Raw genomic sequence first — 54,244 nt, forward strand, 5'->3', positions numbered from 1 at the left:
GTTGCCGCGGTTTGCGGGTTGATTGCAACACTCGTTCTGTATCGATCCACGGAAGCGCGCAGCCAGTACAAGACCGCCTGATATTGCGGGCTTCAAAACTAAAAATCCCTCGCGAATGAATGGCGAGGGATTTTTGCTTGTGAGCTCAATGGTTTTGAAGCCGCTCGCGCTTTACGAAGCACCTATTGCGCTCGCCACGCGCCCAATCACGTCGTCCCATGCACCGGGTTTCGGTTGCCGGAACAAGCGGGCTTTCGGATACCACGGGGTTGATGCGGTGTCGATACCCCAGCGCCAGTCCGCGGCGAACGGCAGCATCAGCCATAGCGGTTTTCCCAGCGCGCCGGTCAGGTGGGCGAGGGCGGTATCGACTGACACCACGCCATCCAGCCGATCCACGATCGCGGCGGTATCCGCGAAATTCTCAAGCTTGCCCTCGAGCCGCTGAATGAAGCGCGCGCGCGGATGGGTATCGAGGAACGCGCGCTCTTCGTCTGTCAGCGCGGGCTGCAGCACAATCCAGTCGATGCCTTCCAGCCTGAACAACGGTTCGAGCACGCCAAGCGGCGCCGAGCGTGTTTCGCCCGGTTGAATGCGTCCGGACCATGCAATACCCAGCTTGCGTTTCGACTGACCGCCGAGCGAGCCGCGCCACTTCTTCCGGTACGCAGTCGGTACCACGAGATACGGCGTGCGTGCCGGCACCTCCTCGGCATTCGATACACCCAGTGCCAGCGGCAAGCTCAGCAACGGCGAGAACGCGTGTGCATCGACGGGCGTGGTTGCATTGGCCCGGCTCATCAGCAAGACGCCCGCCGTGTGCGCCGCCGGCTCCAGCAGCGCGACGAGTTCGGGCTGCACTTCCAGCACGATCTGGCCGACGAGCTTGGCCGCGAAGGGGACGAAACGGACGAATTGCAAGGTATCGCCGAAACCTTGTTCCGCCCGAATCCACAGCGTCTGGCGCGGCAGCGGTTCGCCCTTCCAGCTCGGCGTTGAGGAGGGCAGCGTGATGCCCGGCGTGTGCAGGCGCCACTCGTAGGCGGCGAGGCCCCGCATGTAATCGCCTAGTGCCAGCAGCGTCAGCGCCCGGTTCAGATTTGCAGCGACAAGGCCGGGATCGAGGCGCAAAGCCTGCTCGAAGGCACGCAGCGCAGGTTTGTGTGCACCGAGCGCCAGATGCGCATTACCGAGGCCAACCCATGCAACGCCGTATTTCGGATCGAGCCCGACCGCGCGCTCGAATTGCGGCAACGCTGCCTCGTGCGAGCCGATCCCCGCAAGCGCATGACCCAGGCCAAAATGCGCCGGCGCGAATTGCGGGTGCATGCGCAGCACTTTCTGGAGCACCGGCACGGCTTCGTGCGGACGGCCGACGGCATCGAGGAGATTGCCCAGGTTGAAATGCGCCGCGACATAGTTCGGTTCGGCGGCAATCGCGGCGCGGAATTGCTCGATCGCGCCGTGGGTGTCGCCGAGCGTATTGAGCGCCATGCCGAGATTGTTGTGCGCGCCCGCGTGGCCGGGACGGATCTGCAGCGCACGGCGGAATGCCTTCGCGCCTTCTTCATAGCGGCGCATGCCGAGCAGCGCATTGCCGAAGTTGTTCCAGATCGCGGCGTCCAGGGGCTGCAGGCGCAGCGCTTTTTCGAAGGCGTCGGCGGCGTCTTCGTGGCGGCCAGCCGCCGCGTACGCATTGCCCAGGTTGTACTGCGCAAGCGAAAAATCGGGTTGCAGATGCAGCGCGTTGCGGAATCGCTCAATGGCGTCGTCGATCCGGCCCAGCGCTTTCAGCGCGTTGCCAAGGTTGAGCTGCAGACCGGCGTCGGCGGGGCGCAGGTCCACTGCGCGACGCACCAGTTCGGCTGCTTCCGCGTGCTGGCCCTGTTGATGGCGCAGCACGCCGAGCAGGTGAAGTGCGTCGACGTGGGAGGGCTCAGCGGCAAGCGCGGCCTGATAGTCGCGTTCCGCTTCGGTGAGGCGGCCATCGCGATGCGCCGCGAAGCCACGCGCAAAAACTGTATCCATTGAGGAAAATCGAATGCAAACGCCGCATTTTTACACACGTTCGCCGCCGATCACGAATTTTGCGTTGACGCACCCGGATTCATTTCTGTAACATATGAACACTTGTTCAAGTGTTGGCTGGTCTATTTTGTCCTCTCCCTTTGTAGCAACCGATGAGCGGGTTGTCCCGCTCGCTGACCTGTTCCGCCTGCTGGGCGATCCCACGCGCTTGCGGATTGTGCTGACGTGCGTTGACCGGCGCTGCGCGGTGGGGGCAATTGCGGAATCGCTGGGATTGTCGGCGTCGCTGGTCAGTCATCACCTGCGTTTATTGCGGGCGGCGCGGATCGTACGCGCCGAGCGTGAAGGCAAGCAGGTTTTCTATCTCGCCGCCGATAACCACATCAGCGGCATGCTGGCCGAATTGCTCGAGCACGTCGCCGAGCCGCAGGCCGACTTCCGACCGGATAACGAATAAATGGAACCTCAATCGAAGCACCCGCACGAGCACGCGGATGGTCATGAGCACGACCATGACCACGACCACGCTCATGACCATCATGACCACGGCCACAAGCATGAGCCGAGTCACGTGCATAACCACGGCGCCGGCGGACACCATCACCATCACGCGCCGCAAGCAGGACAGGGCCGTGCGTTCGCGATCGCGGTCGGGCTGAACATGCTGATCGTGGTGGTGCAAGCCGTGTACGGTTTCATCGCTCATTCCACCGCGCTGCTCGCCGACGCGGGCCACAATCTCTCCGATGTCCTCGGCCTGCTGCTCGCCTGGGGCGCTGTCTGGCTCGGCACGCGCAAACCGTCGGAGCGCTACACCTTCGGACTAGGCAGCTCGTCAATCCTTGCATCGCTCGCCAATGCCGCGCTGCTGCTGTTCGCGTGCGGCGCGATCGTGCTCGAAGCCGTGCAGCGCCTGCTGAATCCTGCGCCTGTCGCGGGGCTGGATGTGTTTATGGTTGCAACGCTCGGCATGGTCGTGAACGGTTTCTCGGCATGGCTCTTCATGCGCGGCAGCAAGGAGGACCTGAACGTTCGCGGCGCCTTCCTGCACATGGCTGCCGACGCCGGTATCTCCGCGGCGGTTGCCATCAGCGGCCTCGTGATCCTGTTCACCGGCGCGAACTGGCTCGATCCGGTCATGAGCATCGTGGTGGTCGGCGTGATCGTGGTGGGCACGTGGGGCCTCGGCCGCGACGCCATGCGCCTCGCGATGGGCGCGGTTCCGCCGGGCGTGGACAAGCCGGGTATCGAACGGTATCTGGCGGGTGTGCCGGGCGTCACCGACGTCCACGATCTCCACGTCTGGGCGCTGTCCACCACGGAGAACGCAATGACGGCGCATCTGGTGATGCCGGACGGCCATCCCGGCGATGTTTTCGTGGACGGCATCGTGGCGACCCTGCGCCGCGATCACGCGATGAACCACGCCACGCTTCAGGTGGAGCGAGGCACGACTGAGCATCGTTGCGCGCTGCACGAACGTTCGCCCGCGCAGCCTCAGGCCCACACGCATTGAGTGAGCGATTGCGTGAGCGGTCGTTTGGACGAGACGACCGGCGTACACTTGGCAGTGTGCAGTTTGAGGGAGACGCGCATGCTCGCGCAGACGCCGAATCGACACAAGGTCCTCGATGTGCCGCCGGTTCTGATCGCCGGCGCCGGTCCGACGGGCCTCGCCGCCGCGATGAGTTTGTCCCGTGCCGGTATTCCGGTGCGTCTCATCGACAAAGCCCCCGAACCTTCGCCGTGGTCGCGCGCCATCGGCATCCAGGCACGTACGCTTGAACTTTTCGAGCAGCATCGGCTGGTTGAGCCGTTTCTCGAACTCGGGCATCGGGCGCGTGTCGCGAACCTCTATTCGAACGGTCAGCGCCTCGCGCGGCTCGACTTCGATCCCTTGCAAACGCGGTATCCGTATCTGCTGTTCCTCGATCAATCCGTCACCGAACGCCTGATGACGGAGCACCTTGCGTCGTTCGGCGTACGCGTTGAACGAGGCGTGGAATTGATGCGTTTCCGGCAAGGATCGGCGGGGCTGGAGGCGGCTCTGCGGCATCGGAACGGCGCCGAAGAATCCATTCGCCCGTCTTATCTGATCGGCGCGGATGGTGCGCACAGCACGGTGCGGCATGGTCTGGACATCGAGTTCATCGGCAAGACCTTCGAGCAAACTTTCCTGCTCGCCGATCTTCAGGTCGACACCGAATGGCCCGACGACGAATTCCATATCTTCGCGTCCGGCGAGGGAATTGCGACCTTGTTTCCGATGGGCGGCGGCCGCGCGCGCCTGATCGCGGACAAGCGCGCGACGTCCGGCGCGACTGCGGATGACGCCGCGAAAAGTCTGGAAGAAATGGGGGCGCCGACGCTCGACGATTGCCGCGCAATTATCGAGCGTCGCATTCATCATCGTGTGACGGCGACGAGCCTCCAGTGGTCGTCATGTTTTCATCTGAATAACCGGATGGCCGACCAACTGCGCTCAGGCCGTATTTTTCTCGCCGGCGACGCCGCGCATGTCCATAGTCCGGCCGGCGCGCAGGGCATGAACACGGGCATTCAGGAGGCGTTCAACCTCGGCTGGAAGATTGCGCGGATGCTGGCCGGGGTCGCGCCGGATCGCTTGCTGGATACGTACCACGACGAGCGTCATCCGATCGAGCGCGAAGTGCTGCGGCAATCCAGTTTCATGACGCAAATGGCGGCTGCGGAGCATGGGCCGATGAAGCTGATCCGCGATCACGTGATGCCTGCGTTATCGGCGATCGGCCCGTTGCGCGATGCCGCGCGGCGCACGGTCAGCGAGTTGTCGATCCAATACCGGCGCAGTCCGCTTACGCTGGATCGCTCGCTCGACGGCGGTCCGCGAGCGGGCGACCGCGCGCCGGACGCGTGGGTGCATGTGTTGGATGGTCCGCTCGGACGGGCGCCGGGCGTGGGCTGTCTGTTCGATCTCCACGATCCGGCGTGTTTCTCGTTGTTCCTGCTCGTGAGTCCGTCGCCGGAAGACGATATTGCGCTGGCGCCCGCGACGCTCACCATCGCGCATGCTGTACGCGACAAGGATCTGGACGAACTGGCGGTGTTGGTGGAAGAAGTGTTGCCGAATACCGTGCGCGTGTGGCGTATCACCGATAACGACAGCGACAGCGCGCGCTCGCTGACCGATGCGTACGGGCGCACGCGGCCGTGCTTTTATCTCGTGCGCCCGGATGGATATGTTGCCGCGAGAGGGCGTGCGCCGTCGGATACGCAGGCGCTGCTGCGGCATTGCGAAACGTGGTTTGGTTCGACGCAGCCGCGAGGGGAGGAGTGAGGGGGGGTTAGGCGATGACCTTCATCGGGGGCAATGCAATAGCTTCAGAAATCAGCGGTCCTCACGCTGGCTGAAAATACGCACCACACCTATCTCATTGCGCGACAAGTCGAACTCAAAGCGTATCTCGTACCTGCTCACGAAAGCCCTTCGAATGTCTGCCGGCGCAAACTGCGGTAACGCCACGGCGAGACCGGGGTTGTTCGCGACGAAGTCAGCTCCGTCGATCAACTCAATAGTGCTCTGTGCGGCTACGCTTGGGTTATTGAGAGCGATGAAGTCATGCAAGCGTTTCAAATCGTCCAGCGCCTCCTGGGACCATGTGATGTTAAGCGCCACGCTTCGATTTCGGTAACGGCAGAGGTTTATCCGTGTTCAAGCTCTCGGCCCACGCTTTTACCTCAGCGTGAGGAATGCCCGCGCCGGCGCGTAGGCTCGCCATACCGTCACGGGTTAAGCGATCACGCGTGTCTTCGAGCTCAACAAATTGTTCGAGCGCTTTGCTGATCAACCAACCGCGTGGCCGATCCAGCCTTTTCGCGAGTTCGTCTACGCGCTCCGCCAGCACGTCGTCCACGTGCGCAGTCATTGTTCGAGGCATAGTGCCTCCTTAATCAAGTTTAATCGGCATGATTATAGTCGATTAAACTTGATTAAAGGTTGACGAAAAAAATGGACCGCCCGAGGAGGTCCATTCAGGAAAGTGTCGGTACCAGCTATGCCACCACCCCCGCCGGCGTCAACGCCACCCGATGTTTCGTCAGCGCTTCCACCACGATCGGTTCAAGCTCGGAAGCAATGCCCGGATCGTCCAGCCCGTTGAGCAGCGCAATCCGCATCCGGGGCGCCCAGAACCGGTGAATGTGATCGGCGACGCCATCCACCGCTTCTGCACGATCCGGCATCGAATCGAAGAATTCACCGATCTGGTTCGCCATCTCGACCAGGCTGTTCACATCCATGATTATTTCCCCGACGACGTCACCGTCGCTTCTGTCGAATCACGCAACTGGAGAAACTCCAACTGCTGCGTATTGAAGCGCGAATAATCCTTCTGCCATTGCGACGGCTGTTCCACCGGCATGACCTGCACGGCCGTCACTTTGTACTCGGGACAATTCGTGGCCCAATCGGAGGAGTCGGTCGTGATCACGTTCGCGCCGGATTCAGGGAAGTGGAACGTCGTGTACACCACGCCCGGCTGCATCCGCTCAGTGATCTTCGCGCGCAGCACGGTCTGCCCGGCACGCGATTCGATCCCGACCCAGTCGTCCGCCTTGATACCGCGCTCTTCAGCATCATGCGGATGAATCTCCAGCCGGTCCTCTTCGTGCCAGCGCGAGTTCTCCGTACGCCGCGTCTGCGCGCCCACGTTGTACTGCGACAGGATGCGGCCCGTCGTCAGCAGCAGCGGATACTTGCGCGTGACCTTCTCCGGCGTCGCGATGAACTTCGTGATGACGAAGCGGCCCTTGCCGCGCACGAATTCGTCGATGTGCATGGTCGGCGTGCCGTCCGGCGCTTGCGCATTGCATGGCCACTGGATGCTGCCGAGTTCATCGAGGCGTTTGTACGACACGCCGGTGAACGTGGGCGTGAGGCGCGCGATCTCGTCCATGATCTGCGACGGATGCGTGTAGTTCATTTCATAACCGAGCGCGCGGGCGAGCTTGATCGTCACTTCCCAGTCGGCCAGACCCGGCAGTGGGGGCATGACCTTGCGCACGCGCGAGATGCGGCGTTCGGCGTTGGTGAACGTGCCATCCTTTTCGAGGAACGATGAGCCTGGCAGGAATACGTGCGCGTACTTGGCGGTCTCGTTCAGGAAGATGTCCTGCACGACGATGCATTCCATCGACGACAAAGCCTTCGCCACGTGCTGCGTATTCGGATCGGATTGAACGATGTCCTCGCCCTGGCAGTAAAGGCCAAGGAAGCTGCCGTGAACGGCGGCATCGAACATGTTCGGAATGCGCAGGCCCGGCTCCGATTGCAGCTTGACGCTCCATGCGTCTTCGAACAACGCGCGCACTGCCGCGTCGCTGATATGACGATAACCCGGCAGCTCATGCGGGAACGAACCCATGTCGCACGAACCCTGCACGTTGTTCTGACCGCGCAGCGGATTCACGCCCACACCTTCGCGGCCGACGTTGCCGGTAGCCATCGCGAGGTTCGCGATACCCATGACCATCGTCGAGCCTTGCGCATGTTCCGTCACGCCGAGGCCGTAGTAGATCGCACCGTTGCCGGCGTTCGCATAAATGCGCGCGGCTTCGCGCACCGATTGCGCCGGCACGCCGGTAACGGCTTCCATGGCTTCGGGCGAATTCTCTTCGAGGGCGATGAAGTCGCGCCATTGCTGGAACGCACGCGTGTCGCAGCGCTCCGCGACAAATTCTTCCTTCACCAGGCCTTCGGTCACGATCGTGTGCGCGAGCGCGTTGACCATGGCGACGTTCGTGCCGGGCCGCAACGCCAGATGATGCGACGCCTTCACGTGCGGGTTATTCACAATATCGATACGGCGAGGATCGACCACGATCAGTTGCGCGCCTTCACGCACACGCCGCTTCAGCCGCGATGCAAACACAGGGTGGCCATCGGTCGGATTCGCGCCGATCACTACGATCACATCGGCTTTTTCGACGGACGCGAAGGTCTGCGTTCCGGCCGATTCCCCCAGTGTGGTCTTCAGGCCATAACCGGTCGGCGAGTGACAAACACGGGCACAGGTATCGACATTATTGTTGCCGAACGCCGCGCGCACGAGCTTTTGCACGAGGTAGGTTTCCTCGTTCGTGCATCTCGACGATGTGATCCCGCCAATCGAATCCACGCCATGCTTGTCCTGGATGCGACGGAATTCGCTGGCCGCGTACGAGAGCGCTTCGTCCCAGCTCACTTCGCGCCACGGGTCGGTGATCTTTGCGCGGATCATCGGCTTGGTGATGCGGTCCTTGTGCGTGGCGTAACCCCATGCAAAGCGGCCCTTGACGCATGCGTGACCATCGTTCGCCTGGCCGTTCTTGTTCGGCACCATGCGCACGACTTCGCTGCCCTTCATCTCGGCCTTCAACGAACAGCCGACGCCGCAATACGCGCACGTTGTCACGACCGAATGCTCGGGCTGGCCGAGCATGATCACGGTTTTTTCCTGCAGCGTCGCGGTCGGGCAAGCGGCCACGCACGCACCGCATGACACGCATTCGGATTCCATGAACGGCTGGTTTTCACTCGCGGCCACGCGCGATTCGAAACCCCGTCCCGCGATAGTCAGTGCGAACGTACCCTGCGTTTCCTCGCACGCGCGCACGCATCGATTGCAGACGATGCATTTCGACGCGTCGTAGGTGAAATACGGATTCGATTCGTCCTTCTTGTCCTTCAGGTGATTCGCACCTTCGTAGCCGTAGCGGACTTCGCGCAAACCGACCACGCCGGCCATGTCCTGCAATTCGCAGTCGCCGTTGGCGGGGCAGGTGAGGCAGTCGAGCGGGTGATCGGAGATATACAGCTCCATCACGTTCTTGCGCAGCGACTGCAGCTTGTTCGTCTGCGTGCGCACTTTCATCCCGGCTTCCACGGGCGTGGTGCACGACGCCGGATACCCGCGCTTGCCTTCAATTTCAACCAGGCACAGACGGCACGAGCCGAACGGCTCAAGCGAATCCGTCGCGCAGAGTTTCGGGACGTTGACGCCGGCCTCGATCGCCGCGCGCATCACCGACGTCCCGGCCGGCACCGTGACGGACGTACCATCGATGTCGAGCGTCACGTCGATATCCGCGTGACGCAGCGGCGTGCCGTAGTCGGTATCGTCGAAGGGGTCGCGCAGTTTCGTCTTGCACGCGCAATTGCCGGAACCGCAGGATGAGTTGGACATGCTAAAGCTCCTTTTTTTAAGCCGCTTTCTGCGACGGCTTTTTGGAGAGACCGAAGTCTTCAGGGAAATGGTCGAGTGCCGACAGCACCGGATACGGCGTCATGCCGCCCATTGCGCAGAGCGAGCCGGACACCATGGTGTCGCAGAGATCGCGCAGCAAGGTGACCTGTTTCGGCGAGGTGTCTCCTGCACGGATCTTCGCGATGACTTCAACACCGCGCGTTGAACCGATTCGGCACGGCGTGCATTTGCCGCACGATTCGACGGCGCAAAAGTGCATGGCGTACTGGGCGAGATCGGCGAGATTCGAGGTGTCGTCATGAATCACGATACCGCCGTGTCCGACCACCGCGCCAACTGCCGCATAAGCTTCGTAGTCCATGGGAATATCCCACTGGCTTTCCGGAAGATAGGTGCCGAGCGGGCCACCGACTTGCGCGGCGCGTGCCGGCCGGCCGCTTGCCGTGCCGCCGCCATATTCATAGATCAGCTCACGCAAGGTCACGCCGAACGCCAGCTCCACGAGGCCGCCTTGCTTCACGTTGCCGGCAATCTGGAACGGCAGCGTGCCGCGTGAGCGGCCCATGCCGAAGTCGCGATAAAACGCCGCGCCCTTGGCGAAAATGATGGGTACGGTCGCCAGCGTAATGACGTTATTGATCACCGTCGGCTGGCCGAACAAGCCGACGAGCGCAGGCACCGGCGGCTTCGCGCGGACCACACCGCGCTTGCCTTCCAGCGATTCCAGCAACGCGGTTTCTTCGCCGCAAACATATGAACCGGCGCCCTTGGCCACTTCCAGTTCGAAGACCTTGCCGCTGCCAAGCACGTTGGCGCCGAGCCAACCGGCGTCGCGGGCTTTATCGATAGCGCGATTCAGCGTCGCGATTGCATGCGGATATTCGCTGCGTACATAAATATAACCCTTCGTCGCCCCGGTCACGATCCCCGCGATGATCATCCCTTCGATCAACATGTACGGATCGCTTTCCATGACCAGCCGGTCCGAGAATGTGCCGGAATCGCCTTCGTCGGCGTTGCAGACGATGTATTTCTGCGGCGCCAACGCGGCCCGCACCGTGCGCCATTTGATACCGGCCGGGAACGCTGCGCCGCCGCGTCCGCGCAGGCCTGACTCCAGCAACGCTTCGCAGGCCGCGGCGCCGTCGGTTTCGAGTGCTTTGCGCAAACCTTCGAGGCCGCCGTGCTTCACGTAGTCATCGGTGGAAAGCGGGTCCGTGATGCCGATACGCGCGAACGTCAGGCGTTGCTGTTTGGCGAGCCACGGCAAGGTGTCGACTACACCGAGACGCTTTTCATGCGCGCCGCCATTTATCAGGCCGGCGTTGAAGAGGGCGGCGACGTCGTCTTCATCGACATTCGAATAACCGATACGGCCTTCCGCCGTCTCCACTTCGACCAGTGGTTCGAGCCACAGCATGCCGCGCGAGCCGTTGCGCACGACTTCGACTTCACAACCGCGTTTTTCAGCTTCAGCCGCCACGGCTCGCGCGACGCGATCAGCGCCGAGCGCGAGTGCCGACGAATCGCAAGGGACGTAGATGCGCGTCATACCAGGTCCTCCGCGCTCGCGCGCGCCGCTTCATACAAGCGCTCGAACTTCTGCGGCGTGACGCGGGCATGCAGCTCGCCGTTGATGGTCATCGCCGGCGACAGCGCGCATTGCCCGAGGCAATACACGGTCTCGAGCTCGGTATCGACTTCATGACCGGAATCGAACTTGCACCCGGTATGCCCTTCGATATGCGCCGCCAGCGCCTCCGTTCCCATGCTTCGGCAGGCCTCGGCGCGGCACAACTGCACGGTCACGCGCGCGGGCGGCTCCGAGCGGAAATGGTGGTAATACGTGATCACGCCGTGCACTTCCGCGCGCGACAGCGACATGGCCTGAGCGAGCGGAGCGATGACATCGGCGGGAATGTAGCCGGCTTCGTCCTGAATGGCGTGCAACACGGCGAGCAGCGACGCACCTTTTTTCAGATGGCGCGCGACGCGCTCATCGGGCGTGACGGCCGGCTGATTCTGGTGGCGCTGGTTTTGGTGCTGCTGAGGCATTTGGGTCATGTGGGGAGTCTCCATGGCTCGCTATATGTTTTGTTGCTGCATATATCGGTCTTATAATCTGTTGCAACGAGCCCGTGATATGCAAGATACGAGGCTAACCGGCCGATGGCAATAGGAACTGAAGGTACATATGATCGATGTCGAATGTCGTACGGAACTCGTCCTGCGCGACGCGGCGGGCCGCGAAGCCAGTCTCAGCGCGGCCGTGCCGCTTTTACTGCTGGTTTCACAGACCGGCAGCATTGCGCAGGCCGCGTCGGCTAAGGGTTTGTCCTATCGGCACGCATGGGGTCTTTTGCGCGATATAGAGACGCGGCTGGGCGGCGCGCTGATCACGAAGTCACGGGGGCGCGGGTCGGTGCTGTCGGACTTGGGCGAGGCCGTGCTGCGGGCGCAGCGGTTGTCGAACGAGCGGCTCGACGGGCCGCTTCAGGCGTTGGCGAGCGAGGTGGCCGGCGAGCTGAACCGGCGGCTGTCGCGCCCGGTGAGCCAGATCCGGATTCACGCGTCGCACGGGTATGCGGTCGCGGCGCTGGTGGGTGCGCTGGCCGCGAAGCATATCCCCGCCGACATCAAATACCGAGAGAGTGCGGAAGCCGTCAGCGCGCTCGCGCGCGGCGAGTGCGAGCTGGCCGGTTTCCATTTGCCGATCGGCGAATTCCGCGCGAGTTGCGCCGAGATATACCGCCCTTGGCTGGACGCGGGGCGGCATCGGCTGATTCACCTGACGCGGCGTACGCAGGGCTTGTTTTTGCCGAAGGGCAATCCCAAAGGGATACGCGGCCTGCACGATCTCGCCCGCGACGACATCCGCTTCGTCAACCGTCAGCCCGGCTCGGGCACGCGCATGCTGCTGGATCTGGCGCTGCGCAAGATCGGCGTGGACCCCGCGACAATCAACGGCTACGCCACGGCGGAACTGACCCATTCGGCCATCGCTGCGTTCGTCGCGAGCGGCATGGCTGATCTTGGTTTTGGCGTGCAGCCGGCCGCGCAGCAGTTTGCGCTGGACTTTATCCCGGTGATCGATGAGGACTACCTGTTCGCGTGCGATCGCGACAAGCTCAACGACGCGGGGCTCGGCGGCTTGCTGGAAGTGCTGCGCAGCGACGCGTTCCGTAACAGCGTGTCGCATCTGGAGGGGTATGACCCGATTTTTTGCGGGCAACTGGTGGAGCTCGAGGCGGCGCTCAGCGGGGCGACTGGAAACGCGTGGTAACCATTTGGACCGCGCCTGTCCGGCCGATCTGAAGCCTTACGTTTAGAATTACGTTAACCTGATGGTTAGCGGGGAAGGCCGGTGGTGTTGAGCGGGAGGTTTTGTTGCCATTCAGCATGCCGCAGATGCCGCTGATCAAACGTTTAACCGCGTCCGTTTTACTCACTGTTATTGCCGCCATGAAATTGCTTTTGAGCGTTGCCGCGTTGATCGCGTTCGTTGTTAGCGCCGTTGCCTTTGTGCCCGTCGCTTTTGCCCAGAATTCCCCTGGCGTTCCGGGTGGCATCCTGCAGGACCAGTTTCGCCTGAAAGAGCACCCTCAGTTGCAGTTTGCTGCTTCAGCGCCGACGGACAAGTATCAGAACGGCGTGACGGCAAAGCGCAAGCGCGGCGACCTGGGCGATCCGAACGGCTGTAACCTGCAGTGTCCGCCGGATCAATAAGCCGGCAGGTCTGCTGACAACGTAGTCCAGACTCGCACACGGCGGCTTGCGTCGAAGCCGCTGGTATGTCGCGTGCCATCGGCGCAAAACCGTCATACGAGTAGCCCGAAATAGCCGTCTGACAATACGGCTTGTCTTTGTCTTAGTTCTACCAAACAGCGTTAACCCTGCCTTTCAGCCTCCGCTTTCTGCCATGCCGGCGTCTTTTAAACGACTTCCCCGGCTCAACGTTTGTTACCCCTCATTACAGACCGAATAATGCTACTTGATGGCGGCGTGCAGGGGATGCGCTCGGGTATCTTAATGGTGCGTGCATTGAGCGGATCTCAATGACAACGTATTCATAATTTCATTAAAAACAATGAAGCGAGCCGGCCGACGTCCACGGCAGAGAACGGTGGACGAGGGGATGCGGATAAACACTTATCCGTATGACGGCATGGCCGCAATGGGACATTCGGATCGCCGAGGGGAAGACAACAAATGAGAATTCTTCAGGTCATTCTTGCACCTCGATTGTCCGGTGCGGAAGTGCTTGCGAAGGGCGTGGCCATTGGGCACCAGAAGGGCGGTCACGATGTCTGCATCACCTCGCTGATGCCCGAGCACGACGATTTCCAGCACATCAGCGCCGAATTGCGCGCAAACAATGTCGTATGTTTTTTCCCGCAGCGCTCACTTGGCAAAGTAGGGCGGCTGCTGTTCCTGCATCGTGCCATTCGTCGCTTCAAACCCGACATCATCTTTGCGCACGCCACCATTCCGGCCTTGTATGTGCGCGCTTTGCCTACGCGTGTGCCGATCGTCTGGGTCATGCATTCCGGCGCCAATGACTTCGCGAACAACGCGCTGCTATTTGCCGAGCGTTTGCTGTCGGGGCGCGCGAAGGCGGTGATCGGTGTCTCGCAGAAGAACATTGACGACTACGTGAAGGAAGTCGGTTCTCATCCCTCCATGATCGTGGTGCCGAACGGCGTCGATATCTCGCGTTTCGAGCAAGCGAGCGAGCCGTTGCCATCGACCGGTTTCAGGCAGATCGTCCAGATTGGCCGGTATATCCCCGAGAAGAATCAGTTGCAGACGGTGCAGGCGTTCGCACGGGTGGCCGCTGCGGAACCCGATGTGCGTTTGCTGCTGTGCGGCGTGATTGAAAACCTCGAGTATCACGCGGCCATCCTGAAACTCGTGGACGATCTGGCGCTGACGGATCGTGTGATGGTGGTCGGGCCGCAGTCGAATGTCGCGGAGATTTTGCGTGGGTCGCACGCGTTTGCGATGCCGTCGAGTTTCGAGGCGCACAGCATCGGGTTCCTGGAGGCGCTGGCGTCGGGAATTCCTGTGGTGGGCAATGCGATTCCCTCGTTTGCCTTCGCCAGTGAGTTCCCGGGAGTCGAACTACTCGATACCAGCGACGCCGATGCTTATGGCCGCGCGTTGCTCAATGCGTTGTCGCAGCCTAGAGCCACGCGGCCCCTTAATGGCTTGACGTTGCAGAGCACGGCTGACCGTTACCTGGCAATTGCCTGCGATGTCCTCAACCCACGGGTGGGGCTGAGTTGATTTAGTTGAATCGAATAGATTCGATTCGATTCGATGTAACACGCGTCGCCGGATTTTCGGCGGCGCGTTTTTGTTTGCGGCACCCCATAACGACCAGCATGATGCGTTCAGAGAAGAGCTGAAATCCCGGCCCACAGGCGGGAACAAACGCCGGGAGAGTAGTTGTCGATCATTGCCTGAATAGGTGCGTGATGTCCGTACGCTACCGTGGTCACGAGCAGGAGCCCCGCAGCAGCGGCAATTGGCCGGAACAGCTTCACTTTGGAGCGAGCCAATGGATGCACGAAAAGCGCCGCGACCACAGCGCCGAGCAGCCAGCCGGCAATGACTTCGGGAACGGTGTGGGCATAGTCGAAGACGCGGGCAAAAGCCGTCAGCACTCCGATCAGTAGTCCGGCCATGGCACCCATCCACGCGCTGCCGCCCGCACTTCGCCAGAGGAGGGCGATGGCGACCGTCCAAACGGCCGTCGACAGGGTCGTATGGCCGCTGATCACGCGAAACCCGATCGCGGAAATCTCGACTCCGCACCCGGCATACAGGATCTTGGTGATGCCGACTAACGCCATGCCGGCCGCTAGAAGCATCACCCAGCGCACGGCCAGCGTCTTATCGGAAAGCCTGAGCCAGATCGCGCATGTAAGGGCGACGGGTAGTGTCAACGCGGCGTCGCCGACATTGCTGATTGCAGTCCACATGAATTCTGTCAGATCAAAAGAGAGCGCCGCAGTTTAGCGCATCGCAAGAGAACGCTCGCGCGCGCTCACGCTCGGGTCAGGCAATAAAAAACCCCGCGAAGCCTTGCGGCCAGCGGGGTTTCAAATAATCCGGCACAAGTCCGGATGCGATATTGGTGGAGGCGGCGGGAATCGAACCCGCGTCCAGTAGCGCTCTACGACCAGTTCTACATACTTAGTTCTATCATTTGATTTAACCTGGCGACGCGGACGAACACGCTTCGCTTCGGCGATTCACTAAATTTTCGACCTTGGCGTCGTGACGCCGACAAGGCTTATCTGACGTATATGACCTCTCGCGGTATTGCTACCGGTCTTGCGACTCTAGTCCGTCAGTAAACTAGGGAGAGGCAGGCGGCCCTTAGGCTGCCAGTGCGAACGTTTCGTCGTTTGCAGTTACGTTTTTCCCATTGATTTACGAGGTGACGGGTCCTCGGTATGCCCTAGCCGCTTCGCAACCCCTGTCGAAACCAGGTCGCCCCCGAAGCATCAATCATTATCTCACAGTTTCGTCCGCATTTTTGCCGGAGAGCCTGACCGGACGGTCACGTCCGCCACTCGGCCCCTGATGCAAGCTACTGCACGTCGCGAAGCAGATGTTGCAATTCAATTGTCGTTTCCACCACATGATCCGCATGCCACCGGGTGGGCGGCAAATCCGTCCCGCAGTACCCGTAGGCGGCTGCGACCGTGACCATGCCGGCCGCGAAACCGGCCTGGACGTCGCGCAGGTCGTCACCGACATACACCACGCGCTCAGGCGCCTCCTCCATCAGTTCCGCGGCATGCAGCAACGGCGCCGGGTGTGGCTTGGAGTGTGGCGTGGTATCGCCACAAACGAGACAGGCCGCACGCTCAGCCAGCCCGAGCAGCGCCACCAGCGGTTCGGTCAGCCGCGTCACCTTGTTGGTCACAATGCCCCAGCGCACGCCGCGTGCATCGAGCTGATCGAGCAATTCGTCGATACCCGGAAACAGCGTCGTCTCGATGCACAAATCCGCCTCATAGTTGGCGAGAAACTCCTCGCGCATGGACGCGTAATCGGGATGTTCAGGCCCGATCTCGAATGCACCGGCAAGCAAACCGCGCGCACCCGCGGACGCCAACGGCCGCAAGGTCTCGAGCGGCCGCATTTCCAACCCGCGGTCATGCCGCATCTTGTTGACCGCGGCGACCAGGTCGGGGGCGGTATCGGCGATAGTGCCGTCGAGGTCGAACAGAACCGCGTGGCAGAGCTTGAGCCGCCTCTTGTCGATCTGACGCTCGGGCAGGGGCGTCGGGTCGTCGCTCATGAAGGTCCGCACAGGTTCGATGACGCTCGGAGGCGTGGGGTCGGCGTCACTTGGGTGTTCGTTCATGTCTGTTCCCGTCAGGCCACGCGACGGCAAGCCATCAGATAGTTGATGCTGGAGTCGTTGGAGAGACCGAAGCGCTTGCTGAGCGGCCGGTACGTAATCCCCTTGATCTCGACGATATCAAGTTGCGCAGAACGCACGTATTGCGCAAGTTCCGACGGCTTGATGAAACGCGCGTAATCGTGGGTGCCGCGCGGCAGCATCCGGGCAATGTATTCCGCGCCGATCACCGCGAACAAATACGCCTTGGCATTGCGGTTGAGCGTGGAGAAAAACACCCAGCCGCCGGGTTTGACGAGCGTTGCACACGCCTGAACGATTCCCGCCGGATCCGGCACATGCTCGAGCATTTCCATGCAGGTCACCACGTCATAGCTGGCGGGTTCGCGCGCCGCCAGCGTTTCGGCCGCGATCTCTTCGTATTCGACCTCGACGCCGCTCTCCAGGCTATGCAGGTCGGCCACGCCCAGCGCGCTCGACGACAGGTCCACGCCTTTCACCTTCGCACCGCGCACGGCCATCGATTCAGACAGGATGCCGCCGCCGCAACCGATATCCAGTGCACGTTTGCCCGGCAGATGGGCAAGAGCGTCGATCCAGTCCAGCCGCACGGGGTTGAGTTCGTGCAGCGGCTTGAATTCCGCATTCGGGTCCCACCAGCGATGAGCCAGCTCGCTGAATTTCTGAAGCTCGTGGGGATCGGCATTGATCATGTGCGGATAGCCTTGAAACATAAGGTCAGGAACGGTCAAGCACCAAGTATATAGGCGGTGGCGAGAGCCGGTAAAACACGGCAAGGGCGCAGTCCGGCCGGGCAGGGTGCGCTCGAGGCATCCAACGAGGACGCCCGGTGCATAAAAAAAGCCCCGCCGAAGCGGGGCTTTGATCCTGCGGCAATCTGTCGCGTATTACTGCGGCTGACGCGAGGTTCCAACAACTTCGACTTCCACGCGACGATCCGGTGCGAGGCAGGCGATAAGTTGCTTGCGGTTCTTCTGGTTGCAACCCGTGGTAACCGGGTTGCGCTTGCCCTTGCCTTCCGTATAGATACGGTTGGCTTCGATGCCCTTGCTGACCAGGTATGCCTTGACAGCTTGTGCACGACGCAGGGACAGGCGATCGTTGTACTTGTCCGAACCGATACGGTCCGTGTAGCCGGTTGCGACCACGACTTCCAGGTTCAGGTCGCCAATCTTCGATGCGAGGTCGTCAAGCTTTTCCTTGCCGCCCGGCTTCAGGATAGCCTTGTCGAAGTCGAACAGAGCGTCGGCTTGGTACGTAACCTTCTGGCTTTGAATAACCGGAGCCGGTGCCGGTGCGACCGGCGGCTGCGGTGCCTGGGCTACCAGCGCGCCATCGCACTTTGCGTTGGCCGTTGCCGGGGTCCAGAACGCGTCACGCCAGCAAAGCTCGTTCGTGCCGTTCATCCACACGTATTCGCCCGTGCCGTTCACCCAGTTGTCATTCACTGCCTGACGCGAAGCCGGGACCGATTGCGCCATAGCCGATGCAGCCATAACTGCGGTAGCTGCAATGAACGCGAGCTTTGAAAGTTTATTCATATTTCTCCTCTCGAAATTGAGATTACCGCAGGTTTACTGCGAGCCTTGTTGACAAAGACAAGTCATACATTGCTCGAAGTATAACATTACCGCGGAACAAAACGCTGTGTGTAGACTTCGAGCAGTGTCTAACTTTGTGCGTTCGCATTTTGCCATATCGTTCCCTTGCAACGAAAAAAATATCCCTGGCCCCCGCTTCCCGCAACCTTATGTGGTGCATGCGCAACAAGACGGGGCATAGGAATCGCAGGGTTTGATACGTGCGGAACCTGCGCACAATGCGTGCCACCCCGGAACTTTTTCCAAAAACCTCAATACATTTTTTTCGACGGTTTTTCGCGCGCTAATTGGCGGCGTCAAAACCCGTGAGGGCGAATGATAGCGGGTTAGTCTGACGTTTTCACTTTGTTCTGCGTGGGAAGTTGTAAGCTTTCGCTACTGATTGCTTCAGTGGCCCGCTCCATGCTGGTCATCGCTCGGCCTCGCGTCCGCCCCCTCCTGATCACCCTGTTTTGTCCCCCAATTTCCCGATCCGCATCCTGCCTGCTCTATGTATACGCAGCAGCCTCGGGAGCGGATGTCGCGCATGTTAGAATCGCGTGATGCGTTGCGTTCGCAATGCCGATGCTAAACGACGGTGAATCCGGGTAAAACGCCGCAAAAGAGGCTTTTATTCCGCGCCGGCGCCGCACAGTTCAAGACACGGATAAATGGATCAATTCGCTAAAGAGACCCTGCCAATCTCCCTTGAGGAGGAAATGCGCCGCTCATATCTCAGTTACGCGATGAGCGTGATCGTGGGTCGGGCGCTCCCGGATGTCCGCGACGGCCTCAAGCCAGTCCACCGTCGCGCGCTGTATTCCATGCACGAACTGAACAACGACTGGAATCGGGCCTACAAGAAGTCGGCGCGTATTGTGGGCGACGTCATCGGTAAATATCACCCGCACGGTGACCAGTCCGTCTACGACACCATCGTGCGGATGGCGCAGCACTTCTCGTTGCGCTACATGCTGGTCGACGGCCAGGGGAATTTCGGTTCGGTCGACGGCGACAACGCCGCCGCCATGCGCTACACCGAAATCCGCATGGCGAAGATTGGTCATGAACTGCTGGCGGACATCGACAAGGAAACGGTCGACTTCGGCCCGAACTACGACGGCAGCGAAAGCGAGCCGCTGGTTCTGCCGGCGCGCATCCCCAACCTTCTGATCAATGGCTCGGCCGGCATCGCCGTGGGCATGGCGACGAACATTCCGCCGCACAACCTGCGCGAAATCGTCGACGCCTGCATGCACCTGCTGAACAACCCCGAAACGACCATCGACGAACTGATGGAAATCGTTCCGGGACCGGATTTTCCGACGTACGGCGTGATTTACGGCGTCTCGGGCGTAAGGGACGGCTATCGAACGGGTCGCGGACGCGTGGTGATGCGCGCGACCACGCACTTCGAGGAGATCGACCGCGGTCAGCGGATGGCGATCATCGTCGACGAAATTCCGTATCAGGTGAACAAGCGCACGTTGCTCGAGCGCATTGCAGAGCTGGTGAACGAGAAGAAGATCGAAGGCATCTCGGACATCCGCGACGAATCCGACAAGAGCGGCATGCGCGTGGTGATCGAGCTGAAGCGCGGCGAAGTGCCGGAAGTGGTGCTGAACAATCTGTACAAGCTGACGCAGCTTCAGGACACGTTCGGCATCAACATGGTTGCGCTGGTCGACGGCCAGCCGCGCCTCCTGAACCTGAAGCAGATGCTGGAGTGTTTCCTGTCGCATCGGCGGGAAGTGTTGACGCGGCGCACTGTATACGAACTGCGCAAGGCGCGGGATCGTGGCCACGTGCTGGAAGGCCTGGCGGTGGCGCTGGCGAATATCGACGAATTCATCCGCATCATCAAGGCCGCGCCGACCCCGCCCATCGCGAAACAGGACTTGATGAACAACGCCTGGGACTCGGAAATCGTGCGCGAAATGCTGTCGCGCGCCGAAACCGAGGAATCCGGCGGCCGTCAGGCATACCGGCCGGAAGGGCTGAACCCGGCGTACGGCATGCAGGCCGACGGTTTGTACAAGCTGTCCGATGTCCAGGCGCAGGAAATTCTGCAAATGCGCCTGCAACGCCTGACCGGGCTCGAGCAGGACAAGATTGTTGGCGAGTACAAGGAAGTGATGGCGCAAATCGCCGACTTGCTCGACATCCTCGCAAAGCCGGCGCGGATTCGCGCGATCATCGTCGAAGAACTGGCGTCCATTCGTGCCGAATTCGGCGACGACCGCCGTTCGCGTATCGAACTGAATGCGACCGAACTGAACACCGAAGACCTGATCACGCCGCAGGAAATGGTCGTGACCATGTCGCACACCGGCTATGTGAAGTCGCAGCCGCTGTCCGAGTACCGTGCGCAAAAGCGTGGCGGCCGCGGCAAGCAGGCCACGCAGATGAAGGAAGACGACTGGATCGACACGCTCTTCATCGCGAATACGCACGACCACATGCTGTGTTTCTCGAACCGTGGGCGTGTTTACTGGATCAAGGTTTACGAAGTACCGCAGGGCTCGCGGAATTCGCGCGGCCGGCCGATCGTGAACATGTTCCCGCTGCAGGACGGCGAGAAGATCAACGTCGTGTTGCCGATCAAGGAATTCTCAGCCGATAAATACGTCTTCATGGCGACCTCGCTGGGTACGGTCAAGAAGACGCCGCTGGAAGCCTTCAGCCGGCCGCTGCGCAAGGGCATCATTGCAGTCGGCCTTGACGACGGTGATTTCCTGATCGGCGCGGCGATTACCGACGGCGAGCATGACGTGATGCTGTTCTCGGATTCCGGCAAGGCGGTGCGTTTCGACGAGAACGACGTGCGTGCAATGGGCCGCGAAGCCCGTGGCGTGCGCGGCATGCAACTCGAAGAAGGACAGCAGGTCATTGCGTTGCTCGTCGCAGGCGGCGAGAACCAGTCAGTGCTGACGGCGACCGAAAATGGCTTCGGCAAGCGCACGCCGATCGAGGAATACACCCGTCACGGCCGTGGCACGAAGGGAATGATCGCTATCCAGACGTCGGAACGTAACGGCAAGGTGGTCGCCGCAACGCTCGTCGAACCGGAAAGCGAGATCATGCTGATCACCAATACCGGCGTGCTGATCCGCACGCGGGTGTCGGAGATCCGTGAAATGGGCCGTGCGACCCAAGGTGTTACACTCATCAGTCTTGACGACGGTACCAAGCTGTCCGGCTTGCAGCATATCGCCGAGGCGGAAGTGGCAGTCGAACTCGACGCCGATCTGGAAGGTGACGCAGGCGAACCATCGGCCAGCGCCGCAGGCGACGCTGACGCTGACGCAGGTGACGGTGACGCAGGTGACACACCGGGCGACTCGTCGGAAGGTGATGAGGACAGCACGTCCTGACCCAATGTTCGCGACCACGCCTGTTCTGTTTCTGAAAGCTTGAATGGATAAGCTGCGCGACTTGAGCACATGCTGAGTCGCGCTGCGATGGAAACAAAAATTTTTTAAGGGAGTAATGATGCAAAAACAGTTTAAACAATGGATGTTGCTGGCTGCTTTGGTACCGGCTTTCGCATCGGCTCAATCGCTCCAGAGCCAAGCGACGGCGCCGGCTGCAGACGCAGCTACGGCGGCACCGGATCCGGCGAAGCAAGCTGCGATCAAGGACCTGCTGGACGCAATCGACGCGCAAAAGCTCGTCGGCGCCATTGGTAACAGCGCGCAAATGCAGTCGAAGCAACTGGTTCCGGCCATCCTGTCCGACGCTTTGAGCGAAAACAAGACGATGAACGACAAGCAGAAGCAAGCTGCCGTTCCTCAGCTCCAGAAGGACACGGTACCGAAGCTGGTTGATTCGGCAGGTCAGGTCTTCGCGACCGACTCGTTCCGTCAGGACGCCATGCAGGCTCAGTACGACGCGTATGCGAAGTACTACACCACGGCTGAAATCAAGGACCTGACGACGTTCTACAAGAGCCCGACGGGTCGCAAGTTCATCCAGGTTCAGGACCAGGTCGGTCGTGACGTGGTGAACGGTCTGATGCAGAAGTACATGCCGCAATCGATCAAGGCCACCCGCGCGCAAGCGGACAAGGAAGTGGCTGCCGTCAAGCCGATCAAGTAAGACAGGCTGCCGAAACCCGCCGCTGCCCACGCGGCTGTAGTTTGGCGGGTTTTCGGGACGGTGCGATAATGGCTGTTTGCGTTCAGACGCAAACAGCCATTTCTTTTTCGTGGCGCGGTTCAGACGTTATTCAGCGGTTTGTCGCTGGCGTTTGCCTCGCTGGCGTTCTCTTTATTGCGTCCGGTTTTTCGGGGTGTTTATCAGATGCGCGTTTTCAATTTCTCCGCTGGTCCTGCAGCAATGCCCGAGGAAGTACTCCGTCAAGCCGCTGACGAAATGCTCGATTGGCACGGTAGCGGCATGAGCGTGATGGAAATGAGCCATCGCGGCGCTGAGTTCATGTCGATCCATGAGGCCGCGCTCACTGATCTCCGCGATCTGCTGAAAGTGCCCGCGTCGCACAGGATCCTGTTCCTGCAGGGCGGCGGCATCGGTGAGAACGCGATCGTCCCGCTGAACATGCTCGGAGCGCGTAAAACCGCGGACTTTGTTGTGACCGGCTCGTGGTCGCAGAAATCGTTCAAGGAAGCGCAGAAGTACGGCACGCCGCACATTGCAGCAAACGGCAAGACGGAGCAGGGTTTCACGCACGTGCCGAAGATCGCCGAATGGCATCTTTCCGACGACCCGGCTTACGTCCATATCTGCACGAACGAAACTATCGATGGTGTCGAGACCTTTGAGATTCCCGATCTCGGTTCGGTCCCGCTGGTCGCGGACGCGTCGTCGCACATTCTTTCCCGCCCCATGGACATCGCGAAATACGGCGTGTTGTTTGGCGGCGCGCAGAAGAACATTGGCATGGCGGGCGTGACGGTCGTGATCGTGCGCGAGGACCTGCTCGACCGCGCGTTGGCTATCTGCCCGTCGGCGTTCGAATGGAAGACCGTCGCCGCGAACAATTCCATGTACAACACGCCGCCCACCTACGCCATCTATATTGCCGGGCTGGTATTTCAGTGGCTGAAAAAGCAGGGCGGCCTGGAAGCCATGGAAGCACGCAGCATCGAAAAATCGACGCTGCTGTACGACACTATCGACGCCAGCAGTTTCTATCTGAACAAAGTCGAGCGTCAGTCGCGCTCGAGGATGAACGTACCGTTCTTTCTCGCCGACGAATCCCGTAACGAAGCATTCCTGGCCGGCGCAAAAGCGCGCGGCCTGCTGCAGCTGAAAGGCCACAAGTCGGTCGGCGGCATGCGCGCGTCCATCTATAACGCGGTGCCGCTCGAAGCGGTGAAAACGCTCGTCGAGTATATGAAGGAATTCGAGCAGACCGGCGCCTGAAACAAGGACCGGCCTCCCATCCGATACTTGGCGCGCCAAGCCGGATCGACTCATCTCATACAACGCATGGACGACGACCTTAATTCACGACTCATACCGCTGCGCGAACGCATCGATGCGCTCGACGCGCAGCTCATCGCGCTCCTGAACCAGCGCGCCGCCGTGGCGCTTGAAGTGGGCGAGGTGAAGAAGCATTTCAACGCACCGGTGTTTCGCCCCGAGCGCGAGATGCAGGTGATCGCGCGGCTCCAGGAAATGAGCGAAGGGCCACTCGCCGACGATCACATCAGCTCGATCTGGCGCGAGATCATGGCCGCGAGCCGCGCGCTCGAAAAGACGCTGCGCACCGCGTATCTCGGTCCGGTCGGGACCTACAGCGAGCAGGCAATGTTCGAGTATTTCGGACATTCCATTGAAGGTGTGCCGTGTCCTTCCATCGACGAAGTGTTTCGCTCGGTGGAAGCCGGTGCGGCCGAATTCGGCGTGGTGCCGGTTGAGAACTCCGCGGAAGGTGCGGTTTCGCGCACGCTCGATCTGTTGCTGCAAACGTCGCTGGTGATCAGCGGCGAACTGGCTTTGCCGATCCACCACAACCTGTTGACTGTGTCCGGCACGCTGAATGGCGTCACGCGCGTGTTCGCGCATCCGCAAGCGCTCGCGCAATGCCAGCACTGGCTCACGGCGAATGCACCCACGCTTGCGCGCCAGGCGGTATCGAGCAATGCGGAAGCGGCCCGGCTGGCGGTGGGCGATCCGACCATTGCGGCTATTGCGGGCGATCGGGCCGCCACGCATTACGGACTCGGCGTGGTCAGCGCGATGATCCAGGACGATCCGCACAACCGCACGCGCTTCGTGATGATTGGCAAGGAACGCACGGGCGTGAGCGGATACGACCAGACGTCGCTGATCGTGTCGGTTGCGAACGAGCCGGGCGCGTTGCTGAAATTGCTGGAACCGCTGGCGCGTCATGGCGTGTCCATGACCCGTTTCGAGTCGCGTCCTGCGCGTGTAGGCACGTGGGAGTACTACTTTTATATCGACGTGGAAGGACATCGCGACGACGCGCCGGTCGCCGCCGCGCTCCACGAACTGGGCGAAAAAGCCGAGTTCCTGAAGATCCTCGGCTCGTACCCGCGCGCTCGTTGAGCCCTTTAAAAACCGTTGGAGAAAATATGACATCGCAATTCGGCCCTTCCTACGTGCGCGCGATCGCGCCTTATATTGCCGGCAAACCGATCTCGGAAGTGGCGCGTGAATTCGGACTGAACGAAGCGGATATCGTGAAGCTCGCGTCGAATGAAAACCCGCTCGGCATGCCCGAGTCGGCGAAGCTCGCCATGGCGCAAGCGATCGAGGAACTCGGCCGTTATCCCGACTCGAACGGTTTCGACCTGAAGGCCGCATTGAGCGAACGCTACGGCGTGCCGCCGGAATGGATCACGCTCGGCAACGGCAGCAACGACATCCTCGAAATCGCCGCGCATGCGTTCGTCGAGAAGGGTCAGTCGATTGTCTATTCGCAGTACTCGTTTGCGGTCTATGCGCTTGCCACGCAAGGTCTGGGCGCGCGTGCGATCGTCGTGCCGGCCGTGAAGTACGGTCATGATCTCGAGGCAATGCTCGCCGCTATTGCCGACGACACGCGTCTCGTGTTCGTCGCGAATCCGAACAATCCGACCGGTACGTTTATCGACGGCCGGACGCTCGAAGCGTTTATTGCACGCGTGCCGCGTCACGTGGCAATCGTGCTGGACGAGGCGTACACGGAATATCTCGCGAAGGACAAGCGTTACGATTCCATCGAATGGGTGCGTCGCTATCCGAATCTGCTCGTGTCGCGGACGTTTTCAAAGGCGTTCGGGCTGGCCGGATTGCGCGTGGGTTTCGCCATCGCGCAACCGGAGCAGACCGACCTGCTGAATCGCCTGCGCCAGCCGTTCAACGTGAATTCGATGGCGCAAGCCGCCGCGATCGCCGCGTTGAAGGACACCGCGTTCCTGGCGAAGAGCGCCGAGATCAACGCGGCGGGTTATCGCCGGCTGACGGAAGCTTTCGACAAACTCGGCCTGGAATACGTCCCGTCCGACGGCAACTTCGTGATGGTGCGCGTGGGTAATGACGACGCCGCCGGGCAGCGTGTGAATCTCGCCTTGCTCAAGCAGGGCGTGATCGTGCGGCCGGTCGCCAACTACGGTTTGTTGCCGTGGCTGCGTGTCACGATCGGCTTGCCGGAAGAGAACGAAGCGTTTATCGCGGCGCTTGAAAAGTCGTTGGCGGCCGCTGCCTGATGGTTTCGGTCCGTGACTTTTAACGAAGCACGGGCTTGTCCGATTGTTCACTCCTCGCGCCGAAAGGCGCGTTTTTATCGATGTCTCGTGGCCGCGTTCTCTTTCAATAAACTCGTGATTTTCGGCGTCGGTCTGATCGGCGGATCGCTCGCGCGCGCTTTGCGCGAACGCGCTCGCGCAACGGGCGAAGTGGTGGGTGTCGGGCGATCCATAAAGTCCGTCGAGCGTGCGCTGGAACTCGGCCTGATCGATTCGGCTGTGTCTCTCGACGACGACCACGCGCTCGAACTCGCGTTGCGTGACGCCGACTTCGTGCTGGTCGCCGCGCCGGTTGCGCAAACCGAGCCGCTGCTGCGGCGGATTGCGCCGTTCCTGTATGCGCGCACCATCGTGACCGATGTCGGCAGTACAAAAAATGACGTTGTTGCGGCGGCACATGCTGCCCTGGGCGACCGCGTTGGGCAATTCGTGCCGGGCCATCCGATCGCCGGCCGGGAATCAAGTGGTCCAGATGCCGCCATTCCCGATCTCTATGTTGATCGGAACGTCGTGCTGTGCCCGTTGCCGGAGAACCCGCCGGAGGTTGTGGAGCGTGTCGCCGATATGTGGTTCGCGACCGGCGCGAGCGTGCATCGAATGACTGCCGGGCAGCACGACAGCGTGCTCGCGTCGGTGAGCCATTTGCCGCACGTGTTGTCGTTCGCGCTGGTGGAGATGATTCTGCAGGCACCCGATGCCGCGCTGAAGTTTTCGTTCGCCGCCGGCGGGTTCCGCGATTTCACGCGGATCGCGGCGTCGAGTCCGGAAATGTGGCGCGACGTGTGCATCGCGAACCGGGCGGCGCTGCTGACCGAAATCGATGCCTATACCAACGTGCTGGCGCGTTTTCGCCAGGCCATCGAGACCTCCGACGGCGCCGCGCTCGAAGCGGCGTTCGAGCGCTCGCGCACGGCGCGAACCGAATGGCAACATGGTGGCGCGATCAAAGCCGCCGACGAATCCGCACAATAGCTAGCTGGACCTGACTAACTGGAATTAATCATGGAACACCTCGATCTCGGACCTTTTTCGCGTGCGTCCGGCACGGTCCGGCTGCCCGGATCGAAGAGCATTTCTAACCGTGTCCTGCTGCTCGCCGCGCTGGCTGAGGGCGAAACGGTGATTACTAACCTGCTCGATTCCGACGACACCCGCGTGATGCTCGCGGCGCTCAATACGTTGGGCGTCGAGGTGACGAACGACGGCGAGCGCTGCGTCGTGAAAGGCACAGGCGGGCGTTTTCCGGTGAAATCGGCTGAGCTTTTTCTCGGCAATGCGGGCACCGCAGTGCGTCCGCTCACGGCCGCGCTGGCGCTGAACGGCGGTGAATATCGCGTGCATGGCGTGCCGCGCATGCACGAACGGCCGATCGGCGATCTCGTCGACGGCTTGCGGCAGATTGGCGCGAAGATCGATTACGAAGCGAACGACGGTTTCCCGCCGCTGCGGATTCATCCGGCCGACATTGCCGTCGACCAGCCGATCCGCGTGCGTGGCGACGTCTCCAGCCAGTTCCTGACTGCGTTGCTGATGAGCTTGCCGCTGGCGCAGAACACGCGCGGGCCGATTGTCGTGGAAGTGGACGGCGAGCTGATTTCGAAGCCGTATATCGACATCACGATCAAGCTGATGGAGCGTTTCGGCATGACTGTCGAACGCAATGGCTGGCAGAGTTTTACCTTGCCGGCCGGCGCGCGCTATGCGTCGCCGGGCACGATCGCGGTGGAAGGCGATGCGTCGTCGGCGTCGTATTTCCTCGCGGCCGGTGCGCTGGGTGGCGGTCCGCTACGGGTGGAAGGCGTGGGCCGCGCGAGCATCCAGGGTGACGTGAATTTCGCCGATGCGCTGATCCGCATGGGCGCGAACGTCATGCTGGGCGATGACTGGATCGAAGTGCGCGGCGTGGAATCGGACGACGGCAAGCTGATGGCCATCGATATGGATTTCAACCTGATCCCCGACGCCGCCATGACCATTGCGGTGGCCGCGCTGTTCGCCACCGGCACGACCACGCTGCGCAATATCGCGAGCTGGCGCGTGAAAGAGACGGACCGGATTGCCGCAATGGCCACCGAACTGCGCAAGGTCGGCGCGACGGTCGAGGAGGGCGCGGATTACCTCGTGGTGACGCCGCCGGCTGCATTGACGCCGAATGCGGCTATCGACACCTACGACGACCACCGCATGGCAATGTGTTTTTCGCTCGTGAGCCTGGGACGCGTGCCGGTACGCATCAACGACCCGAAATGCGTCGGCAAGACCTTCCCGGATTACTTCGATCAATTCGCCAAGCTCGCGAAGGCCTGATGACCATGACTAATATGAATACAGCAATGCCAGCCGCGACCTCGCGCGCAACCGCTCGCCGATCCGGACGCCTGCGATGAAACCCACTCGTCCGTTTCACCAGACCCCGGTCATCACGATCGACGGCCCGACGGCTTCGGGCAAAGGCACGGTCGCCGCGCTGGTCGCCGCCACGCTCGGCTTCCATTTACTCGACAGCGGCGCTTTGTACCGGCTCACCGCGCTCGCGAGCGCCCGCTACAACATCGAGCCCGAGGACGGCGACGCGCTCGCCGAACTCGTGGCAGACCTCCACATCACGTTCCGGGAAGGCTGTGCGCAGCTCGACGGCGTGGATGTATCGACGGAAATTCGTGCCGAGGAAATCGGCAACCGCGCCTCGGCAATCGCCGTCCACGGCCAGGTTAGGACGGCGCTGATTGCGCGCCAGCGGGCGTTCCGCAAGCCTCCGGGGCTGGTTGCCGACGGCCGCGACATGGGCACCGTTATTTTTCCCGATGCAACGCTCAAGGTGTTTCTCACGGCCAGCGTTGAAGCGCGGGCCGCGCGGCGGCATAAGCAATTGATACAAAAAGGCTTTTCTGCTAATATGGAAGACTTGCTACGAGATTTGCGCGAGCGGGACGCACGGGACAGTAACCGTGTAGCCGCGCCGCTCAAGCCCGCAGTGGACGCGAAGACGCTGGACACCTCCGGGTTATCCATCGACCAGGCGGTCGATCAGATCATCGGTTGGTTTCATTTGGTTTAGCGCAATTCACGTGTAGTTAGCGGTAAAAGCAGAAAATTGTTGGAAAAAGCCGACATTTCGAAGGCTTTGCTTTGGAGCTCCATGAGAAACATGGAGCGTGTTTTAACCCCTCAACCCCGTGTGGCGCTCGTCTTTTTTGTCATCGGCCCGAACAGTTCGGGCAGGCATTGCGAAGCAGCTGCGCAACTATAGATTTTTATGTCCGACCTGCAAACATCTACCCCGAATACCGAATCTTTTGCGGCTCTGTTCGAAGAGTCGCTGACCAAGCAGGACATGCGTGCGGGCGAAGTCATTTCCGCCGAAGTCGTGCGCGTCGACCACAATTTCGTGGTCGTCAACGCTGGTCTCAAGTCCGAAGCCTACATTCCGCTCGAAGAATTCCTGAACGACGCGGGCGAGGTAGAAGTGCAGGCGGGCGACTTTGTTTCCGTGGCTATCGACGCCCTGGAAAATGGTTATGGCGACACGATCCTGTCGCGTGACAAGGCGAAGCGTCTGGCTTCGTGGCTGTCGCTGGAAAAAGCGCTGGACAACAACGAACTCGTGACCGGCACGATCACGGGCAAGGTCAAGGGCGGCATGACCGTCATGGTCAACGGCATCCGCGCGTTCCTGCCGGGTTCGCTGGTTGATACGCGTCCGGTCAAGGACACGACCCCGTACGAAGGCAAGACCCTCGAATTCCGCGTGATCAAGCTCGACCGCAAGCGTAACAACGTCGTGTTGTCGCGCCGCGCCGTGATCGAAGCCACGCAAGGCGAAGAGCGCGCAAAGCTGCTCGAAACGCTGAAGGAAGGCGCGATCGTGGAAGGCGTGGTCAAGAACATCACGGACTACGGCGCATTCGTGGACCTCGGCGGTATCGACGGCCTGCTGCACATCACGGACATCGCATGGCGTCGTGTGCGTCACCCGAGCGAAGTTCTGTCGGTTGGCCAGGAAGTCACCGCGAAGATCCTCAAGTTCGACCAAGAGAAGAACCGCGTTTCGCTCGGTATCAAGCAACTCGGCGACGATCCGTGGGAAGGCATTTCCCGCCGTTACCCGTCGGGCACGCGCCTGTTCGGCAAGGTTACGAACATCACCGACTACGGCGCATTCGTCGAAGTGGAATCGGGCATCGAAGGCCTGGTTCACGTGTCGGAAATGGACTGGACGAACAAGAACGTTGCACCGTCGAAGGTTGTGCAACTGGGCGACGAAGTCGAAGTCATGGTTCTCGAGATCGACGAAGACCGTCGCCGTATCAGCCTCGGCATGAAGCAGTGCAAGCCGAACCCGTGGGACGACTTCAGCCGCAACTTCAAGAAGGGCGACAAGCTGGAAGGCGCAATCAAGTCGATCACCGACTTCGGCGTGTTCATCGGTTTGCCGGGCGGCATCGACGGTCTGGTTCACCTTTCGGACCTGTCGTGGAGCGAAACGGGCGAAGAAGCTGTTCGCAAGTACAAGAAGGGCGACGAAGTCCAGGCTATCGTTCTTGGCATCGATGTCGAGAAGGAACGCATCTCGCTGGGTATCAAGCAACTCGAAGGCGATCCGTTCAGCAACTTCGTGGCAATGAACGACAAGGGCGCGACGGTTGACGGCGTGGTCAAGTCGGTTGACGCGAAGGGCGCAGTCGTGACGTTGACGGCAGACGTGGAAGGTTATCTCCGTGCGTCGGAAATCGCTCAGGACCGCGTGGAAGATGCTCGCAACGTGCTGAAGGAAGGCGACAAGGTCAACGCGATGATCATCAACATCGATCGCAAGTCGCGTGGCATCAACCTGTCGATCAAGGCCAAGGATTCGGCTGAGCAACAGGAAGCAATCCGCGGTCTGGCTTCGGCTGAATCGAGCACGGCTGCTACCGGCACGACGAACCTTGGCGCGCTGTTGAAAGCCAAGCTCGACGGCCAGAACGGCTAAGCCGCAAGGTATTGCTGCAGCATGACCAAATCGGAATTGGTCGCCCAACTGGCGCTGCGATTTCCGCAACTTGTTCTTAAAGATGCGGATTTCGCAGTGAAGACGATGCTCGATGCGATGTCGGACGCTTTGGCCAACGGCCATCGCATCGAAATCCGCGGCTTCGGCAGTTTCGGCCTCAATCGTCGTCCGTCGCGCGTTGGACGCAATCCCAAGTCAGGGGAGAAGGTGCTGGTACCGGAGAAATTCGTGCCGCACTTCAAGCCAGGCAAGGAGTTGCGCGAACGAGTAGATGGCCGCGCGGGCGAGCCGCTGAAACAGTCGAACGAAGCAGACAGTGACGAAGACGACGATGTTTGACCGGCGTCCGAGTTCATCCTGCATCAAACCGCTGTCAGCCAGAGGCAAATGACCGGAAGAAGCACCCGCAAGGGTGCTTTTTTTATGCCTCAACCGAACGCATGCCAACGGTGCTGCCGTTCCGCACGCTCGTTCTTTATTGCCATTTTTGGCGTCACCGTAAGGCGGTAAACTCCCGCGAACGTCCTGCCGATCGGCCTATCGTCCAAGCCGTTGCGCATTGCCTCATACGCTTCAATTACAATACCGGACGCCAACAACCAAGGGCAGCGTGGCCCGAGCTTTGCGTCCCTCGTGAATATCGGTGTTGTATCCACCGCCCGAGTTGCTCGCTCTGTCGTCCCGCTATTGCCGTCAAAGAGACCCTTATGAAATTTTTTGTCTGGCTGATCCGTGTACTGGTCTTCGTGCTCCTGCTCGTGCTGGCATTGGCCAACACACAAAGTGCGACGCTCAATTTTCTCGCCGGCTACTTCTGGCAAGCACCGCTGATCCTGATCGGCCTGGCGTTTTTTGTCGTCGGCCTGGTGGCAGGGCTTCTCTCCTCGCTGCCATTGTTATTTCGCCTGCGGATGGAAAATGCCCGGCTCAAGCGTGAATTGCGCGTGGCGCGCGACGTACCCGTCGTGCCAATGGATCCGCCTATGCCGCCGCTGATCTGACGGGCCGCGCGCTGTCCGGTCCCGCGCCAGTGCGGGTGGGTGCCTGCTTCAGGCACCCCGCGCCGGCCCTTAACCCTTTCCAAGAATTCGCATGGATCTAGACTTCTGGTGGCTGCTTGTCATTCCGGTCGCGTTTGCTCTCGGCTGGATTGCATCCCGCTATGACCTGAAAACGCTGCTGTCTGAAAACGCGAATCTGCCGCGCTCGTATTTTCGCGGCCTCAATTTCCTGCTGAACGAGCAACACGACAAGGCTATCGACGCCTTTATCGAAGTTGCGAAGCTTGACCCTGAAACCATCGAATTGCACTTTGCGCTCGGCAACCTGTTTCGTCGTCGCGGTGAGACGGACCGGGCTATTCGCGTGCATCAGAACCTGCTGAGCCGCCCTGATTTGCCCGTCGCCGAACGCGATCACGCATTGTTCGAACTTGGCCAGGATTTCCTGAAGGCGGGTCTGCTGGATCGAGCCGAGGAAACGTTCCGGTCGCTCGAAGCTGGCGAATATGCGCTCGGCGCGCAGCGGGCGTTGCTGACCATCTACGAGATCGAGAAGGACTGGAAGAAGTCGATTGCAACCGCGGGCCGGATCGAAGAAATGGGTGCACCGACCCTTCAGAAGGAAGTCGCCCAGTTCCATTGCGAACTCGCGCAAGAAGCGCTGCAGCGCAAGAACCCGGCAGATGCCCGCGCGGAACTGAAACTCGCGCTCATGGCCAACCCTGACAACGTCCGGGCGACCATCCTGGTTGGCGACGTGGATGCCGCCGGTGGTGATCTGGAGGCGGCAATTGCGTGCTGGCGGCGCGTGGAAGAGCAGAATGCAGCTTATCTGCCGCTGGTGGCCGAAAAACTGGTGCAGGCTTACGAACAACTCGGCCGTACGGCTGAAGGTGTCGACTTGCTGGTCGATTATGTGAATCGATATCCGTCCAACGACTTGCTCGACGTGGCGTTCAAGCACGTGTCGCAATTGCGTGGAATGGAAGCGGCCCATGCGCTCGCCCGGCACCAGATGCAGACGTCGCCGAATGTTGCGGGCATGACGCGGCTGCTGGAGGCGCAAGTTGCCACGGCCGAGGAACCGCGTCGCAGCGAACTCGAACTGATGCGCACGCTCGTCAAGCAGCGGACCAAGAACCTGCCGCGCTACACGTGCCAGAATTGCGGTTTCCGCGCGCGTCTTTTTTACTGGCAATGTCCTGGCTGCAGCGGCTGGGAAACCTATGCGCCACGCCGCGTCGAGCCGATCACCGCATCCGCCTGAGCGCGGTTTGCGTGACCAAGGACTGACGCGCGTCTCGCGTGGTGCGGCCCGCTCAGGACGCGCAACGTTTGAAACGATCGGACTCCGCGGCCGTTTTGGCCTGATCCTTCGACAATCACCGGTCTCTCCGGAACGCTTATGAAAATATCCATCATCGGGACGGGCTACGTCGGACTAGTCACCGGCGCGTGCCTCGCTGAAATTGGCAACGACGTGCTGTGCCTGGACGTCGATGCACGCAAGATCGACATCCTCAATAACGGCGGCGTGCCGATCCACGAACCGGGCTTGCACGAGATACTGAAACGTACGCGCGCTGCCGGCCGCATCCGCTTTTCCACGGATATCAAGGAAAGCGTCGAGCACGGCGAGATCCAGTTCATCGCGGTGGGAACGCCGCCGGACGAGGACGGTTCTGCGGACTTGCAGTATGTGCTCGAGGCAGCGCGCAACATCGGGCGTTATGCAAACGGCTTCAAGGTGATCGTCGATAAATCGACGGTGCCGGTCGGCACAGCCCAGCACGTGCGCAACGTGGTCGTAGAGGAATTGAAGGCACGTGGGATTGAACCGGCAGGGAAGAACGCCTTTTCGGTTTTATCGAATCCGGAGTTCCTGAAGGAGGGCGCGGCTGTCGACGACTTCATGCGCCCCGACCGCATCGTGCTTGGCGTGGACGACGACGAAGCCGGGCAGATCGCGCGCGAGAAGATCAAGCGCCTCTATGCTCCGTTTAACCGCAATCACGATCGCACGCTCTATATGGATGTGCGTTCGGCGGAGTTCACGAAGTACGCGGCGAACGCCATGCTCGCCACGCGGATCTCGTTCATGAACGATCTGTCGAATCTCGCCGATGCCGTGGGTGCTGATATTGAAGCGGTGCGTCGTGGCATTGGTTCGGACCCGCGTATTGGTTATCACTTTCTGTATGCGGGCTGCGGTTACGGTGGTTCGTGTTTCCCGAAGGACGTGCAGGCGCTGGCGCAGACGGCACGTGAAAACGGGCATCGGTTGCGGATTCTCGAAGCCGTGGAAGAAGTGAACGATCTGCAAAAGGAAGTGCTCGTCGGCAAGATCATGAAGCGCATGGGCGAAGATTTGCGCGGCCGCACATTCGCCGTATGGGGCCTTGCGTTCAAGCCGAATACTGACGACATGCGCGAGGCGTCGAGCCGCCGGCTGATTGGCGCGCTGCTCGAGCGCGGTGCGACGGTTCGCGCTTATGATCCGGTCGCGCTGCCGGAAAGCCGCCGCGTATTTGCGCTCGATCTCGCACATAAACCGCAGCAACTCGAACGCCTGCATTTCGTCGAGTCACAAAAAGACGCGTTGACCGGCGCGGATGCTCTTGTGATCGTGACCGAGTGGAAGGAGTTCAAGAGCCCGGACTTCGCGCATCTGAAGAGCGAGCTCAAAATGCCGGTCATCTTCGATGGCCGCAACCTGTACGAACCCGAAGCGATGGCGGAACTCGGCATCGACTATTTTGCAATAGGACGTCCCCATGTCGAACTCCCTGCCGCCTGATGCAGCGGTGCCCGCTGTCGCTTTGAACGCTCCCGTTCCACCGGTTCCGCGTGCGCGCATCGCGGCGGCGCGTGTGCTGGTCGTCGGTGACGTGATGCTCGACCGCTATTGGTTCGGCGATGTGAACCGCATCTCGCCGGAAGCGCCTGTGCCGGTCGTGCATGTACAACGCAAGGAAGACCGGCTTGGCGGCGCGGCGAACGTGGCGCGCAACGCGGCTGCGCTGGGCGCGCAGGCGGGCTTGTTGTGCGTGGTCGGGCATGATGAGCCGGGCGAACGCATCGTGGAATTGCTGGGCGAAAGCCGGGTTACTGCGTTCCTCGAACGCGACCCCGAATTGCTCACGACCATCAAGCTGCGCGTGTTGTCGCGGCAGCAACAACTCCTGCGAGTCGATTTCGAGAATTCGCCGACGCACGAAGTCCTGAGCGCGTGTCTCGCCCGGTTTGAGACGCTCTTGCCGCAACACGATGTAATCCTGATGTCGGATTACGCGAAGGGCGGCCTGACGCATGTGACGCAAATGATCGCGAACGCGAAGCGGGCCGGCAAACCGGTGCTGGTCGACCCGAAGGGTGACGACTGGGACCGGTATCGCGGCGCCACGCTGATCACGCCGAACCGCGCGGAATTGCGCGAAGTGGTCGGGCGCTGGAGCTCGGAAGAAGATTTGCTCGCACGCGTCACGGCGCTGCGCGAATCTCTGGATCTCAGCGCGTTGCTGCTGACGAGATCGGAGGAGGGCATGACGCTCTTCACCGCCGGCCGGGTGGTCCACACGCAGGCCGATGCACGCGAAGTGTATGATGTTTCGGGTGCCGGCGACACGGTCATTGCAACCGTCGCAACCATGCTGGGCGCGGGTGTGCCGCTGGTGGACTCGATCGCTTACGCCAACCGCGCAGCGGGAATTGTCGTCGGCAAGCTGGGTACGGCGACCGTCGACTACAACGAACTTTTCGCCTGACATTTCGGCTGACTTAGCGGCTAAAACCACCATGACAATCATTGTTACCGGCGCGGCCGGGTTTATCGGCAGCAACATCGTCAAGGCGCTCAACGAGCGAGGCGAGCAGCGTGTGATCGCGGTCGACAATCTCACGCGCGCCGACAAATTCAAGAACCTGGTCGATTGCGAAGTTGACGATTACCTCGACAAGACTGAATTCGTAGCACGCTTCAAGCGTGGCGATTTCGGCAAGGTCAGGGCCATTTTCCACGAGGGCGCGTGTTCCGACACGATGGAAACCGACGGCCGCTACATGATGGACAACAACTTCCGCTATAGCCGCGATGTGCTGGATACCTGCCTGGAGCAGGGGGTGCAGTTCCTGTATGCATCGTCGGCGGCGGTGTATGGCGGATCGAGTGAGTTTGTCGAGCGCCGCGACGTCGAAAAGCCATTGAACGTGTACGGCTATTCGAAATTTCTCTTCGATCAGATCGTGCGCCAGATCCTGCCGAAAGCGCGTACCCAGATTGCCGGTTTCCGCTATTTCAACGTGTACGGGCAGCGCGAGAATCACAAAGGGCGCATGGCGTCCGTCGCGTTCCATAACTTCAATCAGTTCCGCGCCGAGGGCAGGGTCAAGCTGTTCGGCGAATACAACGGGTATGGCGCGGGTGAGCAGACGCGCGATTTCGTGTCGGTGGAAGACGTGACGAAGGTCAATCTGCACTTCTTCGATCATCCGGAGACGTCGGGTATTTTCAACCTTGGCACAGGGCGCGCGCAGCCGTTCAACGACATTGCGTCGACAGTGGTGAACTCGCTTCGGGCAATGGATGGCGAAGCGCCGTTGTCGCTGGCGGAGCTGGTGCAGCGTGGCTTGATTGAGTACATTCCGTTCCCCGACGCGTTGCGCGGCAAGTACCAATGCTTCACGCAGGCCGATCAGTCGAAGCTGCGCGCGGCGGGGTATGACGCACCGTTCCTGACGGTTCAGGAAGGTGTCGACAGGTACGTGCGTTGGCTGTTCGGTCAGCTATAAAAGCATTCGCTATCTTCATACACTGGGTCTCCCGGTCAGCGATCATCGCGGACCGGTTTTCAAGGGAGACTCACATGATCAAGAAACTTCTCGCGGCGTTCACACTGGCTGTATCCATTGGTTCGGCGTTCGCTGCCGTGGATATCAACAACGCCAATTCCGACGCGTTACGCGGCATCAAGGGCATTGGGCCGGCCAAGGCGAAAGCCATTCTCGATGAACGCGAAGCGCATGGTCCGTTCAAGGACGCGGCCGAGTTGAGCAAACGCGTCAAGGGCATGGGCGGCAAGACGGTCGAGCGCTTGCAGGCCGAAGGGCTGACCATTGGACCGGCCGGGGCGCCAGTGGTGGCTGCCGGTGCCGCCGGCAAACCGCCTGTCGCCGCGGTTACGGTCAAAAAGTAACGCGGTGTGGCGCATCGGTCGGCGCGCCGGTCGACCTGATGCGCCTTCGTTAGCCGACAGCCTGCAGACGCTTCCAACGCGCCAGGAAATCAGCCCCTCCGTCCAATAGGGCCGCCCGGCACCCGAAAACCCACTGGGCTACAATCAACAGCTTATCGACTGCAGCAACCCCACGACCGCTATGGCTTACAAGACTATCGAAGACACCATTGGCAATACACCGCTGGTGCAACTGGTCCGCATCCCGGACGACGAAATCCGCAGCCGCAATAACGTGATCCTCGGCAAGCTCGAGGGCAACAATCCGGCGGGTTCGGTGAAGGACCGCCCGGCGCTGTCGATGATCAAGAAGGCGGAAGAGCGCGGCCGCATCAAGCCCGGCGACACGCTGATCGAATCCACAAGCGGCAACACCGGTATCGCGCTCGCCATGGCCGCAGCCATTCGCGGCTACAAAATGGTGCTCCTCATGCCGGAGGACCTGTCGATCGAACGTCGCCAAAGCATGGCGGCTTACGGTGCGCAAATCGTACTCACGCCGGTTACCGGTGGCATGGAATACGCCCGCGATCTCGCCGAGCAAATGCAGCGCGACGGCAAGGGCATCATTCTCGACCAGTTCGCGAATCCGGATAACCCGCTCGCCCACTACGAGACCACCGGCCCGGAACTCTGGCGTGACACCGAAGGCCGTATCACGCATTTTGTGTCCGCCATGGGTACGACCGGCACCATCATGGGCGTGTCGCAATACCTGAAAGAAAAGAACGAGAACATCGAGATCATCGGGGCGCAGCCGGAAGAAGGCTCGCGCATCCCCGGCATCCGCAAGTGGCCCGAAGCGTATCTGCCGAAAATTTTCGATCGCAGCCGCGTGGACCGCACGGAAAACGTCAGTCAGGCCGCATCCGAGGCAATGGCGCGGCGGCTGGCATCGGTGGAAGGCATCTTTAGCGGGATTTCTTCCGGCGGCGCGTGTGAAGTGGCGTTGCGCGTGGCCCGTCAGGTCGAGAACGCGACCATCGTGTTCGTTGTTTGCGACCGCGGTGACCGTTACTTGTCGACGGGTGTGTTCCCGGCCTGACATCGGCTTGGTCATTCGCTGAGGCGAAAGCGCAAAAAAGCCCGGAATCGACCGGGCTTTTTGCATGGTGCGGGAGTCAAAGACCCTCGCCGGCTACCTCATTGCGATGCTGAACCGCCTGCATTTCCCGCCGCCATCTGCGCCTTCACCGCTTCGCCGAGCTGATATACGGCGAGTGCATAGAAGAAGCTGCGGTTGTAGCGCGTGAGCACGTAGAAGTTCTTCAGGCCAAGCGTGTATTCGGTCGCGCGGCCCGGCGTCGGCAAGTCGACGACCGTCACCGGCGTGCCCGCTTCGGCTGCGGTGTTGAGCCCCGGTTCGCTCATCAGCAGGCCCGCTTTCGTGAGTTGCGCGAGCGACCAGTGCGGCTCGGGCTGACCATCGGCGGCTGCTTGCGCAATGCCTTGGCTGCCCGCGTCGCCGGCTATCTTCCAGACCACCGGCCGTCCCGATTCCCAACCGTGCTGCTTCAGATAGTTCGCGACGCTGCCGATGGCATCGGCGGGACTGGTCCGCAAATCGATGTGTCCGTTGCCCTCGAAATCCACCGCGTACTGCACGATGCTGCTTGGCAGGAATTGCGGAATGCCGATCGCGCCCGTGTACGAACCGAGCACGGTAGTCGGGTCGATCTGCTGATCGTGCGTCCAGACCAGCAAATCCTCGAGATTCTTGCGGAACGTTGCTTGCCGTTCGGCGCGGTTCGGCGTGTTCGGGTAATCGAAGGTCAGCGTGGCGAGCGCATCGAGCGCGCGGAAGTTACCCATGTACCGGCCATAGATGGTTTCCACGCCGATGATCCCGACAATCGCTTCAGGCGGCACGCCGTATTGATCCGACGCGCGTTGCAGCGCGGCCTGGTTCGCGCGCCAGAATTTCACGCCGGCCGCAATGCGTACCGGCTCCACGAAACGTGCCTGATACGCGCGCCAGTTCTTGCTGGCGGGAGTGGGCGAAGGCAGCACCAGCTTCACGGCGGTCGCCGAATAGCTCACGTGATTGAACAGGTCGTGCAGAGCGGCGGAATCGAAGTCGTAGCGTGCGACGAGATCGTTGATGAACGCGTCCACATTGGGATTGTTCGCGTAACGCTGCGGCACGATCTCCTCTTCGAATACTTGCCCTTGCGGTGTGGCGGGTTGGGGTTGCGATTGCGCGACTGCCTGACCTATACCGAGTGTGCCGAGTGCGCAAACGAGGCTGGCGACTGAGGCGAGGCGCGCGGTTTGCGCCGAAAGAGGCAAGACGGTCGAAGCAAACTTGAAGTTCATAGTGTGCGTAATTGTGGCGATGTAACGCGAGGCGCGCCGGAAATGCGCGCAGGGCATACGAGAGTCGGATCAGTATAACCGACGCGTTTTCGGGACCATCCCGAAAGCCTTTCGGGCGCGCGCGGACGTTGCAAAAGCGGTGCTGTACAGCCGTGTCATTTCCGGTGTGGTAACTTAACAAGAACCCGCGCGGTGCGGCGTTCGGCCGCTGACAGTAGTGCGGCCGGAAGGGTGGCATCGCGACCGACAAAAACATCTGAACGACACGAGACACGCGGCACGGCACGCCCTGCTGCGCATACATCATGGCTACCGGCTTTTATACCCATCCAGATTGCCTTCTTCACGATATGGGGCCTTGGCATCCCGAGTGCCCCGCGCGTCTTCAGGCGATCGAGGATCAGTTGATTGCAGGCCGTATCGACACCCTGATCGGACGCGAAGAAGCACCGCTCGCGAGTGAAGAGGACCTGGCGCGGGTTCATACGCAGGCGCATATCGATTTCGTCAAGGAGACGGCGCCTTCAGTGGGCCGGGCGGAAATCGACCCGGATACGCTGATGTCGCCGGGTTCCTACCACGCGGCGTTACGCGCTGCAGGCGCCGCGGTAGCCGCCACCGACGCCGTGATCGCCGGCACCTACGACAACGCGTTCTGCAGCGTACGGCCGCCGGGACATCACGCGGAACCTGCACGTGCGATGGGCTTCTGCTTCTTCAATAACATTGCAATCGCAGCGCGTCACGCGCTTGAAGTGCACGGGCTGGAACGCGTGGCTGTCATCGATTTCGACGTGCATCACGGTAACGGCACCGAAGCCGCTTTCTCGGGAGATCCGCGCGTGCTGATGTGCAGCTTTTTCCAGCACCCGTTCTATCCGTATAGCGGCGCCGACAATCACGCATCGAACATGGTCAATCTGCCCATGCCCGCGCGTACGAAAGGCATGGCTGTGCGCGAAGCCGTCGACATGATGTGGTTGCCGAGACTCGATGAATTCAAGCCGCAGATGATCTTCGTCTCCGCAGGTTTCGACGCGCATCGCGAGGACGATCTCGGCAACATGGGTCTGGTCGAGGACGACTACACGTGGCTGACCGAGCAAATCCACGCGGTGGCGAAGCGGCATGCGAAGGGCCGGATAGTGAGCAGTCTGGAGGGCGGCTACAACCTGTCGGCGCTCGGGCGCAGCGTGGTCGCGCATGTGCGTGCGCTGGCCGATATCTGACGCTTCGGGCCAAGACTCGCGGCGGCCCCGAAACCCTATATGCGCGAACGCTCAAGCTCCGCGCGCACGAGCGTCCAGTCGATCAGCGCCTTGATCACGCGATCCCGGTCGAGGTCGTTGAGCGTCTCGTGATAACTGCCTTCCAGCATCATCAGGGTGCTATCCATCGACCCGGCGCTGGCTTCGAATTCGCGGCTGCCGTCGGGATTGGTGAGTGCGTCCTGCGTGCCGTGGAACACGAACAGCGGCAATTCGATCGACGTGCGTTGAGCAGCAATGCGGCGCATGGCGGCCACGATCTGCGCCGCCGTGCGGGCGGGTATTGCCCGATGATGGACCAGCGGATCGCGCCGGTTCGCCTCGACCACGCCGTGTGCACGGGACAATGTGGCCGGATCGATGACCAGCGCGGGAAAGTGCGGCATCAACCGGCTGATCAGGCCGCCCAGCCTGAGTTTCCAGCGCGGCGCGTTGGCCGGCGGTTTGAGGGCGGCACTCGACAGGATCAGCCCGGCCAGTTTCCGGCCATTTGCAGGCAGACGCTCGGCGGCATAAAGCGCGGCGATGGCGCCGCCCATGCTATGTCCCATCAGGAACAGCCGGATGTTCAGCGGCGCTAGTGTCCGCGACGTCAAGCAGGGCGTCGGTGTCGAGCAGATAGTCGTCGAAGGACTCGATCCACACGCGTTCGCCGGGCGATTTGCCGTGGCCGCGCAGATCCACGGCAATCAATTCGATGCCCGCCGCGTTCAGGCGCAGCGCCAGCGCGTCGTAGCGGCGTGCATGTTCGGCCAGCCCGTGCACCAGAGCGATTCGGGCCAGCGGTTCAGGGAACGTGGCGGCGGCTTGCCATCGATGAAGATGAAGGTCGATGCCATCGCTGGTGGTGATGCTGCTGGTCGAGTACGTGCTGTGCGCGGTTTTTTGCATGGCATGTCGGCAAAATGGGATTCCGCAGATGATAGTCGCCACTTGCCTGACTGGCCGCTGCTCGTCTGGAGCAAAAGGGTCATAAAAACCGCTGGCGGCAAAATTGCAAATGTTTAGAGCACATTCCCGATTGCCATCCATGCCGTTCTACGCGTAAAATAGAACGATCGTGCTGTAAAAATAAGCGTCTACTGATTGTGCAAAGCCTGACGGACTCATCGCGAGCCGGCCGTAAGCATTCGGCGGCGGGAGTCACTCGTTATAATGGGCTTGGGATGATGTATTCGTAACTTAGGAGCGTGTGCATGAAAATCTTGGTGCCAGTCAAACGCGTGGTCGACTACAACGTGAAAGTCCGGGTAAAGCCGGATGGCAGCGCAGTGGACATCGCGAACGTGAAGATGTCGATGAATCCGTTCGATGAAATCGCCGTGGAAGAAGCCGTGCGCCTGCGCGAAGCGGGCGTGGCGACCGAAGTGATCGCCGTGTCGTGCGGCGTGACGCAATGTCAGGAAACGCTGCGTACGGCGCTTGCGATCGGTGCGGACCGCGCGATCCTGGTCGAATCCACTGAGGAATTGCAGCCGTTGGCAGTCGCCAAGATTTTGAAGGCGCTGGTCGACAAGGAGCAGCCGCAACTGATCATCCTCGGCAAGCAGGCCATTGATGACGACTCGAATCAGACGGGCCAGATGCTCGCCGCGCTCGCCGGTTTGCCGCAAGCGACCTTCGCCTCGAAGGTGACGGTCGCCGACGGCAAAGCCACGGTGGCGCGTGAAGTCGATGGCGGCTCGGAAACGCTGTCGCTGACGTTGCCCGCCGTGGTTACCACGGACTTGCGCCTGAACGAGCCGCGTTACGTGACGCTGCCCAACATCATGAAGGCCAAGAAGAAGCCGATGGAAACGCTTAAACCCGCGGACCTGGGTGTGGACGTTACGCCGCGCCTGAAGACGCTGAAGGTTGCTGAGCCGCCGCAGCGTTCCGCAGGCGTGAAGGTGCCGGACGTGAAGACGCTGGTCGAGAAGTTGAAGACCGAAGCCAAGGTTCTGTGAGGGAGTTTCCAAAGTGACCATTCTTGTAATTGCAGAACACGACAACGCATCTGTGAAAGCGGCGACGTTGAACACCATCGCGGCGGCTCAAAAGATCGGTGGCGATATCCACGTGCTGATCGCTGGTTCGAACGCGCAGGCAGCAGCCGATGAGGCAGCGAAGATTGCGGGCGTAGCGAAGGTATTGCTTGCCGATGCACCGCAACTCGCCGATGGCCTGGCAGAGGTTATCGACGCAACAGTGGTGCAGATCGCGAAGAACTACTCGCATATCCTGGCTCCGGCGACCCCGTACGGCAAGAACATCGCCCCGCGTATTGCCGCTCATCTGGATGTGGCGCAGATCAGCGACATCACGGCAGTGGACAGCCCGGATACGTTCGAGCGTCCGATCTACGCGGGCAATGCCATCGCCACGGTTCAATCGAGCGACGCGATCAAGGTCATCACGGTTCGCACCACGGGTTTCGATCCGGTGGCGGCTGAAGGCGGCAGTGCTTCAGTGGAGAAGATCGAAGCCTCGGCGGACACGGGTATTTCGAAGTTCGTGAGCCGCGAGCTGACGAAGCTGGACCGGCCGGAGCTGACGTCGGCACAGATCATCGTGTCGGGCGGACGGGGGTTGGGCAGCGGCGAGAACTACACGAAAGTGCTCGAGCCGCTGGCGGACAAACTCGGTGCGGCGCTGGGCGCATCGCGTGCGGCAGTGGATGCGGGGTTCGTTCCCAACGACTATCAGGTCGGTCAGACCGGCAAGATCGTGGCGCCTAACCTGTACGTTGCCGTCGGTATCTCGGGTGCGATCCAGCATCTGGCCGGGATGAAGGACTCGAAGGTGATCGTCGCGATCAACAAGGACGCTGAAGCGCCAATCTTTGGCGTCGCGGACTACGGCCTCGTGGGAGATTTGTTCACGGTGGTGCCGGAACTCGTGAAAGAACTTGGCTGATCATTCCTAGGGCCATCGGCTGGAAAGAAAGCAAGATCGCAAAAAGGGGCGACATACGTGCGCCCCTTTTCACATCTGTTGGGGGAGACAAGACATGAGCTATAGAGCGCCCGTCAAGGACATGCTGTTCGTGATGAAGGAACTAGCCGGCATAGAAAGCATCGCAGCGCTGCCAGGTTTGGAGGACGCCAGTCTCGACACCGCACAGGCCGTGCTTGAAGAGGCAGCGCGCTTTAACAATGAAGTGGTTGCGCCGTTGAACGTCGAAGGCGACAGGAATCCAAGCTTCTGGAAGAACGGCGAGGTCACGACTACGCCCGGTTTTAAAGAGGCTTTCCGTCAGTTCGGCGAGGGCGGCTGGCAAGGCGTGCTGCATCCGGTCGAGTACGAAGGCCAGGGGTTGCCCAAGCTGATCGCGACCCCCTGCATCGAAATGCTGAACGCGGCGAACCTGTCGTTCGCGTTGTGCCCGCTGCTCACCGATGGCGCTATTGAAGCGTTGCTGACCGCGGGGACCGAGGAGCAGAAGCAACTCTACGTGCCCAAGCTGATTTCAGGCGAATGGACCGGCACGATGAACCTCACCGAACCGCAAGCCGGTTCCGATCTCGCGCTGGTCCGCACCCGCGCCGAGCCGCAGGGCGATGGTACGTTCAAGCTCTTCGGCACGAAGATTTTCATCACCTACGGCGAGCACGATATGGCGAAGAATATCGTCCATCTCGTGCTGGCGCGTACGCCCAACGCGCCCGACGGCGTGAAGGGCATCTCGCTCTTCCTGGTGCCGAAATTCATCACCGATGACAACGGTACGCTCGGCGCTCGCAACGACGTGCATTGCGTATCGATTGAGCACAAGCTCGGGATCAAGGCGAGTCCGACAGCCGTGCTGCAATTCGGCGATCACGGTGGCGCCGTCGGCCAGTTGATCGGCGAGGAAAACCGCGGGCTGGAGTACATGTTCATCATGATGAACGCGGCGCGTTTTGCGGTCGGGATGCAGGGTGTGGCGGTGTCGGAGCGGGCGTATCAGAAGGCCGTCGAGTTCGCGAAGGATCGTGTGCAAAGCCGGCCTGTCGATGGCTCCGCCAAACAGCCGGTGTCGATCATTCATCACCCCGACGTGCGTCGCATGCTCTTGACCATGCGCGCACTGACCGAAGCGTCACGCGCGTTGGCTTATGTGGCGGCGGCGCATTGCGACTTTGCGCATCATCATCCTGACGAGGCCACGCGGGCCAGCCATCAGGCGATCTACGAGTTTCTCGTGCCGATCGTGAAGGGCTGGAGCACGGAGCTTTCCATCGATGTCGCGAGCCTCGGCGTGCAGGTTCATGGCGGCATGGGATTCATCGAAGAAACGGGCGCGGCGCAGTACTACCGCGATGCGCGCATTCTCACCATCTACGAAGGCACGACCGCGATCCAGGCCAACGACCTGATTGGACGCAAGACCGTGCGTGACGGCGGTGCGACGGCGCGGGCGATTTTTGCGCAGATGGATCAGACCATCGCGCAGCTGGCCGGGCGTGACGGACAGGCGTTCGAGTCGATGCATCGGCATTTGAGCGCAGGAAGCCTGGCGTTGGCACGGGTGGTCGAGTTCGTGGTGGCCAAGGTGAAAAGCGATCCGAACGCGGTCTTCGCTGGCAGCGTGCCGTATCTGAAGCTGGCCGGCATTGTGTTGGGCGGATGGCAAATGGCGCGCGCGCTGCTGGTGGCGTCGGACAAGCGTGGCGAGGACGAGGCGTTTTATGGCGCCAAGATCGCGACGGCTCAGTTTTTCGCGGAGCATATTTTGTCGCAAGCGCCGGGGATTGAAGCGTCCATCGTCAGCGGTGATGGGCAGGAAGGGTATCTCGCGTTGAATGAGGACCAGTTCTGATTTGATGCGGTTAAGCGGGCCCATGAAAAAATGCCGTCCGACGTAAGTCGGACGGCATTTTTTTTGAAGCATGCGCTCGCAGCTACACCTGAAAATCCAACTCACGCACCTGCATACGACGGCCGCGTGCTCGTATGCGTTTCGCCCAGATACCGGTGCACCGACAAATCGTCGGACTGGATCGCCGGCTGTTTGCCCGACATCAGGTCGGCCAGCATTTGGCCCGATCCGCATGACATGGTCCATCCCAGCGTGCCGTGGCCCGTGTTAAGGAACAGGTTTGGCACTGGCGTACGGCCAACGATAGGCGTGCCGTCCGGTGTCATGGGGCGCAAGCCGGTCCAGAACGATGCCTTCGCGGTGTCTCCACCGCCAGGAAACAGGTCGTTCACGCACATTTCCAGCGTTTCGCGACGCGCCTGGCTCAGCGATTTGTCGAAACCTACGATCTCCGCCATTCCGCCAACGCGAATCCGGTCGTCGAAACGGGTGATCGCGATCTTGTACGTTTCGTCAAGCACGGTGGAAACCGGCGCGGCGCTTTCGTTCACGATGGGTGCAGTGATCGAATAGCCCTTCAGCGGATACACGGGGATATCCACAAGACTGCCCAGCAATTTCGTGGAATATGAACCCAGCGCAACAACGTATGAATCACCGCGGACCAACTCGCTCCCGCACTGCACGCCGGCTATCCGGCCAGCGCTCATCGCGAGCGCGTCGATTGGCGTGTTGTAGCGGAACTTCACACCGAGTTGTTCAGCCATTGCCGCGAGGCGGGTAGTGAATTTCTGGCAATCGCCGGTTTCGTCGTTCGGCAGGCGCAAACCGCCGGTCAGCTTGTGCGACACGGCCGCAAGCGCCGGTTCCGCACTGTGCAACTCGGCCGGCGTGAGCAATTCGAACGGCACGTTCGCATCGCGCAACACGGCGATGTCCTTCGCGGCGCCATCCAGTTGCTGCTGGGTCCGGAAAACCTGCAGCGTGCCGCCGGTGCGGCCCTCGTAATTAATGCCCGTGTCCGCGCGCAGCGCCTGGAGGCAATCGCGGCTGTATTCGGCCAGGCGCACCATGCGGCCCTTGTTGACCGAATAACGCGCCTGCGTGCAGTTCTGCAGCATCTGCCACATCCACTTCAATTGAAACGACGTTCCGTCCAGACGGATGGCGAGCGGGGCGTGTTTCTCGAACATCCATTTGATCGCCTTGAGCGGCACGCCAGGCGCAGCCCACGGCGACGCGTAACCGGGCGAGATCTGTCCCGCGTTTGCGAAACTTGTCTCCAGCGCCGGTCCTGCCTCACGATCGATCACGGTCACTTCGTGCCCCGCGCGCGCCAGATAGTAGGCGCTCGTAACACCGACAACACCGCTTCCCAGAATTACGACTCGCATGTCTTGCTCCGTGCAAATTGACATTCCGCCGGTCATTCGCTTCGTTTTCGACTGAAGCCGTGTGAGTAGCGGGTTACATAGTGGTATCGACTATAGTATTGATACTTAGGCAGTTTTTGTTATTGTATTTGTTCACGTTTTAGTGGAAAGCAATGAGAACACAACGAAATTCAGTACGAGAACTCGATAAGATCGATCACCGTATCCTGAAGATCCTTCAACAGGACGGCCGTATCGCGATGAAAGACCTGGCCGAGCAGGTCGGGCTCTCGGTGACGCCCTGCATTGAGCGCGTCAAGCGCATGGAGCGCGACCAGGTGATCGAGGGGTATTACGCACGGGTGAATCCCCATCAGTTGGGGGCGTCGCTGCTGGTGTTTGTCGAGATCACCCTCGATCACAAAAGCGGCAACATGTTCGAGCAGTTCAGGCGCGAAGTGCAGCGAATTCCGGAGGTTCTGGAATGCCATCTCGTTTCCGGCGATTTCGACTACCTGATCAAGGCGCGTATTGGCCAAATGGCCGACTACCGCAAGCTGCTCGGCGACATCCTGCTGCAACTGCCAGGCGCCGTACAGTCGAAAAGTTATGTGGTGATGGAGGAAATCAAGGAAACGCTGACCATCGCCGTGGACGCCTGAAATGAGCTTGCGATTGAGGTAATTTACTGTATATTTATACAGTATTTTCCCGTCTTCATTGCTGCCTTCATTCCCGGCCATGGCTTCTCGCGACCACGAATATCCTGTTGCTCCACCCGCGCCGCTCAAGGGCCGCGGGGCGGTCACGAACATGCAGGGGCGCTACGAGAAGGACGAACGCGAGCGTGTAGACGACGGTTGGACGCACATCAGTGAGGAGGGGGAAACGGATGACACGCCGGCGTTGCGCACGCAGGTGTTCGAGGAGCGTGCGAAGAGCATCCTGACGCGCAATTCGTCACCTGATATCCCGTTCGGGGTATCGCTTAACCCGTACCGTGGCTGCGAGCATGGCTGTATCTATTGCTTTGCGCGGCCAACGCATAGTTATCTGGGGTTATCGCCGGGACTGGATTTCGAAAGCCGGATCTACGCCAAGATCAATGCCGGAGAATTGCTTGAGCGTGAGTTGGATAAACCGTCCTATCAGCCGGAGCCAATCGCGCTGGGCGTGATTACGGACGCGTACCAGCCGGTCGAGCGGAATCTGCATATCACGCGGCGGGTGATCGAGATCCTGAGCGAACGCGGGCATCCGTTCGCGGCTATCACGAAGTCGTCGCTGATCGAGCGGGATATCGACCTGCTCGCACCCATGGCGCAGAAGGGCCAGGTCATGGCTGCCATCACCATCACCACGCTGGATGCGGATATCGCCCGCACGCTTGAACCGCGCGCCGCCACGCCTTCAAGAAGGCTGCGAACTATCCGGGCGCTGACCGAGGCGGGTATTCCGGTCGGCGTCAGCGTCGCACCCATGATTCCGTTCGTCACGGAACCGGACATGGAGCGAGTGCTGGAAGCATGCGCACAGGCGGGCGCAACGAGTGCGAGTTATATCGTTTTGCGCTTGCCGTGGGAGGTGGCGCCGCTGTTCAAGGGCTGGCTCGCGGCACATTTTCCCGATCGTGCGGAGCGTGTGATGGGGCGTGTGCGCGATATGCGCGGCGGCAAGGACTACGACTCGGATTTCTCGAAGCGGATGAAAGGCGAAGGTTTATGGGCCGATATGCTCAAGCAGCGCTTTCATCAGGCAACGAAGCGGCTTGGCCTGAATCAACGGCAGCGCGGAATTCTGGATATGTCTGAATTTCGGCATGTCGAGCGGCCGACGGGTAGAAGTCCGCGCGCAGTCGTGGATAGTGCGCAGATGAAGTTGTTTTGAGGCGCGGCGGCAGCGACCACCAGGCAGAGTCGCTGCTGCTGTGGCAAACGTTACTGCGACAACTCTTTAGCCGCTTGAACCTGACCTTCGAAGTACGTCTGGAAGGTGACTGCAAGGCCCGCCATCAGCAGGAACGCACCAAAGAGCAAAGCAAAGATCACGACGAAAATGACCGCCCAGCCGGATTCACTATGCTGGCCGGTTTGCGGATTGAACTGAGCGTCCCATTTGTCGTCGGGGCGCAAGCCATAGACGATCGCCGACAAGAACGCTGCCAGCAACGAAATGGCGCCCGGCACGACCATGATCCAGCCGAGCATTGACGCTCGATCGGTTGCAGCGAGCAGCATGTAACCGGCCACGCCCAGCAGGATGCCAACAATATGCGCCCAGCCGAATTTGTCGCGCAAACCATACAGATAGAAGCGATGCGCACCAATGCTGCCGAAAAAGAAGGCGAGCGCGGCGGTCAGCGTTTTCGAGCGGAAACGCCCGTTTGACGTCGGATTCGATGGGGGCATTGCAGCGGACGGCGGGTTGTTCATCGGGAAACGAAAAGGAAAGTGCGGTGAGCGGTGCGGGCGGATTGGCGCAAAAGGCAATATTTTCGCGCCGACGCGGCATTCTACGCCCGCGGGAGTCGGGCGCTCACGCGGCCAATCGGCTCAGTATTCGGTGTGACTCCGGTGTGACCCGGTCACCGCAAAGTCACGGTTGGGCGTATGTAATCCGTAATCCGCTAGGTTGCGCCGGCGTAGTCGTCGCTGGCGAGAAGCGAGTCGTGTTCCGCGATCACGAATCATCGCCAGAAAGCGCTTTGCCGGTGAAAGTCATGAGGGAGTCCAGGCCTGTCGCCCCAAAATGACAGATCGCGCCGCTTGGCGAAGCCTTGAAAAACCCGCTGCACGCCGCGTCAGGGCGAGCGATGGCCAGTCGAATGGCACGCCGCAGGCCAGGTTCCATCTTGATTAATCGACGCAAGTGTTTGTTAAGGCTCCGTTTTGCCGCTATAATCGCGTGTTTTGGTAGTTCCGAACCCCGGTTTTCAAGGATTTCAGCATGGTTATCATCCGCTTGGCTCGTGGCGGCTCCAAGAAGCGCCCGTTTTACAATATCGTCGCAACTGATTCGCGTAGCCGCCGTGATGGCCGCTTCATCGAACGCGTGGGTTTCTACAACCCGGTCGCGACCAAAGGCGAATCGCTGCGTATCGCCCAGGACCGCCTGACGTACTGGCAAGACAACGGCGCGCAGTTGTCGCCGACGGTTGCACGTCTGGTCAAGCAATCGCAACAAGCTCAGCCGGCTGCTTAAGTGCGCTTGCTGCAGTCGATCGTGCGGGTACTGGTGATCCGATCGAATATCGCTGCCAAGGTTCGCGGGAGATTGGCTCATGTCGACGCGTGATTCTGCTTCAGACTCAGGTTTGGCAGCCGCACGTGGCGAAAAGCCTGAGCAGAACGAAGCCACGTTTGGCGCGTTTGTCAGTAAGCCGGCAGCGCGTCGCGTGGCTATCGACGCTTCAGATAGCGCAGGATCGATCGAGTCCGTAGAAAGTTTGCCTGATGACGCCATTGAAGTGGGTGCGATCGTCGACGCTTACGGACTGAAGGGCTGGGTCAAGATTGCGCCGCACGCGCATGCGGGTCATGGCGGCGACGCAATGCTCGCGGCAAAGCGGTGGTGGCTGGTCAAGGGAAACGAGCGCAAGGCGGTTCGGTGCCTGCAGTCGAAAGTGCATAGCGACACGGTCGTCGCGCACTTTGCCGGTTGTGATGACCGCGACACGGCGTACGCGTTGCGGGGTCACAGCATCCATGTGTTGCGCAGCGACTTCCCGAAGCTGACTGGCAATGACGAATTCTACTGGGTCGATCTGATCGGCCTCGAGGTCGTGAATGACGCGGACATGGCTTTAGGCCAGGTCGCGGGCATGATCGACAACGGCGCGCATTCCATCATGCGCGTGGAATTTCCGACAACGGCCAAGGACGGTTCGCCCGCCACTGGCGAGCGGCTGATTCCGTTTGTCGGCGTATATGTCAAAACAGTGGATCAGGCGGCGCGCAGGATTGTCGTCGACTGGGACGCTGACTATTGATTCATAGATCACTGCAAGGAGAGAGCGATGCAGTTTGACGTCGTGACGCTCTTTCCCGAGATGTTTCGCGCGCTGACCGATTGGGGTATCACCAGCCGGGCAGTGAAGCAGGAACGGTTTGGTCTGCGCACGTGGAATCCTCGCGATTTCACCACGGACAATTATCGGACTATCGATGATCGCCCGTACGGTGGCGGTCCCGGCATGGTCATGCTGGCGCGGCCGCTGGAAGATGCGATTTCGGCCGCGAAAGCGGCGCAGTCGGAGCAGGGCATCAGCGGATCGCGTGTGGTGATGATGTCGCCGCAGGGCAAGACGCTGAATCATGAGCGGGTGATGCAGTTCGCTCAGGAACCCGGTCTCGTGGTGCTGTGCGGCCGTTATGAAGCCATCGACCAGCGCTTGATCGATCGTGTGGTCGACGAAGAAGTGAGCCTCGGCGACTTTGTGTTGTCGGGCGGCGAATTGCCGGCCATGGCGCTCATGGACGCAGTGGTGCGCCAGTTGCCCGGCGTGCTGAACGACTCGCAGTCGGCTGTGCAGGACAGTTTCGTCGATGTGCTGCTCGATTGCCCGCATTACACCCGCCCGGAAGAATACGGCGGTGTGCGGGTTCCGGATGTGCTGCTGGGCGGCCATCACAAGGAAATCGAGGCGTGGCGCCGGCGTGAAGCGCTCAAGAATACGCAGGAAAAGCGACCCGATCTGATCGAAAAGGCGCGCAGGAATAAAATGTTGAGCCGTGCCGATGAGGCATGGCTCGCAAGTCTCGCCAAGGAACGATCGAAAGCGCAGTAGGCTTTGGAACGCAAAATACAAGGCGAGACGAAAGGGCGGTGCCAGGCTTGTGAATTCAAGCGGGCGCCAGATGTGAACCCATCCTCTACCGGGGCCACTAATATGGCAAACAACTCCGGCAAGATGGCTCCAGGAGTCAGTAATGAATCTGATTGAACAACTTGAGAAAGAAGAAATCGCGCGCGCACTCGGCGAGAAGTCGATTCCCGAATTCGCCCCCGGCGATACGGTGATCGTCAGCGTCAACGTGGTTGAAGGTACGCGCAAGCGTGTCCAGGCTTACGAAGGCGTTGTGATCTCGAAGCGCAACCGTGGTTTGAACTCGAATTTCATCGTCCGCAAGATTTCGTCGGGCGAAGGCGTCGAGCGTACGTTCCAGACCTACTCGCCGCTGCTCGCGAGCATTGTCGTGAAGCGTCGTGGTGACGTGCGTCGTGCGAAGCTGTACTACCTGCGCGATCGTTCGGGCAAGTCGGCTCGGATCAAGGAAAAGCTCGTGTCGAAAGACCGCGCTGCTGCCAAGGCGTAATAAACTATACCGAAGCTGCACCTTGCTGCATCGGAAAAAAGCACCTTCACGGGTGCTTTTTTCTTTGGTGTGGTCAAATTGTGTTTTGCGCTTCACTCGAGTCTTGTTCGCGGTTTTTAACCACTGCCTTTTTTAGAAGCAGAACCACCCAAGAACTAAAGCCCCTCGTGTCTCAACCCAAGCTGTCGACTCCCCGAATCCTCGTGCCTGAGATCTTGCCGATCGAATCGACCGGCGCAGATCTGCCGCCTGTGCGCGGCGAAGTCCTGACGCCGGCCGGACTGCGCGCGCGGTTCAAGCAGACGCTCGACTGGACGCCGGACGCGCGCGACGACAGGATCAAGGCGCTGGGCGGCGATCCACGGGTGGCATCGGTGCTGATCGCTCTGGTGTTGCGGGAGACAGGCCTGACCGTGCTGCTCACGCAACGTGCGGATCATCTTTCGAATCATGCGGGGCAGATCAGCTTTCCGGGGGGACGTCGCGAGCCGGAAGACCAGGACGCTACCGCGACCGCGCTTCGTGAAGCGCAAGAGGAAGTCGCCCTGGAGGCGAAGCATGTGGAAGTACTGGGTGAGCTGCCTGACTATCTGACGGGCACGGGTTTCCGTGTGACGCCGGTCGTGGCGCTGGTACACCCCCCGTTCGAACTCCATGCCGATACCCTCGAAGTCGCCGATATCTTCGAAGTCCCGCTCGCGTTTCTCATGAACCCGGCCAATCACCAGGTCCGCGTGTTTCGTTGGGAAGGGGGCGAGCGTCGTTTTTTTGCGATGCCTTTTTCACCTGCCGAGAATGTGGCTCCCTATTTCATCTGGGGCGCAACGGCGGGTATGTTACGCAATTTCTATCGCTTCCTCGCGGCTTGACGCCCAATGTGCCAGGACCCGGCTAGTCGTGCAGCCGATGTGTCCCTCTGGCGCGGACGGTGCTGTGCTATCGTTACAAGAAATTCGTAAAACTCGAATGTCTCGGCGCATCGCATGACTTTTTTCTCCGTATTGCTGGCTCTCATCATTGAGCAGTTGCGCGCGCTCTCGCCGCAGAATCCCATTTCGGCGTTGCTTCAGTACCATGCGGAATCCGCGGCTCATGGCTTCGACGCCGGCAAGCAGCGGCACGGCGTGCTCGCCTGGCTAGTGGTCGTGGTGCCATGGACGTTAGCCGTCGGGCTCATCTATTACGTGCTCTATCGGATCAACTTCGCGCTGGCGTTCCTCTGGAACGTCGTGATCGTGTATTTCACGTTGGGCTTTCGGCAGTTCAGCCACTATTTCACCGACATCCATCTCGCGCTGAACAACGACGACGTACCGCGGGCTCGCGAGATCCTCAACGAGTGGACCGGCATTGACACGCTGGACATGCCCGTCAGCGAGATTGTTCGGCACACCTTGGTTCATGCGGTCGTGGCGTCGCATCGGCACGTGTTCGGCGTGTTCTTCTGGTTCCTGATTCCGATCGGACCGGCCGGCGCGGTGTTTTATCGCATTGCCGAGTATCTGGCGAGGTCGTGGGTCCAGCCGACCGATGAACGCACCCCGGCGTTTTCCACCTTCGCGCAGCGGGCGTTCTTTTTCATCGACTGGGTGCCGGCGCGGCTGACAGCGCTGGGCTTCGCCATTGTCGGGAATTTCGAGGACGCTATTTATGCGTGGCGTAATCACGCCCGGCAATGGCCCGATGCCAACGAAGGGGTGTTGCTCGCGGCCGGGAGCGGGGCGCTGGGGGCTCGGTTGGCGGGGCCGTTAGCGGAGCCGCTGAGCGTCGAGGCTTTGGCGGTCGGCGATGCCAGTCCGCTGCCCGTTGGCGATGACTGCACGCCCAGGACGCTTCAGTCCGCCGTGGGCCTCGTCTGGCGTGCCGTGATTCTCTGGATGCTGTTGTTGCTCATGCTGAGCATTGCGGTGTGGCTGGGCTGAGCGCATTGCTGTCTGGCCTCAAAGAGGGTGTAATTAGTTTTGTGTAAACGGTCATTTGGCAGGAGACTGCCAGCATCCAGGAGCAACGATGACCGTAGCG

The 54,244-nt window shown here is 60.7% G+C and carries 51 protein-coding genes and 1 other RNA gene; 35 read left to right on the top strand and 17 right to left on the bottom strand.

The genetic code is table 11. The features are described 5' to 3' along the window. Window positions 1-171 precede the first annotated feature (171 nt). Window positions 172-2,028, bottom strand: coding sequence for a tetratricopeptide repeat protein (locus AWB69_RS33975; protein ID WP_062091204.1), 1,857 nt, complete (start codon window positions 2,026-2,028; stop codon window positions 172-174). Window positions 2,029-2,122: 94 nt separating this feature from the next. Here AWB69_RS33975 and AWB69_RS33980 point away from each other — a divergent pair, with 94 nt between their 5' ends. From AWB69_RS33980 to AWB69_RS33990, 3 genes are all read left to right on the top strand, one after another. Beyond that, a complete protein-coding gene (locus AWB69_RS33980) occupies window positions 2,123-2,485 on the top strand; it encodes an ArsR/SmtB family transcription factor (protein ID WP_197500381.1) in 363 nt (120 codons plus the stop codon). Next, a complete protein-coding gene (locus tag AWB69_RS33985) occupies window positions 2,486-3,544 on the top strand; it encodes a cation diffusion facilitator family transporter (protein WP_062091206.1) in 1,059 nt (352 codons plus the stop codon). Window positions 3,545-3,622: 78 nt separating this feature from the next. Further along, complete coding sequence (locus AWB69_RS33990) at window positions 3,623-5,344, top strand: FAD-dependent monooxygenase (RefSeq protein WP_062091207.1); 1,722 nt, start codon at window positions 3,623-3,625, stop codon at window positions 5,342-5,344. 51 nt (window positions 5,345-5,395) lie between these two features. On the opposite strand, the gene AWB69_RS33995 is transcribed toward AWB69_RS33990, so the two are convergent. From AWB69_RS33995 to AWB69_RS34020, 6 genes are all read right to left on the bottom strand, one after another. Further along, window positions 5,396-5,683 carry a type II toxin-antitoxin system RelE/ParE family toxin gene (locus AWB69_RS33995; RefSeq protein WP_062091208.1) on the bottom strand — a complete coding sequence of 96 codons (288 nt, stop codon included), beginning with the start codon at window positions 5,681-5,683 and terminating at the stop codon, window positions 5,396-5,398. Further along, the gene (locus AWB69_RS34000; protein ID WP_231937323.1) at window positions 5,673-5,921 is read right to left on the bottom strand and encodes a CopG family ribbon-helix-helix protein; all 249 of its coding nucleotides are present in this window, start codon (window positions 5,919-5,921) and stop codon (window positions 5,673-5,675) included. Before AWB69_RS34000 ends, AWB69_RS33995 begins: the two co-directional genes overlap by 11 nt. Before the next feature lie 139 nt (window positions 5,922-6,060). Then, window positions 6,061-6,306 (bottom strand): formate dehydrogenase subunit delta, encoded by a 246-nt coding sequence (locus AWB69_RS34005; protein WP_062091210.1) that lies wholly within the window; start codon window positions 6,304-6,306, stop codon window positions 6,061-6,063. A 2-nt stretch (window positions 6,307-6,308) separates the two neighbouring features. Continuing rightward, entirely contained in the window at window positions 6,309-9,230 is a 2,922-nt protein-coding gene (fdhF, locus tag AWB69_RS34010; protein WP_062091211.1) for a formate dehydrogenase subunit alpha, read from the bottom strand. Window positions 9,231-9,246: 16 nt separating this feature from the next. Next, entirely contained in the window at window positions 9,247-10,803 is a 1,557-nt protein-coding gene (locus AWB69_RS34015) for a formate dehydrogenase beta subunit (RefSeq protein WP_062091212.1), read from the bottom strand. Further along, entirely contained in the window at window positions 10,800-11,306 is a 507-nt protein-coding gene (locus AWB69_RS34020; protein ID WP_062091244.1) for an NAD(P)H-dependent oxidoreductase subunit E, read from the bottom strand. Before AWB69_RS34020 ends, AWB69_RS34015 begins: the two co-directional genes overlap by 4 nt. Before the next feature lie 139 nt (window positions 11,307-11,445). On the opposite strand from AWB69_RS34020, the gene AWB69_RS34025 reads away from it, so the two are divergent. From AWB69_RS34025 to AWB69_RS34035, 3 genes are all read left to right on the top strand, one after another. Beyond that, a complete protein-coding gene (locus tag AWB69_RS34025) occupies window positions 11,446-12,534 on the top strand; it encodes a substrate-binding domain-containing protein (protein ID WP_062091213.1) in 1,089 nt (362 codons plus the stop codon). A 179-nt stretch (window positions 12,535-12,713) separates the two neighbouring features. Further along, entirely contained in the window at window positions 12,714-12,977 is a 264-nt protein-coding gene (locus tag AWB69_RS34030; protein ID WP_062091245.1) for a hypothetical protein, read from the top strand. 483 nt (window positions 12,978-13,460) lie between these two features. Further along, entirely contained in the window at window positions 13,461-14,537 is a 1,077-nt protein-coding gene (locus AWB69_RS34035; protein WP_062091214.1) for a glycosyltransferase family 4 protein, read from the top strand. Window positions 14,538-14,644: 107 nt separating this feature from the next. Here the strand turns inward: AWB69_RS34035 and AWB69_RS34040 are convergent, their stop codons facing one another. The 5 genes from AWB69_RS34040 to ompA form a co-directional block, all read right to left on the bottom strand. Continuing rightward, complete coding sequence (locus AWB69_RS34040) at window positions 14,645-15,235, bottom strand: phosphatase PAP2 family protein (RefSeq protein WP_062091215.1); 591 nt, start codon at window positions 15,233-15,235, stop codon at window positions 14,645-14,647. Between the two features lie 153 nt (window positions 15,236-15,388). Then, window positions 15,389-15,757, bottom strand: a transfer-messenger RNA (tmRNA) gene (ssrA, locus tag AWB69_RS34045). Window positions 15,758-15,849: 92 nt separating this feature from the next. Continuing rightward, entirely contained in the window at window positions 15,850-16,566 is a 717-nt protein-coding gene (gph, locus tag AWB69_RS34050) for a phosphoglycolate phosphatase (protein WP_062091246.1), read from the bottom strand. Between the two features lie 77 nt (window positions 16,567-16,643). Next, window positions 16,644-17,342 carry a bifunctional 2-polyprenyl-6-hydroxyphenol methylase/3-demethylubiquinol 3-O-methyltransferase UbiG gene (gene ubiG, locus AWB69_RS34055; RefSeq protein WP_062091247.1) on the bottom strand — a complete coding sequence of 233 codons (699 nt, stop codon included), beginning with the start codon at window positions 17,340-17,342 and terminating at the stop codon, window positions 16,644-16,646. Window positions 17,343-17,537: 195 nt separating this feature from the next. Beyond that, a complete protein-coding gene (ompA, locus tag AWB69_RS34060) occupies window positions 17,538-18,191 on the bottom strand; it encodes an outer membrane protein OmpA (RefSeq protein ID WP_062091216.1) in 654 nt (217 codons plus the stop codon). A gap of 710 nt (window positions 18,192-18,901) precedes the next feature. Between ompA and gyrA the strand changes: the two genes are divergently transcribed. The 17 genes from gyrA to cysM all read left to right on the top strand — a co-directional run bounded on the left by gyrA (window position 18,902) and on the right by cysM (window position 38,215). Next, entirely contained in the window at window positions 18,902-21,604 is a 2,703-nt protein-coding gene (gyrA, locus tag AWB69_RS34065; RefSeq protein ID WP_075644043.1) for a DNA gyrase subunit A, read from the top strand. Window positions 21,605-21,722: 118 nt separating this feature from the next. Further along, the gene (locus AWB69_RS34070) at window positions 21,723-22,328 is read left to right on the top strand and encodes a DUF2059 domain-containing protein (RefSeq protein WP_062091248.1); all 606 of its coding nucleotides are present in this window, start codon (window positions 21,723-21,725) and stop codon (window positions 22,326-22,328) included. Between the two features lie 204 nt (window positions 22,329-22,532). Further along, a complete protein-coding gene (serC, locus tag AWB69_RS34075) occupies window positions 22,533-23,615 on the top strand; it encodes a 3-phosphoserine/phosphohydroxythreonine transaminase (protein ID WP_062091249.1) in 1,083 nt (360 codons plus the stop codon). A gap of 66 nt (window positions 23,616-23,681) precedes the next feature. After that, window positions 23,682-24,764: a prephenate dehydratase gene (pheA, locus tag AWB69_RS34080; protein ID WP_062091218.1), complete on the top strand. Its 1,083-nt coding sequence runs from the start codon at window positions 23,682-23,684 to the stop codon at window positions 24,762-24,764. A gap of 26 nt (window positions 24,765-24,790) precedes the next feature. Beyond that, on the top strand, window positions 24,791-25,906 hold the full coding sequence (gene hisC / locus AWB69_RS34085; RefSeq protein ID WP_062091219.1) for a histidinol-phosphate transaminase: 1,116 nt from the start codon (window positions 24,791-24,793) through the stop codon (window positions 25,904-25,906). A gap of 87 nt (window positions 25,907-25,993) precedes the next feature. Further along, window positions 25,994-26,917 carry a prephenate dehydrogenase gene (locus tag AWB69_RS34090; protein WP_062091220.1) on the top strand — a complete coding sequence of 308 codons (924 nt, stop codon included), beginning with the start codon at window positions 25,994-25,996 and terminating at the stop codon, window positions 26,915-26,917. A 30-nt stretch (window positions 26,918-26,947) separates the two neighbouring features. Next, window positions 26,948-28,252: a 3-phosphoshikimate 1-carboxyvinyltransferase gene (gene aroA, locus AWB69_RS34095; protein WP_062091221.1), complete on the top strand. Its 1,305-nt coding sequence runs from the start codon at window positions 26,948-26,950 to the stop codon at window positions 28,250-28,252. A gap of 76 nt (window positions 28,253-28,328) precedes the next feature. Further along, complete coding sequence (cmk, locus tag AWB69_RS34100; RefSeq protein WP_062091222.1) at window positions 28,329-29,003, top strand: (d)CMP kinase; 675 nt, start codon at window positions 28,329-28,331, stop codon at window positions 29,001-29,003. Between the two features lie 198 nt (window positions 29,004-29,201). Next, entirely contained in the window at window positions 29,202-30,917 is a 1,716-nt protein-coding gene (gene rpsA / locus AWB69_RS34105) for a 30S ribosomal protein S1 (RefSeq protein ID WP_062091223.1), read from the top strand. Window positions 30,918-30,938: 21 nt separating this feature from the next. Next, entirely contained in the window at window positions 30,939-31,277 is a 339-nt protein-coding gene (locus tag AWB69_RS34110) for an integration host factor subunit beta (RefSeq protein WP_062091224.1), read from the top strand. 368 nt (window positions 31,278-31,645) lie between these two features. Further along, complete coding sequence (locus AWB69_RS34115) at window positions 31,646-31,939, top strand: LapA family protein (RefSeq protein ID WP_062091225.1); 294 nt, start codon at window positions 31,646-31,648, stop codon at window positions 31,937-31,939. A 91-nt stretch (window positions 31,940-32,030) separates the two neighbouring features. Continuing rightward, window positions 32,031-33,206, top strand: a complete 1,176-nt coding sequence (lapB, locus tag AWB69_RS34120) for a lipopolysaccharide assembly protein LapB (RefSeq protein ID WP_062091226.1) — start codon at window positions 32,031-32,033, stop codon at window positions 33,204-33,206. A gap of 138 nt (window positions 33,207-33,344) precedes the next feature. Continuing rightward, window positions 33,345-34,736, top strand: coding sequence for a UDP-glucose dehydrogenase family protein (locus tag AWB69_RS34125; RefSeq protein WP_062091227.1), 1,392 nt, complete (start codon window positions 33,345-33,347; stop codon window positions 34,734-34,736). Further along, a complete protein-coding gene (rfaE1, locus tag AWB69_RS34130) occupies window positions 34,714-35,703 on the top strand; it encodes a D-glycero-beta-D-manno-heptose-7-phosphate kinase (protein WP_062091228.1) in 990 nt (329 codons plus the stop codon). The genes AWB69_RS34125 and rfaE1 overlap by 23 nt, the downstream gene beginning before the upstream one ends. Window positions 35,704-35,734: 31 nt before the next feature. After that, complete coding sequence (gene rfaD / locus AWB69_RS34135; protein WP_062091229.1) at window positions 35,735-36,727, top strand: ADP-glyceromanno-heptose 6-epimerase; 993 nt, start codon at window positions 35,735-35,737, stop codon at window positions 36,725-36,727. A 74-nt stretch (window positions 36,728-36,801) separates the two neighbouring features. Beyond that, window positions 36,802-37,131, top strand: coding sequence for a ComEA family DNA-binding protein (locus tag AWB69_RS34140; RefSeq protein ID WP_062091230.1), 330 nt, complete (start codon window positions 36,802-36,804; stop codon window positions 37,129-37,131). 181 nt (window positions 37,132-37,312) lie between these two features. Continuing rightward, the gene (cysM, locus tag AWB69_RS34145; RefSeq protein ID WP_062091231.1) at window positions 37,313-38,215 is read left to right on the top strand and encodes a cysteine synthase CysM; all 903 of its coding nucleotides are present in this window, start codon (window positions 37,313-37,315) and stop codon (window positions 38,213-38,215) included. A 98-nt stretch (window positions 38,216-38,313) separates the two neighbouring features. Here the strand turns inward: cysM and mltB are convergent, their stop codons facing one another. Further along, a complete protein-coding gene (gene mltB, locus AWB69_RS34150; RefSeq protein ID WP_062091250.1) occupies window positions 38,314-39,486 on the bottom strand; it encodes a lytic murein transglycosylase B in 1,173 nt (390 codons plus the stop codon). A gap of 305 nt (window positions 39,487-39,791) precedes the next feature. Here mltB and AWB69_RS34155 point away from each other — a divergent pair, with 305 nt between their 5' ends. Beyond that, entirely contained in the window at window positions 39,792-40,715 is a 924-nt protein-coding gene (locus AWB69_RS34155) for a histone deacetylase family protein (protein WP_062091232.1), read from the top strand. 35 nt (window positions 40,716-40,750) lie between these two features. Here the strand turns inward: AWB69_RS34155 and AWB69_RS50610 are convergent, their stop codons facing one another. Both AWB69_RS50610 and AWB69_RS50615 read right to left on the bottom strand, forming a co-directional pair. Continuing rightward, complete coding sequence (locus tag AWB69_RS50610) at window positions 40,751-41,293, bottom strand: serine aminopeptidase domain-containing protein (RefSeq protein WP_331712705.1); 543 nt, start codon at window positions 41,291-41,293, stop codon at window positions 40,751-40,753. A 1-nt stretch (window position 41,294) separates the two neighbouring features. After that, on the bottom strand, window positions 41,295-41,645 hold the full coding sequence (locus tag AWB69_RS50615; protein WP_331712706.1) for a serine aminopeptidase domain-containing protein: 351 nt from the start codon (window positions 41,643-41,645) through the stop codon (window positions 41,295-41,297). 305 nt (window positions 41,646-41,950) lie between these two features. Between AWB69_RS50615 and AWB69_RS34165 the strand changes: the two genes are divergently transcribed. From AWB69_RS34165 to AWB69_RS34175, 3 genes are all read left to right on the top strand, one after another. Then, window positions 41,951-42,700 carry an electron transfer flavoprotein subunit beta/FixA family protein gene (locus AWB69_RS34165; RefSeq protein ID WP_062091233.1) on the top strand — a complete coding sequence of 250 codons (750 nt, stop codon included), beginning with the start codon at window positions 41,951-41,953 and terminating at the stop codon, window positions 42,698-42,700. A gap of 13 nt (window positions 42,701-42,713) precedes the next feature. Beyond that, window positions 42,714-43,649, top strand: coding sequence for an electron transfer flavoprotein subunit alpha/FixB family protein (locus tag AWB69_RS34170; RefSeq protein ID WP_062091234.1), 936 nt, complete (start codon window positions 42,714-42,716; stop codon window positions 43,647-43,649). A gap of 94 nt (window positions 43,650-43,743) precedes the next feature. Beyond that, window positions 43,744-45,534, top strand: coding sequence for an acyl-CoA dehydrogenase (locus AWB69_RS34175; protein ID WP_062091235.1), 1,791 nt, complete (start codon window positions 43,744-43,746; stop codon window positions 45,532-45,534). A 101-nt stretch (window positions 45,535-45,635) separates the two neighbouring features. Here AWB69_RS34175 and AWB69_RS34180 read toward each other — a convergent pair whose 3' ends face one another. Beyond that, complete coding sequence (locus AWB69_RS34180) at window positions 45,636-46,928, bottom strand: D-amino acid dehydrogenase (protein ID WP_062091236.1); 1,293 nt, start codon at window positions 46,926-46,928, stop codon at window positions 45,636-45,638. Window positions 46,929-47,080: 152 nt separating this feature from the next. On the opposite strand from AWB69_RS34180, the gene AWB69_RS34185 reads away from it, so the two are divergent. Continuing rightward, entirely contained in the window at window positions 47,081-47,569 is a 489-nt protein-coding gene (locus AWB69_RS34185) for an Lrp/AsnC ligand binding domain-containing protein (protein ID WP_062091237.1), read from the top strand. Window positions 47,570-47,648: 79 nt separating this feature from the next. Then, window positions 47,649-48,794, top strand: coding sequence for a PA0069 family radical SAM protein (locus AWB69_RS34190; protein ID WP_062091238.1), 1,146 nt, complete (start codon window positions 47,649-47,651; stop codon window positions 48,792-48,794). Between the two features lie 50 nt (window positions 48,795-48,844). On the opposite strand, the gene AWB69_RS34195 is transcribed toward AWB69_RS34190, so the two are convergent. Further along, complete coding sequence (locus AWB69_RS34195) at window positions 48,845-49,339, bottom strand: NINE protein (RefSeq protein ID WP_062091239.1); 495 nt, start codon at window positions 49,337-49,339, stop codon at window positions 48,845-48,847. 514 nt (window positions 49,340-49,853) lie between these two features. On the opposite strand from AWB69_RS34195, the gene rpsP reads away from it, so the two are divergent. The 6 genes from rpsP (at window position 49,854) to AWB69_RS34225 (ending at window position 54,144) form a co-directional block, all read left to right on the top strand. Next, window positions 49,854-50,108, top strand: coding sequence for a 30S ribosomal protein S16 (gene rpsP / locus AWB69_RS34200; RefSeq protein WP_031361027.1), 255 nt, complete (start codon window positions 49,854-49,856; stop codon window positions 50,106-50,108). 79 nt (window positions 50,109-50,187) lie between these two features. Further along, complete coding sequence (rimM, locus tag AWB69_RS34205) at window positions 50,188-50,895, top strand: ribosome maturation factor RimM (protein ID WP_062091240.1); 708 nt, start codon at window positions 50,188-50,190, stop codon at window positions 50,893-50,895. Window positions 50,896-50,922: 27 nt separating this feature from the next. Beyond that, entirely contained in the window at window positions 50,923-51,693 is a 771-nt protein-coding gene (gene trmD, locus AWB69_RS34210) for a tRNA (guanosine(37)-N1)-methyltransferase TrmD (protein ID WP_062091241.1), read from the top strand. 142 nt (window positions 51,694-51,835) lie between these two features. Then, window positions 51,836-52,222 carry a 50S ribosomal protein L19 gene (gene rplS / locus AWB69_RS34215; protein WP_062091242.1) on the top strand — a complete coding sequence of 129 codons (387 nt, stop codon included), beginning with the start codon at window positions 51,836-51,838 and terminating at the stop codon, window positions 52,220-52,222. A gap of 167 nt (window positions 52,223-52,389) precedes the next feature. Further along, window positions 52,390-53,091 carry a CoA pyrophosphatase gene (locus AWB69_RS34220; RefSeq protein WP_407923070.1) on the top strand — a complete coding sequence of 234 codons (702 nt, stop codon included), beginning with the start codon at window positions 52,390-52,392 and terminating at the stop codon, window positions 53,089-53,091. A 114-nt stretch (window positions 53,092-53,205) separates the two neighbouring features. After that, window positions 53,206-54,144, top strand: coding sequence for a CobD/CbiB family protein (locus tag AWB69_RS34225; protein WP_062091243.1), 939 nt, complete (start codon window positions 53,206-53,208; stop codon window positions 54,142-54,144). The last annotated feature ends 100 nt before the right edge of the window (window positions 54,145-54,244 follow it).

The organism is Caballeronia udeis (assembly GCF_001544555.2).
In the GTDB taxonomy this organism is placed as follows: domain Bacteria; phylum Pseudomonadota; class Gammaproteobacteria; order Burkholderiales; family Burkholderiaceae; genus Caballeronia; species Caballeronia udeis.

Bases quoted from the DNA above. Each gene is read 5' to 3' on its own strand.
- AWB69_RS33975 (WP_062091204.1), bottom strand. From the start codon at position 2,028: ATGGATACAGTTTTTGCGCGTGGCTTCGCGGCGCATCGCGATGGCCGC.
- AWB69_RS33980 (WP_197500381.1), top strand. From the start codon at position 2,123: ATGAACACTTGTTCAAGTGTTGGCTGGTCTATTTTGTCCTCTCCCTTT.
- AWB69_RS33985 (WP_062091206.1), top strand. From the start codon at position 2,486: ATGGAACCTCAATCGAAGCACCCGCACGAGCACGCGGATGGTCATGAG.
- AWB69_RS33990 (WP_062091207.1), top strand. From the start codon at position 3,623: ATGCTCGCGCAGACGCCGAATCGACACAAGGTCCTCGATGTGCCGCCG.
- AWB69_RS34005 (WP_062091210.1), bottom strand. From the start codon at position 6,306: ATGGATGTGAACAGCCTGGTCGAGATGGCGAACCAGATCGGTGAATTC.
- fdhF (WP_062091211.1), bottom strand. From the start codon at position 9,230: ATGTCCAACTCATCCTGCGGTTCCGGCAATTGCGCGTGCAAGACGAAA.
- AWB69_RS34015 (WP_062091212.1), bottom strand. From the start codon at position 10,803: ATGACGCGCATCTACGTCCCTTGCGATTCGTCGGCACTCGCGCTCGGC.
- AWB69_RS34020 (WP_062091244.1), bottom strand. From the start codon at position 11,306: ATGCCTCAGCAGCACCAAAACCAGCGCCACCAGAATCAGCCGGCCGTC.
- AWB69_RS34025 (WP_062091213.1), top strand. From the start codon at position 11,446: ATGATCGATGTCGAATGTCGTACGGAACTCGTCCTGCGCGACGCGGCG.
- AWB69_RS34030 (WP_062091245.1), top strand. From the start codon at position 12,714: ATGAAATTGCTTTTGAGCGTTGCCGCGTTGATCGCGTTCGTTGTTAGC.
- AWB69_RS34035 (WP_062091214.1), top strand. From the start codon at position 13,461: ATGAGAATTCTTCAGGTCATTCTTGCACCTCGATTGTCCGGTGCGGAA.
- AWB69_RS34040 (WP_062091215.1), bottom strand. From the start codon at position 15,235: ATGTGGACTGCAATCAGCAATGTCGGCGACGCCGCGTTGACACTACCC.
- gph (WP_062091246.1), bottom strand. From the start codon at position 16,566: ATGAGCGACGACCCGACGCCCCTGCCCGAGCGTCAGATCGACAAGAGG.
- ubiG (WP_062091247.1), bottom strand. From the start codon at position 17,342: ATGATCAATGCCGATCCCCACGAGCTTCAGAAATTCAGCGAGCTGGCT.
- ompA (WP_062091216.1), bottom strand. From the start codon at position 18,191: ATGAATAAACTTTCAAAGCTCGCGTTCATTGCAGCTACCGCAGTTATG.
- gyrA (WP_075644043.1), top strand. From the start codon at position 18,902: ATGGATCAATTCGCTAAAGAGACCCTGCCAATCTCCCTTGAGGAGGAA.
- AWB69_RS34070 (WP_062091248.1), top strand. From the start codon at position 21,723: ATGCAAAAACAGTTTAAACAATGGATGTTGCTGGCTGCTTTGGTACCG.
- serC (WP_062091249.1), top strand. From the start codon at position 22,533: ATGCGCGTTTTCAATTTCTCCGCTGGTCCTGCAGCAATGCCCGAGGAA.
- pheA (WP_062091218.1), top strand. From the start codon at position 23,682: ATGGACGACGACCTTAATTCACGACTCATACCGCTGCGCGAACGCATC.
- hisC (WP_062091219.1), top strand. From the start codon at position 24,791: ATGACATCGCAATTCGGCCCTTCCTACGTGCGCGCGATCGCGCCTTAT.
- aroA (WP_062091221.1), top strand. From the start codon at position 26,948: ATGGAACACCTCGATCTCGGACCTTTTTCGCGTGCGTCCGGCACGGTC.
- cmk (WP_062091222.1), top strand. From the start codon at position 28,329: ATGAAACCCACTCGTCCGTTTCACCAGACCCCGGTCATCACGATCGAC.
- rpsA (WP_062091223.1), top strand. From the start codon at position 29,202: ATGTCCGACCTGCAAACATCTACCCCGAATACCGAATCTTTTGCGGCT.
- AWB69_RS34110 (WP_062091224.1), top strand. From the start codon at position 30,939: ATGACCAAATCGGAATTGGTCGCCCAACTGGCGCTGCGATTTCCGCAA.
- AWB69_RS34115 (WP_062091225.1), top strand. From the start codon at position 31,646: ATGAAATTTTTTGTCTGGCTGATCCGTGTACTGGTCTTCGTGCTCCTG.
- lapB (WP_062091226.1), top strand. From the start codon at position 32,031: ATGGATCTAGACTTCTGGTGGCTGCTTGTCATTCCGGTCGCGTTTGCT.
- AWB69_RS34125 (WP_062091227.1), top strand. From the start codon at position 33,345: ATGAAAATATCCATCATCGGGACGGGCTACGTCGGACTAGTCACCGGC.
- rfaE1 (WP_062091228.1), top strand. From the start codon at position 34,714: ATGTCGAACTCCCTGCCGCCTGATGCAGCGGTGCCCGCTGTCGCTTTG.
- rfaD (WP_062091229.1), top strand. From the start codon at position 35,735: ATGACAATCATTGTTACCGGCGCGGCCGGGTTTATCGGCAGCAACATC.
- AWB69_RS34140 (WP_062091230.1), top strand. From the start codon at position 36,802: ATGATCAAGAAACTTCTCGCGGCGTTCACACTGGCTGTATCCATTGGT.
- cysM (WP_062091231.1), top strand. From the start codon at position 37,313: ATGGCTTACAAGACTATCGAAGACACCATTGGCAATACACCGCTGGTG.
- mltB (WP_062091250.1), bottom strand. From the start codon at position 39,486: ATGAACTTCAAGTTTGCTTCGACCGTCTTGCCTCTTTCGGCGCAAACC.
- AWB69_RS34155 (WP_062091232.1), top strand. From the start codon at position 39,792: ATGGCTACCGGCTTTTATACCCATCCAGATTGCCTTCTTCACGATATG.
- AWB69_RS50610 (WP_331712705.1), bottom strand. From the start codon at position 41,293: ATGGGCGGCGCCATCGCCGCGCTTTATGCCGCCGAGCGTCTGCCTGCA.
- AWB69_RS50615 (WP_331712706.1), bottom strand. From the start codon at position 41,645: ATGCAAAAAACCGCGCACAGCACGTACTCGACCAGCAGCATCACCACC.
- AWB69_RS34165 (WP_062091233.1), top strand. From the start codon at position 41,951: ATGAAAATCTTGGTGCCAGTCAAACGCGTGGTCGACTACAACGTGAAA.
- AWB69_RS34175 (WP_062091235.1), top strand. From the start codon at position 43,744: ATGAGCTATAGAGCGCCCGTCAAGGACATGCTGTTCGTGATGAAGGAA.
- AWB69_RS34180 (WP_062091236.1), bottom strand. From the start codon at position 46,928: ATGCGAGTCGTAATTCTGGGAAGCGGTGTTGTCGGTGTTACGAGCGCC.
- AWB69_RS34185 (WP_062091237.1), top strand. From the start codon at position 47,081: ATGAGAACACAACGAAATTCAGTACGAGAACTCGATAAGATCGATCAC.
- AWB69_RS34190 (WP_062091238.1), top strand. From the start codon at position 47,649: ATGGCTTCTCGCGACCACGAATATCCTGTTGCTCCACCCGCGCCGCTC.
- AWB69_RS34195 (WP_062091239.1), bottom strand. From the start codon at position 49,339: ATGAACAACCCGCCGTCCGCTGCAATGCCCCCATCGAATCCGACGTCA.
- rpsP (WP_031361027.1), top strand. From the start codon at position 49,854: ATGGTTATCATCCGCTTGGCTCGTGGCGGCTCCAAGAAGCGCCCGTTT.
- rimM (WP_062091240.1), top strand. From the start codon at position 50,188: ATGTCGACGCGTGATTCTGCTTCAGACTCAGGTTTGGCAGCCGCACGT.
- trmD (WP_062091241.1), top strand. From the start codon at position 50,923: ATGCAGTTTGACGTCGTGACGCTCTTTCCCGAGATGTTTCGCGCGCTG.
- rplS (WP_062091242.1), top strand. From the start codon at position 51,836: ATGAATCTGATTGAACAACTTGAGAAAGAAGAAATCGCGCGCGCACTC.
- AWB69_RS34225 (WP_062091243.1), top strand. From the start codon at position 53,206: ATGACTTTTTTCTCCGTATTGCTGGCTCTCATCATTGAGCAGTTGCGC.